At 38.0% G+C, this 51,359-nt stretch carries 50 protein-coding genes and 2 pseudogenes; 19 read left to right on the forward strand and 33 right to left on the reverse strand.

Annotated elements, in window-relative coordinates; all coding sequences use genetic code 11:
- Positions 1-372 precede the first annotated feature (372 nt).
- On the reverse strand, positions 373-975 hold the full coding sequence (locus FTV17_RS12250; RefSeq protein ID WP_179999974.1) for a TetR/AcrR family transcriptional regulator: 603 nt from the start codon (positions 973-975) through the stop codon (positions 373-375).
- Positions 976-1,059: 84 nt separating this feature from the next.
- Between FTV17_RS12250 and FTV17_RS12255 the strand changes: the two genes are divergently transcribed.
- A complete protein-coding gene (locus tag FTV17_RS12255; RefSeq protein WP_179999904.1) occupies positions 1,060-2,268 on the forward strand; it encodes an oxygenase MpaB family protein in 1,209 nt (402 codons plus the stop codon).
- Positions 2,269-2,311: 43 nt separating this feature from the next.
- Here FTV17_RS12255 and FTV17_RS12260 read toward each other — a convergent pair whose 3' ends face one another.
- The 4 genes from FTV17_RS12260 to def all read right to left on the reverse strand — a co-directional run bounded on the left by FTV17_RS12260 (position 2,312) and on the right by def (position 6,598).
- Entirely contained in the window at positions 2,312-3,241 is a 930-nt protein-coding gene (locus tag FTV17_RS12260) for a metal-dependent hydrolase (protein ID WP_179999906.1), read from the reverse strand.
- Between the two features lie 168 nt (positions 3,242-3,409).
- Positions 3,410-5,455, reverse strand: a complete 2,046-nt coding sequence (locus tag FTV17_RS12265; protein ID WP_179999909.1) for a TonB-dependent copper receptor — start codon at positions 5,453-5,455, stop codon at positions 3,410-3,412.
- 70 nt (positions 5,456-5,525) lie between these two features.
- Complete coding sequence (locus tag FTV17_RS12270) at positions 5,526-5,981, reverse strand: DUF2946 family protein (protein ID WP_218945382.1); 456 nt, start codon at positions 5,979-5,981, stop codon at positions 5,526-5,528.
- Between the two features lie 86 nt (positions 5,982-6,067).
- The gene (gene def / locus FTV17_RS12275) at positions 6,068-6,598 is read right to left on the reverse strand and encodes a peptide deformylase (protein ID WP_035268228.1); all 531 of its coding nucleotides are present in this window, start codon (positions 6,596-6,598) and stop codon (positions 6,068-6,070) included.
- Between the two features lie 122 nt (positions 6,599-6,720).
- On the opposite strand from def, the gene FTV17_RS12280 reads away from it, so the two are divergent.
- From FTV17_RS12280 to FTV17_RS12290, 3 genes are read left to right on the forward strand one after another with little or no spacing between them, the layout of a single operon-like run.
- Entirely contained in the window at positions 6,721-7,872 is a 1,152-nt protein-coding gene (locus FTV17_RS12280) for a LysM peptidoglycan-binding domain-containing protein (protein WP_179999911.1), read from the forward strand.
- A gap of 14 nt (positions 7,873-7,886) precedes the next feature.
- Complete coding sequence (dprA, locus tag FTV17_RS12285) at positions 7,887-9,083, forward strand: DNA-processing protein DprA (protein ID WP_179999914.1); 1,197 nt, start codon at positions 7,887-7,889, stop codon at positions 9,081-9,083.
- 48 nt (positions 9,084-9,131) lie between these two features.
- On the forward strand, positions 9,132-9,701 hold the full coding sequence (locus FTV17_RS12290) for an L-threonylcarbamoyladenylate synthase (protein WP_179999917.1): 570 nt from the start codon (positions 9,132-9,134) through the stop codon (positions 9,699-9,701).
- Between the two features lie 386 nt (positions 9,702-10,087).
- Here the strand turns inward: FTV17_RS12290 and FTV17_RS12295 are convergent, their stop codons facing one another.
- Positions 10,088-10,996, reverse strand: coding sequence for a DMT family transporter (locus FTV17_RS12295; RefSeq protein WP_179999920.1), 909 nt, complete (start codon positions 10,994-10,996; stop codon positions 10,088-10,090).
- A gap of 340 nt (positions 10,997-11,336) precedes the next feature.
- Between FTV17_RS12295 and FTV17_RS12300 the strand changes: the two genes are divergently transcribed.
- The 4 genes from FTV17_RS12300 to FTV17_RS12315 all read left to right on the forward strand — a co-directional run bounded on the left by FTV17_RS12300 (position 11,337) and on the right by FTV17_RS12315 (position 14,399).
- The gene (locus FTV17_RS12300) at positions 11,337-11,858 is read left to right on the forward strand and encodes a hypothetical protein (protein WP_179999922.1); all 522 of its coding nucleotides are present in this window, start codon (positions 11,337-11,339) and stop codon (positions 11,856-11,858) included.
- Between the two features lie 116 nt (positions 11,859-11,974).
- Positions 11,975-12,517, forward strand: a complete 543-nt coding sequence (locus FTV17_RS12305; RefSeq protein ID WP_179999925.1) for a glutathione peroxidase — start codon at positions 11,975-11,977, stop codon at positions 12,515-12,517.
- A 194-nt stretch (positions 12,518-12,711) separates the two neighbouring features.
- Positions 12,712-13,296 (forward strand): hypothetical protein, encoded by a 585-nt coding sequence (locus FTV17_RS12310; protein ID WP_179999928.1) that lies wholly within the window; start codon positions 12,712-12,714, stop codon positions 13,294-13,296.
- A gap of 89 nt (positions 13,297-13,385) precedes the next feature.
- Positions 13,386-14,399 (forward strand): pirin family protein, encoded by a 1,014-nt coding sequence (locus tag FTV17_RS12315; RefSeq protein WP_179999930.1) that lies wholly within the window; start codon positions 13,386-13,388, stop codon positions 14,397-14,399.
- Positions 14,400-14,405: 6 nt separating this feature from the next.
- On the opposite strand, the gene FTV17_RS12320 is transcribed toward FTV17_RS12315, so the two are convergent.
- Positions 14,406-14,855 carry a hypothetical protein gene (locus FTV17_RS12320; RefSeq protein ID WP_179999932.1) on the reverse strand — a complete coding sequence of 150 codons (450 nt, stop codon included), beginning with the start codon at positions 14,853-14,855 and terminating at the stop codon, positions 14,406-14,408.
- Between the two features lie 93 nt (positions 14,856-14,948).
- Here FTV17_RS12320 and FTV17_RS12325 point away from each other — a divergent pair, with 93 nt between their 5' ends.
- Positions 14,949-15,395 (forward strand): ATP-binding protein, encoded by a 447-nt coding sequence (locus tag FTV17_RS12325; RefSeq protein WP_179999935.1) that lies wholly within the window; start codon positions 14,949-14,951, stop codon positions 15,393-15,395.
- Positions 15,396-15,430: 35 nt separating this feature from the next.
- Here FTV17_RS12325 and FTV17_RS12330 read toward each other — a convergent pair whose 3' ends face one another.
- The 13 genes from FTV17_RS12330 to FTV17_RS12390 form a co-directional block, all read right to left on the reverse strand.
- Positions 15,431-16,798: an NAD-dependent succinate-semialdehyde dehydrogenase gene (locus FTV17_RS12330; protein ID WP_179999937.1), complete on the reverse strand. Its 1,368-nt coding sequence runs from the start codon at positions 16,796-16,798 to the stop codon at positions 15,431-15,433.
- Positions 16,799-17,339: 541 nt separating this feature from the next.
- Entirely contained in the window at positions 17,340-17,795 is a 456-nt protein-coding gene (locus FTV17_RS12335; RefSeq protein WP_179999939.1) for a hypothetical protein, read from the reverse strand.
- Entirely contained in the window at positions 17,779-18,426 is a 648-nt protein-coding gene (locus tag FTV17_RS12340; RefSeq protein WP_179999941.1) for a hypothetical protein, read from the reverse strand. The genes FTV17_RS12335 and FTV17_RS12340 overlap by 17 nt, the downstream gene beginning before the upstream one ends.
- Positions 18,427-18,633: 207 nt before the next feature.
- On the reverse strand, positions 18,634-19,053 hold the full coding sequence (locus tag FTV17_RS12345; protein ID WP_035268205.1) for a F0F1 ATP synthase subunit epsilon: 420 nt from the start codon (positions 19,051-19,053) through the stop codon (positions 18,634-18,636).
- Positions 19,054-19,079: 26 nt separating this feature from the next.
- A complete protein-coding gene (atpD, locus tag FTV17_RS12350; protein ID WP_035268203.1) occupies positions 19,080-20,474 on the reverse strand; it encodes a F0F1 ATP synthase subunit beta in 1,395 nt (464 codons plus the stop codon).
- Between the two features lie 26 nt (positions 20,475-20,500).
- Complete coding sequence (gene atpG, locus FTV17_RS12355) at positions 20,501-21,370, reverse strand: F0F1 ATP synthase subunit gamma (protein WP_035268202.1); 870 nt, start codon at positions 21,368-21,370, stop codon at positions 20,501-20,503.
- A gap of 89 nt (positions 21,371-21,459) precedes the next feature.
- Positions 21,460-23,004 carry a F0F1 ATP synthase subunit alpha gene (atpA, locus tag FTV17_RS12360; RefSeq protein ID WP_179999943.1) on the reverse strand — a complete coding sequence of 515 codons (1,545 nt, stop codon included), beginning with the start codon at positions 23,002-23,004 and terminating at the stop codon, positions 21,460-21,462.
- 47 nt (positions 23,005-23,051) lie between these two features.
- Positions 23,052-23,588, reverse strand: coding sequence for a F0F1 ATP synthase subunit delta (locus tag FTV17_RS12365; protein WP_035268194.1), 537 nt, complete (start codon positions 23,586-23,588; stop codon positions 23,052-23,054).
- An 11-nt stretch (positions 23,589-23,599) separates the two neighbouring features.
- Positions 23,600-24,070 (reverse strand): F0F1 ATP synthase subunit B, encoded by a 471-nt coding sequence (locus tag FTV17_RS12370; RefSeq protein ID WP_035268191.1) that lies wholly within the window; start codon positions 24,068-24,070, stop codon positions 23,600-23,602.
- Between the two features lie 38 nt (positions 24,071-24,108).
- Positions 24,109-24,363, reverse strand: a complete 255-nt coding sequence (gene atpE / locus FTV17_RS12375) for a F0F1 ATP synthase subunit C (protein WP_035268188.1) — start codon at positions 24,361-24,363, stop codon at positions 24,109-24,111.
- An 80-nt stretch (positions 24,364-24,443) separates the two neighbouring features.
- Entirely contained in the window at positions 24,444-25,319 is an 876-nt protein-coding gene (atpB, locus tag FTV17_RS12380; RefSeq protein ID WP_179999945.1) for a F0F1 ATP synthase subunit A, read from the reverse strand.
- Between the two features lie 111 nt (positions 25,320-25,430).
- On the reverse strand, positions 25,431-25,823 hold the full coding sequence (locus tag FTV17_RS12385) for an ATP synthase subunit I (RefSeq protein ID WP_035268179.1): 393 nt from the start codon (positions 25,821-25,823) through the stop codon (positions 25,431-25,433).
- 169 nt (positions 25,824-25,992) lie between these two features.
- Positions 25,993-26,835, reverse strand: coding sequence for a metal ABC transporter solute-binding protein, Zn/Mn family (locus FTV17_RS12390; protein WP_035268175.1), 843 nt, complete (start codon positions 26,833-26,835; stop codon positions 25,993-25,995).
- Between the two features lie 138 nt (positions 26,836-26,973).
- Here FTV17_RS12390 and FTV17_RS12395 point away from each other — a divergent pair, with 138 nt between their 5' ends.
- Genes FTV17_RS12395 through znuB form a run of 3 tightly spaced genes read left to right on the forward strand, consistent with a single transcriptional unit; the run spans position 26,974 to position 29,036 of the window.
- Complete coding sequence (locus tag FTV17_RS12395; protein ID WP_035268172.1) at positions 26,974-27,465, forward strand: transcriptional repressor; 492 nt, start codon at positions 26,974-26,976, stop codon at positions 27,463-27,465.
- Positions 27,444-28,232 carry a zinc ABC transporter ATP-binding protein ZnuC gene (gene znuC, locus FTV17_RS12400; protein WP_035268168.1) on the forward strand — a complete coding sequence of 263 codons (789 nt, stop codon included), beginning with the start codon at positions 27,444-27,446 and terminating at the stop codon, positions 28,230-28,232. Before FTV17_RS12395 ends, znuC begins: the two co-directional genes overlap by 22 nt.
- A gap of 3 nt (positions 28,233-28,235) precedes the next feature.
- Positions 28,236-29,036, forward strand: a complete 801-nt coding sequence (znuB, locus tag FTV17_RS12405) for a zinc ABC transporter permease subunit ZnuB (protein WP_179999947.1) — start codon at positions 28,236-28,238, stop codon at positions 29,034-29,036.
- Between the two features lie 533 nt (positions 29,037-29,569).
- Here the strand turns inward: znuB and FTV17_RS12410 are convergent.
- Positions 29,570-30,190: a LysE family transporter gene (locus FTV17_RS12410; protein WP_179999949.1), complete on the reverse strand. Its 621-nt coding sequence runs from the start codon at positions 30,188-30,190 to the stop codon at positions 29,570-29,572.
- 160 nt (positions 30,191-30,350) lie between these two features.
- On the opposite strand from FTV17_RS12410, the gene FTV17_RS12415 reads away from it, so the two are divergent.
- Both FTV17_RS12415 and FTV17_RS12420 read left to right on the forward strand, forming a co-directional pair.
- The gene (locus FTV17_RS12415) at positions 30,351-31,271 is read left to right on the forward strand and encodes a Dyp-type peroxidase (RefSeq protein WP_179999951.1); all 921 of its coding nucleotides are present in this window, start codon (positions 30,351-30,353) and stop codon (positions 31,269-31,271) included.
- A 574-nt stretch (positions 31,272-31,845) separates the two neighbouring features.
- Positions 31,846-32,040 (forward strand): annotated as a pseudogene (locus tag FTV17_RS12420) (peroxidase); the annotation flags it as partial.
- Positions 32,041-32,091: 51 nt separating this feature from the next.
- Here FTV17_RS12420 and FTV17_RS12425 read toward each other — a convergent pair.
- The 6 genes from FTV17_RS12425 to FTV17_RS12450 form a co-directional block, all read right to left on the reverse strand.
- Positions 32,092-32,628, reverse strand: coding sequence for a hypothetical protein (locus FTV17_RS12425; protein ID WP_179999953.1), 537 nt, complete (start codon positions 32,626-32,628; stop codon positions 32,092-32,094).
- Between the two features lie 153 nt (positions 32,629-32,781).
- Positions 32,782-34,434 carry a DUF2235 domain-containing protein gene (locus tag FTV17_RS12430; protein WP_179999955.1) on the reverse strand — a complete coding sequence of 551 codons (1,653 nt, stop codon included), beginning with the start codon at positions 34,432-34,434 and terminating at the stop codon, positions 32,782-32,784.
- Positions 34,435-34,446: 12 nt separating this feature from the next.
- Positions 34,447-34,863 carry a hypothetical protein gene (locus tag FTV17_RS12435; protein WP_179999957.1) on the reverse strand — a complete coding sequence of 139 codons (417 nt, stop codon included), beginning with the start codon at positions 34,861-34,863 and terminating at the stop codon, positions 34,447-34,449.
- Positions 34,864-34,885: 22 nt separating this feature from the next.
- Positions 34,886-35,791: a DUF4123 domain-containing protein gene (locus FTV17_RS12440; protein ID WP_179999959.1), complete on the reverse strand. Its 906-nt coding sequence runs from the start codon at positions 35,789-35,791 to the stop codon at positions 34,886-34,888.
- Complete coding sequence (locus FTV17_RS12445) at positions 35,792-38,410, reverse strand: type VI secretion system Vgr family protein (protein WP_179999961.1); 2,619 nt, start codon at positions 38,408-38,410, stop codon at positions 35,792-35,794.
- 152 nt (positions 38,411-38,562) lie between these two features.
- Entirely contained in the window at positions 38,563-40,263 is a 1,701-nt protein-coding gene (locus tag FTV17_RS12450) for an NAD-dependent malic enzyme (RefSeq protein ID WP_179999978.1), read from the reverse strand.
- A 297-nt stretch (positions 40,264-40,560) separates the two neighbouring features.
- On the opposite strand from FTV17_RS12450, the gene FTV17_RS12455 reads away from it, so the two are divergent.
- The 3 genes from FTV17_RS12455 (at position 40,561) to FTV17_RS12465 (ending at position 43,964) form a co-directional block, all read left to right on the forward strand.
- Positions 40,561-41,163 carry a hypothetical protein gene (locus FTV17_RS12455; RefSeq protein WP_179999963.1) on the forward strand — a complete coding sequence of 201 codons (603 nt, stop codon included), beginning with the start codon at positions 40,561-40,563 and terminating at the stop codon, positions 41,161-41,163.
- Positions 41,164-41,432: 269 nt separating this feature from the next.
- Positions 41,433-43,223: an arginine--tRNA ligase gene (gene argS / locus FTV17_RS12460; protein WP_179999965.1), complete on the forward strand. Its 1,791-nt coding sequence runs from the start codon at positions 41,433-41,435 to the stop codon at positions 43,221-43,223.
- A gap of 132 nt (positions 43,224-43,355) precedes the next feature.
- Positions 43,356-43,964 (forward strand): SPOR domain-containing protein, encoded by a 609-nt coding sequence (locus FTV17_RS12465; protein ID WP_179999966.1) that lies wholly within the window; start codon positions 43,356-43,358, stop codon positions 43,962-43,964.
- Between the two features lie 47 nt (positions 43,965-44,011).
- On the opposite strand, the gene FTV17_RS12470 is transcribed toward FTV17_RS12465, so the two are convergent.
- From FTV17_RS12470 to FTV17_RS12485, 4 genes are all read right to left on the reverse strand, one after another.
- Complete coding sequence (locus FTV17_RS12470) at positions 44,012-44,623, reverse strand: alpha/beta fold hydrolase (protein ID WP_218945384.1); 612 nt, start codon at positions 44,621-44,623, stop codon at positions 44,012-44,014.
- A gap of 1 nt (position 44,624) precedes the next feature.
- A complete protein-coding gene (locus FTV17_RS12475) occupies positions 44,625-45,266 on the reverse strand; it encodes a glutathione S-transferase family protein (protein WP_179999968.1) in 642 nt (213 codons plus the stop codon).
- A gap of 136 nt (positions 45,267-45,402) precedes the next feature.
- Positions 45,403-45,801, reverse strand: coding sequence for an OsmC family protein (locus tag FTV17_RS12480; RefSeq protein ID WP_179999970.1), 399 nt, complete (start codon positions 45,799-45,801; stop codon positions 45,403-45,405).
- 22 nt (positions 45,802-45,823) lie between these two features.
- Positions 45,824-46,774 (reverse strand): pirin family protein, encoded by a 951-nt coding sequence (locus FTV17_RS12485; protein ID WP_179999972.1) that lies wholly within the window; start codon positions 46,772-46,774, stop codon positions 45,824-45,826.
- A 225-nt stretch (positions 46,775-46,999) separates the two neighbouring features.
- On the opposite strand from FTV17_RS12485, the gene FTV17_RS12490 reads away from it, so the two are divergent.
- Both FTV17_RS12490 and FTV17_RS15555 read left to right on the forward strand, forming a co-directional pair.
- Positions 47,000-48,943 carry an AAA family ATPase gene (locus FTV17_RS12490; protein WP_257219943.1) on the forward strand — a complete coding sequence of 648 codons (1,944 nt, stop codon included), beginning with the start codon at positions 47,000-47,002 and terminating at the stop codon, positions 48,941-48,943.
- Between the two features lie 53 nt (positions 48,944-48,996).
- Complete coding sequence (locus FTV17_RS15555) at positions 48,997-49,440, forward strand: AAA family ATPase (RefSeq protein ID WP_257219944.1); 444 nt, start codon at positions 48,997-48,999, stop codon at positions 49,438-49,440.
- Between the two features lie 111 nt (positions 49,441-49,551).
- Here the strand turns inward: FTV17_RS15555 and guaA are convergent, their stop codons facing one another.
- Together guaA and FTV17_RS12500 are read right to left on the reverse strand one after the other, a co-directional pair.
- Entirely contained in the window at positions 49,552-51,120 is a 1,569-nt protein-coding gene (gene guaA / locus FTV17_RS12495) for a glutamine-hydrolyzing GMP synthase (protein ID WP_092767916.1), read from the reverse strand.
- Between the two features lie 129 nt (positions 51,121-51,249).
- Positions 51,250-51,359: pseudogene (locus tag FTV17_RS12500) on the reverse strand (IS5/IS1182 family transposase); the annotation flags it as partial.

Genomic DNA, 51,359 nt, shown 5'->3' on the forward strand with positions numbered 1-51,359 from the left:
AATGATAATATATATCGATCAATCAACCAGTAAAAATCCACACAAGTTGTTCTTCATAATCTCTTAATGATCTTCTCAATGCTTCGTCAGCATCAAGCTAGGTCGGCTATATTACGCTTTCTTTTCATAAAGTCAACTAGAAATGTTAATTTATTTTCTAACTCATTCTCAAAACTTAGATCCAACCTATTCAGCTAAATCCTTGTTTTTCAACAAGTTTTAATCAACATCACCGCCGATGGATGTGCATTATAGGCCATTTATTTTCTTACGCAACTAATTTTTCAATTTTTTCTATTTGTTTGTATAGTTAATAAACCAAATAAACATTAACTATATGTTTTTTATATATAATTTTATTTGTATGATCTTTTAACTCTTTTCGCTGTCTAAATAAGACATAATCATTGCACTTAATTCCCGCTTAAGCTGTTGTTCTGAAATAAGAAAATCATTGTTGCTTACAAACCTCATCATTGTGAACAAGGTACTATTAATAATCACAAAAGATTTATGCTTAAGTGTTTCGAAGTCCCAATGACGATAGAAACGATTAAATACATATAAACCAACTTCCAAAAAATGCTTTTCTAAAACTTTTGCGGCTTCTGAATTGTTGTAGCCATGCCAATGTTTCAGGACTTCAAAGAAGAAACCATTATCTTCTCTCATTACATCAAATCCGAATTGAAGACTAACATCGACTAAGGTTTTTAAATCCATTTCTTCTTGATTCATCGCCAGCGCTTTAAGTGACAAACCTAAATTTTCACTCTTACGACGTAACAACTCTAAAATTATCTGATCTTTATTTTCGAAATATTGATAAATAGAACCTACGCTCACCCCTGATTTTTCAGATATTTTTGGCGTAGTGATTTGATCTAGGCCCATTTCAGAAATGCATATCAGAGTCGCTTCCAAAATACTATCGACTACCAGCTTTGCTCTTTGTTGTTGGGGTCTTTTTCTCATAGCTGCCATTCTAATAATGCGAATTGAATGCGAATAAATATTCATATTAATCTTTGATCAAACAATAACCAGATTAATTACACTATGTCAAATTTTAGCATTCCAAAACGTATGGCTTCATATGAGCGAATGAAGCGTAGCGATCTATTGTCTAAGCTTCTACACAAAATGACCGATCAAAACTTCATTCCAACTTATGCTGAATATTTAGAGTTAAATGAAAGTTTACATACGGGTGATGTGCCGATGGATCGCTTAATGGATTGGGTGATGATCAATCCACGCGAAAATCGAAAGCTTTTTGAAACAGCCTTATATCAAGGCTTAGATGCTCTTCCCAAACCAATCCCTGAAATCAAAGCATTCTTTGATCTCGTGGAACAACAGCCTGTTTGGTTTGATCAAGAAAAAATTGATCGTGCAATTCAATTCACACATCGTTTAGGCTCAAATGTCACTTTTATTATGCGTGATCTCGCGCTAATGACTGGATATCAATACCCTGGCTTTAATCAACCTTTAATTTTAACAGGTGCTTTAAGCAAATATGCAGGCAAGCGCTTAGCAGAAACACATAAATGGTGGCTAGATGTTACTAAGCCGAATGGATTTCAACGCTTTAATGATGGCTTTACTTCAACAATTTTTGTGCGTTTCATCCATTCTTTAGTTCGCTACCATCTAAAAAAATCCAAAGATTGGGACTGGGATATTTGGGGAATGCCGATTAACCAATATGATCAGGCAATGACAAATATTGCTTTCAGCGGTGTGATGCTTTTAGGTATTCGAGCAATCGGTATTTTTCCAACTAAAAGTGAAGTCGATGCGATTATGCATTTTTGGAAATATACAGGCTGGTTAATGGGTGTTGACGAACACTGGCTGATTGATAAAGAGTCTGAAGGCTGGAAATTATTGCAATGGATGAATTATGCTCATCCTCAAGTGGATGAAAGTAGTCGTCAGCTTGCAGTAAGCCTATCCAAAGAACCATTTGAACGCGAATATAAACATTTTAAACGTTTCATGCAGAAGAAAGCCTACCAGAATCACTTAGATGTTACCCAAATCTTTATGGGCCGAAAAAAAATGAAAAATTTAGGGCTTAAGCCTCGAATACTGCCGTGGTATCCAGTGTATCTACTGACCAAAAATACTGTGATTTATGCTGGCGCAAAAAAAATACCAAAGCTTGATCTTTATTTACAGCGTAAAGGGCGATCACAACAAGAACAAGCTCTCGATTTATATCAAAATGCAGGAAAACAGCTGGCAAGTATGCATCAATAAATAAAAAACCGAGCTAAGGCTCGGTTTTTTTCATGTATATTTTTTAAGACATTTTTAATGTTGCCTCTTGCTCAGCTCGAAGTGCTGATGGAGAACGTGCTAGATAATCCAAAGCTTGTTGAGTATTACCTTCTTGCACTGGATGAAACTTTGGACTAAACCAACGGATAGTAGCTAAAGTTAAATGACTGAAGGTAGGAATATGATCAGTCTTACGGCTAATTTTTTCCATTTGCATAATGAGTCTTAAAGTACCCATATGTCTAAACTTACCTGCATCTTTATCTTGTTTCAAAATTGTTTTGCCGCCTTCAATCCAAACCGCTGCCATAATAGGGAAGATAAAGGTCATCAAAGCATTTTTTGAAATTTGGAAATTAAACTCTGATTCAAACATATGTTTAAACAAATCATACGCAACCGTACGATGTTCAACTTCTTCAGCAAGATGCCAACGGAATAGATCAGCCATGATTGGATCGGCTTTATCCAATGAAGTATTGTCCAAGCTCCACTGCCCTGCCACACCAGTATAGTGCTCAATGGCTGCAATCACACCCAGTCGGAAGATTAACCAACGTTTTTCACCAACCACTTTTTTCATCATTTTGATACCTACTGGATTTTCTCCCAAAAGGATTTCAAAAAGATAATGCATGCGTTGAATGAACGGCTTTACATCTAATCCATGTTGATCAAAATAAACTTGTGCATGTTGATGAGTACGACCATGAATCGCTTCTTGCTGAATAAAACCTTTCACGTCAGCTTTTAATTGTTCGTCTTTGACGAACGGTAAAGCTTTATTAAATACACGGCAAAACCAAAACTCACCCGCAGGCAAGATCATATGTGCTGTATTCAACATATGGGTGGAAACAGGGTCATTTTCAATCCAATGCTTTGGAATATGATTGAAATCAAATTTTACTTTACGACCATGTAGTTGATGAACTTGACTCATTGTTGTCATTTTATTATCCATTACATCTTTTTTATTATTTTTAAAATAATGACAACCTCATCACAATATCATTTAAGGACATTCATATTTTATGTCTGACAATTTTAAAGAAAACACCCATTCAGACGGCGATCTAAATGGGTGTTAGGCTTAATACGTCAAATAAACTGAATATGACTAGAACTTCATACTCACACGCGCCCAATAATTACGTCCTATATTATTAAATTGCTCATTCTGTGCAAAACCAAATCCAGCACTACCTGCTTTATTTAAGTGTTCCGTATAGACTTTATCCAGAACATTATCAATTCCAATACTCAAATCGACACCTTGATGAATTTGATAAGTGCCATTTAAAGACAGCGTCGAGAAACCTGAACTCGTTTTAAAATCCTTACCTACAATATTACCTTGATTAATACTGACACGATCCTGCCCATCTACCACACGCCACAATAAACCTAAGTTAAAGCGCTCTTGCACATATCTTAAATTTACACGTGCTTCCAGCGGAGATATTTGAGGTAAAGGTTGATGATCAGTTGTGTTTTTTCCCCAAGCATACATCGCACTAAGATCTGCCTGAACAGCATCGGTAAATTGATAACCTATTCCAGCTTCTGCCCCTGCGATTGTCGCATCGACATTTCTAGAATCAGCAGCATTTTTACCATGACCAGTCATTTTTGCTGGGTCATAATTCAATAATATGAAATCATTAATCAAACCCGCATAAGCTGATGCCCATGAACTGAATGCCCCGTGATTATGTTGGTATCCAACATCCAACTGTAAAGTTTTTTCTGTTTCTAAATCCTTGAAGGTAGCAACAGCATTGCCTTGATAATCTGTCTTAAACAACTCCCAATAATCTGGTACGCGCTCTACATAGCCTAGACCAATATATGTTTTAGCATCATGCTCTGGATGCTGATTTTCAAACCGTATAAAACCACTTGGTAATGTTTCCTGACGTTCTTGAACCATTTTTAAGTTTTTAATCTTAACTTGATCAACCCGAACACCTGTGACCAACTTATTATGATCATTCAATGGATATGATAATTCAGTGAACCCGCCATAAGATTGAAACTTCATATCCTCTGTCAGTGGAGTATTCATCATTGGCATGCTTGAATGATACATTCCACCAGCATGTTGATTATTCTGAGTATCAACACCCGTAATGAATATTGCTTTATCCCACTCCATCGTTGTGGCTAAACGTGCATTCAAAGTACGACGTGTCACATTCATAGCGCGATCCGCGCCATCAACATCACGCAAACTAAAATTATCCATCACATGATCATTAAAGTTGTAATTGACTTGCGCCTCAACTTTTTTAACTACCTCTGAGAGATTCTTTTTCTCAAATCTTAATCCCAAGCTCTCGCGGGCAAATTTAGAACCATCCATATCTCGCCCAGCATATACAGCCTCACCATCAGCCTTACCACCAGTTAACTCAATCCATGTATCTGCATTAGGTGTCCAGCCCAATGCTAAATCTGCATTCCATCGTTTCCAATCTGATGGTACGGTCGCCCCATTGCCATCTTGATAACTATTTGAGACTGATCGGTTGCTATTGATTCGAATATATTTTTGTTCATCTCCTACCGCTGCCTCAATATTTTGGTCTAAACGCCCAAAAGAGCCCATTAATACACTTGCCTGACCTCGATAATTTTTTTCATCATTCAATTGTTCTGGGCGTCGCTCGAAAATCACTGTTGCTGCTGAACCTGTGTTGGCGTACTGGACAGTTTGGGGACCTTTAATCACCGAGATTCGATCATAGCTCTCAGGTGAGATATACGAAGTCGGTGAATCCATACGACTCGGGCATGCTCCTAAATTTTCAGTTCCATCTGTTAGAATTTTGATTCGTGATCCAAACATTCCACGAAAGGTCACATCACCGTTCGTACCTGCACCACTATTTACGCTGCTAAACCCTACAATACTTTGTAAGTAATCTGCGCCATCCGAGGCAGGAATAGGCTGAATGGGTTGCTTCGGGTTTGCCCGTACAATCAAGCCATTAGCATCATTACCTTGTAGAGCTGTAGCAACAATTGGCGCTAAGTTCGTCGTGTGTGTATCAGGTGTTGGATTTGACGCTGTAGATTGGACTTCAGCAAATGAAGTTTGCGAAATAAAGGCAATGGAAATCGCAACCGCTAGTGGCTGTAAATAGAATTTTGGTTGAGCCATGATATATTCACTCAAAATTTAAATATGACAATCCTAGAGTCATTCAAGACCCTAAATATAAAGACAATATTTAAGAAAAGAGTGGTGGTGCCCGACCTTGAGGTAAAAGGAATAAACGCTGTAAGTCGAAATAAATATGTTTGAACGCTTTTTGGAATGCGATCAAACGTATATTCAAACGTACAAAAACTTCTTTAACATTCAGCTCAGGTGGCAAAATCAAATTACCAAATACAGTACAGTATTGGCATTGATGGTTTGGGTCATGATGATCGTGCCCACTATGCGAGGATTCAACATAGCGCTTAGACTCATGATGTTCATGTAACGCATGTGAAGTGGAAACATGATGAGCGTGATGAACGAGCGTTGTAATACCAGAATGACGAGGTTGTTCGAATAAGGCACGGGTGATCGTTTCGCAGACCGGCGCAATTTGATATTGCGCTGGAAGCAAAGGCTGAAGAAAAACAGCGATCTGTAATAATACTGCTGCGAAACTCAGCAGCAACCCATTGCGGAACAAATTGTCATTCCAAATAAAATTTGAGCAATTATAACAAAGCCCAATCGAAATTGGGCTTTATCAACATATTTAAAATTCTTAGAGAATTAACGCTTTACAGCAACTTTTTCTTTTTGACGCTGACGAACGACTTTTTCTACCTTTTCACGCGCTCTTTGACGTTTTAAAGGAGATAGATAATCAACAAATAATTTCCCGTTCAGATGATCCATTTCGTGCTGGATACATACTGCCAAAAGACCATCAGCTTCTAATTCAAAAGCTTGCCCTTCTAAGTTAATTGCGTCAATTTTGACGCGTGACGGACGCTCAACTTTATCGTATATTTGTGGAACTGATAGACAACCCTCTTCATAAGGTTGGGTATCTTCAGTTAATGGGGTGACTTTAGGATTAATAAAAACCATCGGCTGATTTTTATCTTCAGACAAGTCCATGACGATAAGCTGAATATGATGATCAACTTGGGTTGCAGCTAGACCAATACCTGGTGCTTCATACATGGTTTCAAACATGTCTGCAGCAAGTTGACGAATTTCATCCGTCACTTCCTCTACAGGTTTGGCAATAGTACGCAAACGGGGATCAGGAAAACTTAAAATTGGTAATAAGGCCATGCTGCTCCTCACCGGCTATGCCATTGATCTTAAAAATTAAATGAAGTTAATGCTTCATCAAATAATACGTGTAATATGCGTATTATAGCGCAAATAGATACATAATTTTAGGAATTATGATAATGAAAAAGGTTTTCAATGGCATGGCTTTTTCACATGCTCTGGGGTTAAAGAAACGCTGCCTTTCACTTGCAATTTGCATTAGTGCGGGCTTGTTTACCGCGCAAATGACACAAGCCAGTCCAAATGTAAGCCCACCATCGATTAAGGCCGGTGCTCCTCACGTTTATGTGGTCAAAAAAGGCGACACTTTGTGGGACATTTCAGGTAAATTTTTGCGCTCACCTTGGCGTTGGAAAGAAATTTGGGCATCCAATAAACATGTCAAAAATCCACACTGGATCTACCCAGGTGATCGCTTACTACTCTGTACATTAGATGGGCGTCCACTGATTGGTAAAGATGAAGGTGACGGTTGTGAAGGCGTTATTCGTCGTCATCTTGGTGCTATCAATCTAAAACCTCAAGTACGTGTTGAAAGCTTAGGGAATACCATTCCAATTATTCCCTTGGATGATATTCAACCTTGGCTAGAAAGAAGTATTATCGTTGCGCCTGATGCTTTGCAAAGCACACCTTATATTCTCGGTTCGGCAGATCGTCGTATCGTTGCTGGGGAAGGTCAAACAGTTTATGCACGTGGTCAAGGGATTAACCCTGGACAAAGCTACGGTGTTTATCGTGAAGCTGAACCGTATGTTTTCTTAGATGAAAAAGGGAAAAAATACACAGGTGCACTTGAACTGATTGAGGTAGCTACTGCAGTCGCTGTTGCCAACGAAAATGAAATTTCAACCTTAGAGCTTAAACAAAGTTTTAATGCCGAAGTTCGTCGCGGTGATTACGTTTTACCTAAATTTCAAAATGAATTACCAAGCCTCTTCTATCCAACGGCAACAACGGATATTCAGCCAGGCGGTCAAGTGATTCGTGTTATGGGTTCTATTGGTACAGCAGCTCAACATAGTGTTGTCACCATTAACCGAGGAAACGTTCACGGTGCAAAAAATGGTCACGTGTTAAGTATTTTCCAACAAGGCGAAGTGGTTAAAGACCCGAAGACCAAAGAAAATATTCAACTGCCTAATCAGCGTGTGGGCAACTTAATGATTTTTAAAACTTTCGATCAATTAAGTTACGCTTACGTGCTAGACAGCGCACTTCCAATTAAAGTAGGTGCTGTATTAGAACCATCACCAATGGTTGAAAATTAAAATTAGGTGCGGATATGTTGAACGAGATTAACGACCATCAGTTGGCTTATATTAAACTCTGGTATCTCGTTCAACATTCACTTAGTGCTTATCAAAAACTTATTCAGCATTTTGGTTCAGCTCAAGATGCTGTACAGAAAAATCATCTAAATCAATGGCATCAGCTCAACCTACATAAAAACCATATCGAGCGTGCATCTCAATTTTTCTCTGATCAACAGCAACAAGAATTTGAGCGAATTCTGCATCAAATTCATCAACATTCTGATTTTATGCTCACTGAGCAAGATCCAGACTATCCTCAGCAATTGATGCCCTATCATGACCGCCCCCCAATTTTATTTGGGAAAGGTAAAGCACAACATTTATCTGAAGCACAAATTGCCATTGTTGGAAGCCGTAAACCAAGTCCACATGGCAAACAAGTCGCATATGATTTTGCGTATTATCTGAGTGATCAAGGTTTTTATATCACGAGTGGCTTAGCACAAGGCATTGATGAAGCAGCCCATCAGGGTGCTTTGCAACATGGCAAAACAATCGCCGTTATCGGTACAGGATTAGATTTAATTTACCCATCACAAAATCGCCCATTACATGATCAAATCTTGAAGCAGAACGGGACCATCATTTCTGAGTTTTTACCCGGTACAAAACCGCTTCAGCATAATTTTCCACGCAGAAATAGAATCGTAAGTGGCTTAAGTTTAGGGATATTGGTAGCGGAAGCTCAATTGGGCAGTGGTTCATTAATTACGGCCCAAGCTGCTGCAAATCAAGGTAAAACGACCTTTGCAATTCCAGGTCATATTTATAGTGAATTTCATCAAGGTTGCCATCAGTTGATTCGTGAAGGTGCCATCTTAGTTGATCATCCTGAGCAGATCATTGAAGATTTAGCCCTACCGACTCAATGGCAACATCAACAAGCATCACTGTCACGAAAAAACAATCCTAATGAAGTCCAAAATGACGAAATAGCTCATTCAGTAGACCGTCCAAAGTTAAGTAAGTATGAGGATGATGAGCATTCGATTCCTATACATCTGTTAGCTGTATTTCAACAATTAGATTGGGTTGGACGCGATCTCGATCAAATTGCTGCAACCCTTGATTTAGACACAGCGACACTCACCAGTCACTTGATGGAGTTAGAACTTTTAGGACGCTGTATTCAACAATCTGGGTTATACCTACGTTGCCGTAATTAAAATTAAGGTTCACAATAGTCTTTTCAATCAAGAGAATGGTGAACGCTTATGTTAACAACCTCAGTTGCTGAGGCTGCTCAATGTCTAAAACAAGGTCAAGTTTTGGCTTATCCTACAGAAGCAGTATGGGGCTTAGGTTGCGACCCTTTTAATGAAAATGCTTTTAAAGAAATTTTAAGATTAAAACAACGCCCTATCGAAAAAGGGGTGATCTTACTGGCTGGTCAAGTCAGTCAGGTTGAACATTTATTATCAAAGCTGCCTCAAGACCGCCGCGATGCGGTGATTGAAAGTTGGTCACAAACATCTTATCAAGATCGCGCCACAACATGGCTTCTCCCAGCTGATGAGCAAATACCACTTTGGATTCGAGGCAAACATCCTAAGGTTGCTATCCGAGTCACCAACCATCCTCTTTGCATCGCACTGTGTAACGCATTTGATGGGTTCATTGTTTCGACCAGCGCCAATCCAGCCGGTTTAGACCCCGCTCGCTCATTGCAAGAAGTTAATCAGTACTTCGGTTCTGAATTAAATTATTTAAATGGAGATTTAGGCCTGAGCCAAGAGCCAAGTCGAATATTAGATGCGGAAACTGGTGATGTCATTCGTGCTTAAACAGCATGATACGCTGAGACTTAAAAACGATTATTTTAGACAAAAAAAAGCTCAGTCATAAAGGTATTGACTGAGCATATAAAAGGATGTGTTAATCACATCCAGAGGGTTCAGAAATTCATCTGTACAGAAAAGGACTGATTTATCGCTATCTCTGCAGTACGCATATTATGCTACAAAAAAAAATATTACACAATTACTAAGACTTAGAGGTTTAAATCATCATTTTTCTTATAAAAATTAATTATTAATTCAATTGATATAATTAAGTACCTATTTTTAATTATTAATTTTACTTTTTAAAAAGCCTAATGATAGTTAATTTAGATCAATAAGCTTTTATATATTTTAAGTATAATAAAAAAAATAAATCGATTGTCTTTTTTTTAAACACTCTTAGCCTTTATGAATGAAGTTTTTTTCTGTGCTAAAGCAATACCTATCAAAATCACGATTCCGCCTAAACTGTGATAAATCGTCCATGCTTCTTTTAACCAAACGTAAGCAATAATGGCGGTAAAGATTGGCATTAAGTTCATAAAGATGCTAGTTCGATTTGGGCCTAAATGTTGAACAGCCAACATCCATACTAACGGCGCAATAATCGAAGGGAAAATTCCCGCATATAACACACTTAAGCCGTTATTCAGATCAATTGCATCGAGACCCAATACGGCAACGAATGGTAAGTGGTACAATACTGCAAAACCAATCTGAATATAAAGACTAATCATTAAAGGGAGCTCGAGTTGCCACTTTTTGAGAAATACACCATAAAAAGCATAGAAGAATACCGCGACGATCATAATCATGTCGCCCCAATGCCCACCCAGATGCATCAGTGTATCTAGACGCCCCTGACCGATAACATAAATCAGCCCGATAAATGATAAAATACTACCCACCACTGCAAATCGAGTTGGGAATTCTTTTAAAATCATCAATGAAACAAAAATGGTGAAAATTGGGATAAAGGCATTAATTATGCCCATATTGGTTGCAGTTGTGTAATGTGCTGCGGTGTAAGCCAACCCCTGATAAAGCACCATACCAAATGCACTCAGCACTGCTAATTTCACTATATTTTGTCTTACCAGATTCCGCTGTTTGATGACTTTAGGCAGGATAAAGGGTGTTAAAATCAAAAAGGCAATAATCCAACGATAAAAACTAATACTGACAGGTGAAATATACTCTGCAACATATCGTGTAATGGCTATATTCAACGACCAAATCAATACAGCAATGACTGGCAATGATAAAGCCCAGAGCAAATGCTTTTTTTCAAATGTCATATTTTCATCCTAATTTTTATTTAATCGTTAAGATCAAGTTTTCATCAATTTTTAGACTTTTTCATTCCATAAAACACACTCCCCTTCATTGTTAATGACTGCAGAACAGCCATCTAAGTCTAAGATTTTTACTTAAAAAATTAAGTAGAGTGCTGTTCTATTTTAAAACACTTTTCACTTTTTTACAGGGATTCCTCTACAAAACAACACTAGAAGCTGTGTGTGAGCTATGAGATCGTAAATGCTTGAATTTTCCCATCAACGGGTTAACTGAATATTTTTTAATGTGCTTCATCGTGAATGTGAGTGCATTGAACCGAGCATATAAAAAGGATAAATTATGAAAAAACTTCTCATTGCATCACTATGCACTACAGCTGTTTTTCTAACCGCTTGTGATAAAAAGTCTAACGATCAATCCTCACCTACTGCCGCTGAAACAGTTCAAAGCAATACATTAAGTACCAATGTAAATGCTGATATTCAACATGACTTAGATTTACTGGATCAAATTTCAAATACAAAAGCTCAAGAGGCTTTGGCATTTCAAAATGAAGTGACGCAAGCTGCGCAAAACAATAACAAAGCTGAATTAGACGCAGTGGTTGAGAAGATGGATAACTATGTGGAACAATTTAATGATGATCTCGACAAACTTGCGCTCAAAAGTACTGAAGGTGCATCTCTTCGAGATAAAATGAAAGAATCGAATGAGCTTGGATTGGACCTCGCAGAAGCAGGTGTTAAAGAAAAGCCTGATATGAATGAAATCACTGAACTACAAAAGAAAGCTGTTGAGTTACAACAAAGCTTGTTACAGGACATGCAGAATCTTAAAAACCAAGTCGGGACAAAATCTTAACTCATAAAGCAGGCCGTCAGGCCTGTTTTTTTTCACTGTAGACACCTTGGTGAGATCTATATGCCATGGTATTTTCAATCTACATATTTTAAGTACTTTATGATTAGGACATTGAAATGGCTTCAGTTTATAACATTCTAGTAAATACAATTCAGGGGCAGCCTGTTGATTTATCACAATACGAAGGCAAAGTATTATTGATCGTGAATGTAGCGTCTAAATGCGGCCTTACGCCACAGTACGAAGGTCTACAAAAACTCTATAGTGAAAAAAAACAACAAGGATTCGAAATTCTTGGCTTTCCTTCCAATGACTTTCTTGAACAAGAACCAGGAAGCAATGAAGAGATTGAACAATTTTGTTCAGTGAATTATCAAGTGGACTTCCCTCTTTTTGCGAAAGTTCCAGTGGTTGGAGAAGACAAACATCCGCTATATGAAACTTTAACAAATGCCATTCCAGAGCGTATTGGTGAGGGGCCTTGGTGGAAAGATCTGGTTGATTACGGTTTAACGCCTAATAATCCCCCTGAAGTATTATGGAATTTTGAGAAATTCTTAGTTTCAAAAACAGGGGAAGTCGTTGCTCGTTTTGCACCAGACATCACCGCAGATGATGCGCGTATTGTTGATGCAATTAATGCTGAACTGGCGAAATAATCTCATCAAGATCAAGTGACGATCCTGTCACTTGACTATTTCTTATTCAATTCAATAAATATCTTCATTAATCTGTCAAAATCATAAGTTACTCTTTCACATCAAAATTTTTGTTATTGCTTTGCAAATATTCAGATTTAACTCATATTTGTATCGTATCTTGGAATGAAGTGATTAACGATTTGGTTTTATTAATGAAAGTATTTCAAAGCATTGTTACCCCTTTTGCATTATTTGGCTTCGGTCTCGTGATGTTAGGTTGTCAGCCGCAACCACAACCCGATCAAGAAAAGGAATCAACAGCAGCTAATGCTGAAGAATCTTCTCCTGTCCAAGTCACTGATCCAGCTGACTTAAAGTCAGGCAATATGTTATATATTGTACGTGATGTGGCAGATGTACAACTGAAAGCAGGTGGATATATTGAGCAAATTCAACAGCTACAATCTGATTTAGAAGAAGCTGTAAATAATAAAGATCCACAAAAGTTAGATCAGTCAGTGCAAAGTTTGAAATCTCAATTACTAGGATTTAATGAGGCATTGACAGGACTTGACCTAAAAAGCCAAGAAATTGCCCAGATTCGTTCTAATATTTTAACGGCAAATCAAAATGTATTAGCTTCACCATTACTAAACGGCCAAGTGAATTTAAACAACATCGATTTTGCAGCTTTAGAAAAGCAAATGGGTAATATCCAAGGTGAAATGGTGAAATTAGCCAGTATGCTTTTGACTCAGTCCGGATCATCTACAGAAAATAATCAAGCCGAGGATTGATATACATTATTCTCACAAAATAGAGATGGTGGAGTGAGGGATTTCTCTTTAATTTGGATCTTAAATAATTCAAATATCATGGAGTCGGCATGTCTACCTCACCCATCTATAATATAACTCCTATTACTTTTCGTTTAGATTTAAAAGATCCTTTCATCTTTACTGCTCATCATATTGATCACTACCCTGCCGGGAATGCTGAAATGGGACCAGTTCATCCTGCAATCAATCAAGAATTCAATATGTATTATGGTAGTGTTGTTCCGGGCTTTCCCGAACATCCACACACGGGTTTTGAAACCATTACTTTAGTGGAACAAGGTTATGTCGATCATTTTGATTCCTTGGGTAATGGTGGACGATATGCTGCAGGTGATGTGCAATGGCTAAGTACGGGAAATGGTGTTGAACACTGTGAAATGTTCCCATTAATTCATCAGGATCGAGAGAATCCTTTTGAATTATTTCAAATTTGGTTTAACTCATCTCCAGAACAAAAAAAACAACCTGCTGATTATAAAATGTTTTGGCGTGAACAAATTCCTCATGTGAAAGTGACTGATCACCTGTCTCGCAACATTGATGTACGAGTTATTTCAGGACAATATCAAAATCAAAATGCATTAAGTCGCCCACCACATTCTTGGGCAGCTGCAGCAGAAAATAAAGTGAATATATACTTAATTACTTTAGAAGCTGGCGCACACCTTGAAATTCCAGCTACCACCGCGACCTCTACTCGATTTGCTTACTTTTATCAGGGTTCAACTTTAAATATTGCTGATTCAACTATTCAATTTAAACATCTTGTAGAGCTTAAAGCTGACACCGAAATTCAACTTGAAGCAGGTGATCAAGAAGCGAGAATCTTATGGTTAGAAGGTGAACCTATTGGTGCACCAGTTGCAATGCGAGGACCTTTTGTATTGAACAGCAAAGAAGAACTTGATGTTGCATTCAAACGATATCGTGAGACCCATTTTGGTGAATGGCCTTGGCCAAGTGATGCTCCAACGTTTTCACGTGAAACACCCCGTTTTGCAAGCTATGAAGGTGGTAAACGCAAGGAATATCCTGAACAAATGAGTTCAGATGGGGCTTAACAAGGTTTAAATATTACAGTATTCATCTTTGCCCAATGCTCGTTTAATATCCTGTTCAAAACGTGCATTGGGAAAAGGATAACGTTGAGGCAAATACAAGGTAAATCTTGTCAACGTAGGTGATAGCTTTTCTACAGTTGCCTTATGAACGTATTCACCACGTTCTGTTCGAGCAAATAGGGTTGCCATTTCAATATGCTCTTCAAGCTTATTTTCAGTAAAGACTAGGTCATCATCACGTGTGAAACCGATACATCGACGATATGCTTGTCTCAGATTTTGAAATACGCTGAGATAATCCAACTCGATTTCAGCACTTAAACCATTTTTATACGAGTTGGCAACCAAGGCCGCTTCAGTAGGTTCATTGGGCTGACTTAAATAATAATTTTGACATGCGGTGAGCTGACTGAAGATAAATATGCTTAGCGCGATAATTAGACTTTGACGATACATTATTTTATTTGGATTTATTAGACTTATACCTGAATTGTAGCAAAGTCTAAGCCGTGATTTAATTCAGCTTTATACTTTTAATGTAATTGAACCATGCAACTGATCATCTTCACTGGAGTTCAAGCTTCAGGCAAATCAAGCTACTATCTTTTACATTTGGCGCATTCACATTTAAGAATTAACTTAGACATGCTAAAAACTCGCCATCGGGAAAACATGATCTTTGAAGCATGTCTAGCCTCTAAAACCAAAACGGTGATCGACAATACCAACCCAACCAAAGCAGAGCGTGCTCGTTATATTCAACGTGCTAAATCAGCAGGCTTTGAAGTGATTTCATATTACTTTGAAACAGATTTGAAAAGTACGCTAGAACGCAATGGTCAACGAAGCGGTAAAGCCAATATTCCTGAAGTCGGTGTTCGAGCAACATATAAGAAGTTAGAAGTACCTGATTTTCAAGAAGGGTTTGATGAAATACATCGTATTAAGATAAAAGGTGCAGGTGAATACCACCATTTAATATTAGACTCCAAATAATAAAGCGACCCGAAGATCGCTTTATTTCAAAGACTTTATTGCTTCACCACCACTAATTTTTTTTGTACAAATTCCTGAAAACCTAAATCTGCGAGTTCATGACCATAACCAGAATTCTTTACGCCACCAAATGGTAATTCTGGAGCTGTATCCGTTAACCAATTGATCCACACCATTCCTGTTTCAATTCTCGAAGCTAATTTTTTTGCACGCTCTATGTCTTGAGAGTGAATGACACCTCCAAGACCATAATTAGAGTCATTGGCGATTTCAACGATCTCATCCTCATTTTCCGCAACATAAATCTGAGCAACTGGCCCAAAGAATTCTTCGTACCAAGCTTCATTATCTCGACTAATATTTTCTAAAATTGTCGGCTCATAGAAATAACCATCATGTTCAATTGCTTTGCCACCGATAACCAAAGTTGCACCCTGCTGAACTGCTTTATCCACTTGTTTAATCAAGTTTTTAAGCGCACTTTCCGATGAGAGTGGTCCCAATGTGGTACTACGATCTAACGGGTCGCCAATTTTGAGTGCTTTAAATGCTTCAACCAAACCCGTTCTAAACTGATCAGCGATGTCTTTATGCAAAATAAATCGTTTTGCTGCAGTACACACCTGACCTGTATTATTTACACGTGCTTTACAACCAATCTCAATCGCTTTGCTTAAGTCCGCATCATCCAACACGATAAAGACATCATTCCCACCCAATTCAAGCGTAGACTTTTTAATGTGTTTGCCTGCTTGCGCAGCGACCGCACTACCCGCTCCTTCTGAACCAGTTAATGCAACACCGCGCACACGTTTGTCTGCAATAATATCTGCGACTTGATCGGTATTGATAAATAGGTTGGTCCAAACACCTTTAGGCGCTCCTGCTTCTAATACGAGTTTTTCAAATGCTTCAGCACATTGTGGAACGATACCTGCATGTTTCGCCAATACAGGATTTCCAATACCACAGTTTGGTGCGAATACACGGACCAATTGATAAAATGGGAAATTCCATGGTTCAACAGCCATGATAATACCTAATGGATGATGCTCCACCCAAGCTTCGCCTAACTCAGTTTTATAGGGGACTGATTTCAGAAATTGTTCAGTATTTTTTGCATAGTACTCAGCAATTTGAGCACACGATTCGATTTCACCTTCACTTTGTTCAATGAGCTTACCCATATCTAAAGTAATGAGTTTGGCTAATTCACTCTTTTTCTCTCTAAATAATGCTGCCAAACGTTGTAAAACTTTTACGCGATCATCTACATTTTTTACCCAATCAGATTTAAGAATAGATTCGGCTGAATCCAAAGCCCGATCAATATCTTGTTGTTGGTGTGATGGATATTCTTTGTATACAGTATTGGTAAATGGGTTAATGGATTGATAACTCATAATTCTTCCCTTCATGCCAATAAAAATTTACAGTTCAATGCTATGTATTGATTTAAGCGTATTCATTGAAGTGCGCGTTAGCTGTGCAAACTCTAAATAAACTCAAAGTGCTCAAAAATTTTGTTTACATCAATCAACTTAGCATTATTTTTATTGAACTCAGGCATCGTTTACAGTTTGGTGCAAATCGTTACGTAGTTCTTCGTAAAGTTATAAGTAGATGTACATAACTCCTACTGTTTAACTTCAACTAGTAAGACAGTGATCAACAATATCAATCAAAGTAGAACGTGCTGTTTTAAACTCAGCTTCTTAATAAGCAGTTTTGAAGTTGTTTCTTATTATTTTGAAACAGATTTAAATTTTACGTAACAGCGTAATAGCTATCTTGAAGGTCAAGCCGATATTCCTGACATGGATGTTCGAGCGATTTATAAAAAGCTTGAAGTGCCAAGTTTAGATGAAGGGCTTGATCAGATTTTTAAGGTAAAGATTGTGGGGAATGGGGAGTTTACATACATCCCCATCTCACAAAGGAAATCTAATTTTTATTACATTTATTATCCTGACCCAAAGCTCTAATACGATCTTGCTCAATGCGCTTATGAAACAATTTTTGATTCAAAGCTGACATTTTTGTCGCATAATAAGTTATTTTTGTTGAATTCTCACCCGTAGCTTCTAAAGTCGTTTTAAAGAAAAGCGCCCCATAAGGCAAATTACCCGTAAAAGTACCCATCTTTTTATCACGATCTAAATGTGAATTCACAGTTAATGAACCATTAAAATCTTTGATTTCAACACATTTTTTATACGCCTGCTTTAAATTCGCATAGGCTTGAATATAATCTATCTCCAAATCGGTAATTACTCCTCCATTGATCGATTTGCTCATTAATTCCGTCTCAGATGTCGGATACATCATTCTGACACATCCGTGTAAACCAAGTATTGAAATCATAATGACTGTGAATGGAGTTTTAATAAACTTTGACACTTTTTAAATTCCCTATTGGTATATTTTCGATAATTTTCTTTTTAATAATGAAGTGTTCGGGTTCTACGACTTTAAATCGATTATCTATTTCGTATTCTGCTATAAAAATTTGAGCATTTTGCCCTTTTTTCACATCTGCACCAATAACGTACTTCTTATCTTTTTCAAAATTTACATCATCTATCTTTGTAAACCAACGTGAATTCCCAAGCCCATTTACAATAATTAAATCGTGCTTTCCAATTGGAATTCTTAGATCATGTTGAGCATATTCTGTTATCCGAACATTGTTTGGATTAAACATTGTATTTTCGAATATTTTCACTGGATTGGAGTCAATTTCATAAACCATGAATGGGATAGGGGTAAACCGATCATTTGTTTGATATGAAGGACGTGGTAGAACTCTAATATATGCACTATTTTGCTTACCATAAAATTCAGATAGCTGATTTGAATAATTTTCAAGCTTCTCTGCTTTACTCAAATTTTTATCATCTACAATTAAATATCTATTTTTATCTGAAATAAGCGGTAACATGTCTACCTGCTTTCCATTTGGGGTCGTAGTGACAGAACAACCAAATAGCACAATAGGGATTGATATAGTAAATACAAACTTTTTAATCATGTGTTAAACCTAACTGCTATATAGAAAATTTATTTTTAACTATTAATAATTAAACATTTGTCATTTTTGAGAAGCTATTTAAACTAACCTGTACAATAAACATTTATAACAGATTTTCAATAAAGTGTTAAATGAATCATATTCTAAATAGATATATATATAAAAAAAACCACCCTTTCGGGTGGTTTTTCAATCTCAAACCGTCTCTTATTGAGCGCGATTTTTGATTTTGCGGATGGTTTCCAACTGTGCAGCTGTTTCTGCAAGCGCAGCCAAAGCAGCAGCAGCGTCCAAATCGCTCTTTTGATTTGCTAACAAAGTTTCAGCATTTTTACGTGCTTCAACGATTGCAGCTTCATCTAAGTTTTCTGCACGGACTGCAGTATCTGCAAGAACCGTAACAACATGCGGTTGAACTTCAAGAACACCACCAGATACATAGATTAATTCTTCTGTACCATTCTCCAACTGAACGCGAATCGCGCCCGGCTGAAGTAAAGTTACTAGTGGAGCATGGCCAGGCATAATACCTAACTCACCACCAGCACCTTTAGCAATTAGCATAGTTACAGTGCCTGAGTACAAAGACTCTTTAACACTTACAACGTCACATTGCATAGTCGCCATGAGAACCTCCTAAATTAGGTAGCTAATTAAAGTTTCTCGGCTTTAGCAATAACTTCGTCAATACCACCAACCATATAGAACGCTTGTTCTGGGATGTGATCGTATTCACCAGCTAGAAGACCTTTAAAGCCACGAATAGTTTCTTTAAGCGGTACAAGTTTACCAGGAGCACCAGTAAACACTTCTGCTACGTGGAACGGTTGAGAGAAGAAACGTTGGATCTTACGTGCACGGTATACAGTAAGCTTGTCTTCTTCTGACAATTCGTCCATACCAAGAATTGCGATAATGTCTTTCAATTCTTTATAACGTTGAAGAACGTTTTGAACTGAACGAGCGATTTCGTAATGCTCAGTACCAACAACTAATGGATCTAATTGACGTGAAGTAGAGTCAAGTGGATCGATCGCAGGGTAAATACCTTGTGAAGCGATGTCACGGCTCAATACAACTGTCGCATCCAAGTGAGCGAACGTAGTCGCTGGAGATGGATCCGTTAAGTCATCGGCAGGTACGTATACAGCTTGGATAGATGTAATCGAACCAGACTTAGTAGAAGTAATACGTTCTTGAAGAACACCCATCTCTTCTGCAAGTGTCGGTTGGTAACCTACTGCAGATGGCATACGACCTAGAAGTGCTGATACTTCAGTACCTGCTAGTGTATAACGGTAGATGTTGTCTACGAACAATAATACGTCACGGCCTTTACCGTTTTCGTCTTTTTGATCACGGAAATACTCAGCCATAGTAAGACCAGTTAACGCTACGCGTAAACGGTTACCTGGTGGCTCGTTCATCTGACCGTAAACCATCGCTACTTTGTCAAGAACGTTAGAGTCTTTCATCTCGTGATAGAAGTCGTTACCTTCACGAGTACGCTCACCAACACCAGCGAATACAGATAAACCTGAGTGCGCTTTAGCGATGTTGTTGATCAACTCCATCATGTTTACAGTTTTACCAACACCGGCACCACCGAACAGACCAACTTTACCACCTTTCGCGAACGGGCAAAGTAAGTCGATGACTTTAATACCAGTTTCTAAAAGGTCAGTAGAAGCAGCTTGTTCTGCATAAGAAGGCGCTTGACGGTGAATCGGTAAACGCTCTTCAGTTGCAACAGGACCAGCTTCATCGATCGGGCGACCAAGAACGTCCATGATACGACCAAGCGTCGCTGGACCAACTGGTACAGAGATCGGAGCATTAGTGTTAGTTACGTTCAAACCACGCTTAAGACCTTCTGTAGATCCCATCGCAATTGTACGTACAACGCCGTCACCAAGTTGTTGCTGAACTTCTAATGTAGTTTCAGTGCCATCAACCTGAAGAGCGTCATAGATCTTAGGAACACTGTTGCGTTCAAACTCGACGTCGATAACCGCGCCGATGATCTGAATGATACGACCGCTACTCATTGCTGTCTCCTCAATTCAAAATAATGTTAAACGGCAGCGGCACCACCAACGATCTCAGAAATTTCCTGAGTAATCGCGGCTTGACGCAGCTTGTTATAAATAAGTTGTAGGTTCTTGATCAATTCACCAGCGTTATCCGTTGCAGCTTTCATTGCAACCATACGAGCAGATTGCTCACACGCGATGTTTTCGATCACACCTTGGTATACCACAGACTCGATATAACGAACCAATAAACCATTTAAAAGCTCTTCAGCTTCTGGTTCATAGATATAATCCCAACCGTATTGGCGGTTAAGAGTCTTGTCATCTTCAGCAGCTGCTAAAGGAACAAGTTGCTCGATTTTTTGATTTTGAGTCATGGCATTCACAAAGCCGTTAGACACTAAATAAATGCGATCTAATTCGCCTTTATCGTATGCATCCAACATGACTTGTACAGAACCAGACAACTGTTCAAGACTTGGAGTATCACCCACTTGTGTGGTTGCACCAAGTACTTTACCGCCGTAGTTTTTAAAAAACGAAACCGCTTTTTGACCAATCAAAGCAAATTGAACTTCAATTGACTGCTCTTGTTGCTGTTGAACGTGTTTTACCACCTTCTTGAACAAGTTAATGTTCAAACCACCAGCAAGACCGCGATCTGATGAAACAATGATATAGCCAACGCGCTTAACTGGGCGTTCAACCATATAACGATGTTTATATTCAGGGTTCGCTTGTACTAAATGAGCAATTACACGGTGCATATTTTCGGCATACGGACGGCCCTGAGCCATGCGCTCTTGCGCACGACGCATCTTAGAAGCTGCTACCATCTGCATCGCGCGAGTAATTTTCTGCGTGCTTTTGATACTAGCTACTTTGGCGCGAATTTCTTTTAAATTTGCCATACGCTTAACCTAGTATTCAAAGGCCCTTTCGAGCCCTCGAAGGTTGATTCCGTGAACCAAACCGACACTAAATTTCAACAGTTTGAAAATTAGTAAGTTTGAGTCGCTTTAAAGCTTTCAATACCAGCTTTGAATGCTGCTTCGATGTCTTTGTTCCAATCACCAGTTTCATCGATCTGTTGCATTAACGCAGCATGTTCAGCACGGAAGTAAGAAATTAATGCAGCATCAAAGTCTACAATTTTCTTCACTTCTACGTCAGCCATGTAGCCTTCGTTAGATGCATATACAGAAACAGCTTGGTCAGCAATTGAATATGGAGCATATTGTTTTTGCTTCATTAATTCAGTTACACGTTGACCATGCTCAAGTTGCTTACGAGTTGCTTCATCAAGGTCAGAAGCGAACTGAGCAAACGCAGCCAATTCACGATATTGTGCTAAAGCAGTACGGATACCACCAGACAATTTTTTGATGACCTTAGTTTGAGCAGAACCACCAACACGAGATACAGAGATACCCGCGTTCACAGCAGGACGAATACCTGCGTTGAATAATGATGTTTCTAAGAAGATCTGACCATCAGTAATCGAAATTACGTTCGTTGGTACGAATGCAGATACGTCACCCGCTTGAGTTTCAATAATCGGTAATGCAGTTAATGAACCAGTTTGGCCTTTAACTTCACCGTTAGTGAATTTCTCAACATAGTCAGCAGATACACGAGAAGCACGTTCAAGTAGACGACTATGAAGATAGAATACGTCACCTGGGTAAGCTTCACGACCTGGTGGACGGCGTAAAAGCAATGAAATTTGACGATACGCAACTGCTTGTTTAGACAAGTCATCATAAATGATTAACGCATCTTCACCGCGGTCACGGAAGTATTCGCCCATTGTACAGCCAGAGTACGGAGCAAGGAAAAGCATTGCTGCTGGATCCGCTGCCGCTGCTGCTACAACAGTCGTATACGCCATAGCGCCAGTTTCTTCTAACTTACGTACAACGTTTGCAATAGTTGATTGTTTTTGACCAACTGCAACGTAGATACATTTAATGCCAGAATTCTTCTGTGCGATGATCGCATCGATCGCCATTGCTGTTTTACCAGTTTGACGGTCACCGATGATTAATTCACGTTGGCCACGACCAACTGGAATCATTGTATCAACTGATTTATAACCAGTTTGTACAGGCTCATCTACCGATTGACGCCAAATTACGCCTGGTGCAACTTTTTCAACTGCATCAGATAATTTTGCATCAATTGGGCCTTTACCATCAATTGGGTTACCCAAAGCATCTACTACACGGCCTAAAAGTTCTGGACCAACCGGAACTTCTAATACACGACCTGTGCAACGAGCTTTTTGACCTTCTTGAAGGCTTAAGTAGTTACCTAAAACAACGACGCCCACTGAATCCTGTTCTAGGTTCAGTGCCATACCGTATAAGCCGCCGTCGAATTCGATCATTTCACCGTACATTGCATCAGCAAGGCCGTGAATACGCACAATACCGTCGGAAACCATAACAATGGTTCCTTCGTTCTTAGCGGTCGCGCTGGTGTCCAGATCGCCGATACGCTGTTTAATGAGCGCACTGATCTCGGATGGATTCAGTTGTTGCATTGCGCTATACCTCAATCTTTATTAAGTTCAGTCTTCTTTTTACGCAATTATGCAAGAAGACGAGTCCGCATTTTTTCAAGCTTATTAAGCGCAGAATCATCTATCACTTGGTCGCCTGCACGAATAACAACACCCGCGATTAACGCTGGGTTAACTTCTACTGAAACATTTACAGCTGCGTTGAAACGTTTCTCTAACGCAGATGCAAGTAATTGCTCTTGTTCAGCAGAAAGTGGTAATGCAGATTCAATCACGACATCTACCACATTGTTATTTTGTGATTTAAGAAGTTCGTACTCTGCTTCAATCTCAGGTAACAAAGTTAAACGATCATTTTCAGCCAAAAGTGTCAAAAAGTTAGACACTTCAGCAGTTTGATCTGCACCTAAAACCTTAGCAAATAAACTTACTTGCTCCACAGGAGTAAGCTCAGGGCGACTCAAGTAAGCGGAAAATGCTTCATCTTGCACCGCAGCACTAAGCACTTGTAACACATTTGACCAATTGTCAGTTGCACCTTGCTCAGAAGCGAAAGCAAATGCTGCTTTAGCGTACGGGCGTGCTAACGTCAAGAGTTCAGCCATAATCGCCTCGCTTAAAGTTTAGCAGCCAGCTGAGTAAGCATGGCATTGTGAGCTGCTTCATCAACTTGTTGGTTCAGAATTTTCTCTGCACCAGCAACAGCAAGAGCTGCAACTTGTTGACGTAATTCTTCACGAGCAGCATTGATCTCTGTGTCAACAGCTTCTTTCGCTTGTTGACGAATACGCTCACCTTCAGCAGATGCTTGAGTACGAGCTTCTTCAACCAATTGAGCCGCACGACGGTTCGCTTGTTCGATCAATTGAGCCGCTTGTGCTTTCGCTGCATCTAATTCAGCTTTAACTTGAGCTTGCGCATCTGCAAGATCAGCTTTCGCCTTTTCAGCTGCATTTAAGCCATCAGCAATTTTACGCTGACGCTCACTAATCGCATTGATTAGTGGAGGCCAAACGAATTTCATACAGAATGCGACAAAGATCGCAAACGCAATCGCTTGACCAAACAGAGTATAGTTAATATTCATTGCTATTCCTCAAATAGTTGATTTCGGAATTTAGCTAATTAACCTACTAGGCCGATGAACGGATTTGCAAAGATAATGAACAAACCAATACCAACACCGATCATAGGCACAGCATCAAGAAGACCCGCGATTAAGAACATACGAGTTTGAAGTTGTGGAGCCAATTCTGGTTGACGAGCAACAGCTTCAAGGAAGCGACCACCTAAAAGACCAAAACCGATCGCAGTACCTAAAGCACCGAACGCGATTAAAAGAGCAGCTGCAACAGCAGATAAGCCAACTACTAAATCCATGAAAAAATCCTCAGAGGTTGAGTTTAAATCAAACAAAAAAACTTTAGCCCAACTACATAGTGTAGTCGAGCAAATATTAATTAATGCTTCTCGCTAGCCATACTCATATACACGATCGTTAACATCATGAAGATGAATGCTTGTAACGTGATAACAAGAATATGGAAAATTGCCCAAGGCACAGACAACGCCCATTGAATCCAGAACGGCAATAATGCGATCAAAATGAAGATCAATTCACCCGCATACATGTTACCGAACAAACGGAGAGCCAATGAAATTGGACGCGCGATAAAAGTTACTAATTCAAGAAGAATATTTACTGGAATTAATAATGCTTTTAAAAATGGGTTACTTGGATTGAATGGGTTAAGCGCAAATTCTGCACCGAAACCGACAAGACCTTTTTCACGGATACTATAGAAAATAGTTAACGCAAATACTGATAACGCCATACCAAGGGTTACGTTAGGATCAGTAGATGGAACGATTTTGAAGTAAACATGATGCGGGTCGATACCCAATAGCCCACCAATTATGTGTTGAGCTGTATAAGGAATCCAGTCAACAGGGATAAGGTCCATCAAGTTCATGAGGAAAATCCACACGAAGATGGTAAGAGCTAAAGGCGCGATTAAACGTGATTTACCATGGAAGGTATCACGAACACTTGAGTCAACAAACTCAACGATCATTTCAATTGCAGCCTGGAACTTGGTAGGAACACCAGAGTTTGCAGCTTTCGCTACTAACCAGAACAACAAACAGAAAATGACGCCAAGGCCGATTGACCAACCCATAGAATCCAAGTGAATAGCAGTGAACCCCATCTCTTTCGCTTCTTCAGCAGTCTCAGCTAACTTCCACGTACCGTCTGGTGCTTTACCATAGGTCATGTTCGTTAAGTGATGCTGAATATACTCAGACGAGGTAAGGGTATGTTCTTCAGCAGCCATAAATCACACCTGGTTAATGTCAAATACAAATTAGAGTTAACGAATATCGCGTGCTGCTTGATATCTCGTTAAACATCTAAAAAACTTTTCAATTTTTCGTTGCGATTCAACTCATTTTGATAGACGCGACGCCCAAAAAGGTGCGACCCACGACATGGTCTGAACGAGTATGAAACCACAAAACAATGCGACCGCTGACAACGGTTTCACATTGATTAAAATCAAAATGAAGCCAACAATCACAATTCCAAACTTACCGAGCAACCCCCGATACATATTCGATAGAACCTGTTTCGAAGCTCTTGCACCTGCAGCTCTGAACGACTGCCATGAAAAATAACAACTGGCTAGCCAACATACGAATGCACCTAATGCTGCACTCAAAGCCGCAGTCGAGTCTTTCAAGACCCACGCTATCAAGGCTGAAACAGGTATCATACATGCTTGCAAGATGACTAAAGCTTTCGCTAATCGTCGGTCAATCAAGCGACTAGTTCGGCTCATTTATTATCCACTCACAGCAATAATGCTTGACAAGTTTAGCTGATGATTATTTTTAATCGCAGGCATTATAGAGTTACACCCCTGAACATGCAATCTTTTCCCGACCTAAGTCTGGTATTTTTAGATCGTTTATTGCTGAGCACTTATACAATTATCGGCTGTTTTTACATCACTTTTGTGCTTTTTCAACACATGCACGTACTTGTATCGCTAGTGTCTGCCATGCTGTTATAAAATTCTGATGTTTAGCGAAACTCTCATCAACTGCGAGAAAATTCACATGACCTAGAGACTTATATTGATTCTTATTAGCCACAGTTTCAGCCAAAAGACACATCTTTTGCTGTGGGCGATGGTCTTTTAAATATTTGATTTGAGCAATTGTAGGTGCCATATGTGGGTCTTCTGTCATCGCACCAGCGAATTTTAGCAACAGCGCACGCTCCAAGTATTGGTATGCATCATGTAATGACCAATACGGCTGAACACCATGATTGAGTTTTACACTTTGTGAGGTTTTCAGCATCTCATGTGCAAAAAGTTTAGCATTACTCCAATACTTGTCTTTAAACTCAGGTTGTTGTTGTGAGCGTAATGCCGCTATAAAAAAGCCAATACGAACTGCATTATTTGGTTCTAACCATACATGAGTATCGACAGTTCCTTTTACTACGTCCCCTCGACTATTTCTAAGCGGCAATGTTTGCAATATTCCTGTATTCAATAAGGCAACTGCTTTAGAGTTTTTCGCCAAAATACTCTCTAATGGCGCTTCATGCGCTTTACCAAGCCAAATAACCAATCCAGCATCCTGAATTAATTTACGGTGCGCAGGGGTCAGATGAACATCATGCCCTGTTTGATTTTCTAGCAACAATTTTGGTTCTTCAATACCTTGAGTGATTTCTTTTGCAATCAAATACACTGGGTGTGTCGAAACCACCAAGGGTGCTTGTGCCCAAGCCAAGGTTGTGAATAATGCTGTAAAGCATAGTGCTAGCAGACGCAACATGAAATTAATTACCACTCGAATTTTGACGTTATAATATAACAAACAGTTAAAAATGCCTATGCTGTTCGTAAGTTGCAAGGTCTCATGATACTATTTATGAGATATCCCCTTCCCTTTTCGAAGTCTTGAGGTCAGTCCATGAGCGCATGTTCACACGAACATCATGATACTTTACACGGTGTGCATGATCACCCGAATGTTGAAGCTCGTTTATTAGAAGCTGAAGCAAGCTGCGCTGCTTCAGGTGCTAAATTGACTCCGCTTCGCAAAGAAGTTTTAGAGTTAATTTTAACTGCCTCAGGGCCTATGGGCGCTTATGACTTGTTGGCGAAATTAAAAGGTAATGCTGAACGTCCAGCAGCACCTCCAACTGTTTACCGCACCCTCGATTTTTTGCTCGAAAAAGGTTTTATTCATCGTTTAACTTCAATTAATGCCTATATTCCATGTTGCCATCCTCGTGCTGGACATCAAGCCGCTTTTCTCATTTGCTCTAAATGCAATACAGTGAAAGAGGCTTCAGCTCTTGGTTTGATTCAACAACTTGATCAATTGGCTTCCTCTGATCATTTTCAGGCTCAACATAGCATTATTGAGATTTCAGGATTATGTCAGCAGTGCTCTCAGTAAGTTCTGCATTGCCATTAATTGAACTGCAGCAAATTAATGTGCGAATTGATGAAAGAGACATTTTAAAGAATGTTGACTTTCAGATTCATGACAAAGAAATTATTACCCTCATTGGTCCCAATGGGGCGGGTAAATCTACGCTTATCAAAGTGATTCTCGGAATTGTGAAGGCCAATTCTGGTCAAATTAAACATCATAAAGCCTTAAAACTTGCTTATGTACCTCAAAAGTTCAATCCATCCCACAGCTTGCCACTTCGAGTGAAAGATTTACTTGATTTAGAAAAGTGTGATCTTGCGATTAAACAAGAAATTATTCGAGATACTGGGATCATAAAATTACAAGATTCGAAAGTCCAACAGCTGTCTGGCGGAGAACGCCAACGTGTTCTTTTAGCACGCGCTCTGTTGCGTCAACCCAACTTATTGGTACTCGATGAACCTATGCAAGGTTTAGATATTCAATCTGAAGCTGAACTTTACGATTATGTTCGAAGTCTACCTGAGCGCTACGGTTGCTCGATCTTAATCGTCTCTCATGATTTGCAGTGGGTGATGCAAGGTACACAGCGAGTGGTATGCCTCAACAAACATATATGCTGTAGCGGTTTACCTGAAAATATTCAACAAGACCCTGAGTATCAGGCTATTTTCGGCACTAATCGGGTGTTCTACCAACATCATCACGATCATTGTGCACATGGTGATACAGCAACGCCATGTCAACATGATCCTCGTCCCCATATTCATCCAGAACCGGAAGCTTAGATCATGATGGAATGGTTACAACTTCTATTACCCGCATGGATTATGGGAACATTGTTAGTGTTTCTAACTGCACCGCTCGGTTGTCTTATGTTATGGCGTCGTATGTCATTCTTTGCAGACACAATGGCGCATGGAACTCTCTTGGGTGTGGCGATTGCTGGCTTACTCACCCTCCCCTTATGGATGGGGGTTACTTTTACCGCGTTACTCTTGGTCGCAGTTCTTTGGGTATTGCATGATCCTCGCCTGCCCAACGATGCATTACTTGCGTTATGTTCAGCAACGCTGCTTTGCTCAGGACTATTGGTCATACAACATCTCCCTGCACTAAGACCTGAGTTGCTGAGTTATTTATTTGGCGATCTTTTAACAATATCTTGGTCCGACTTACCGACATTTGCACTGGTGATTGTCATTGCACTCTCTGTGCTCTATAAAAGTTGGCAATCTCAAATTCAAATTGCGATTGATCCTGATATTGCGGTAAGCGAAGGTGTGAATGCGAAATGGCAGCGCCTTATTTTCATGCTGCTTCTTGCCTTATTTACAGTACTAGCGTTACGTGCAGTAGGTTCATTACTCATGGGTGCTTTATTGGTTATACCAGCATTAACCGCAAGACTTTTAGCACACTCACCTAAACACATGGTGCTATGGTCTTTTATTGTGGCTCAAATTGGTGTGACTGTGGGTTTATGGTCGAGTGCAGGTTTAAATATTGCGACAGGTTTAAGCATTGTATTAACCATGGCAATCGTATTTGCTGTGATTTTTATCATTCAAAAAATTAAAAAGATAGCCTGAATTATTTAGGCTATTCATTAATCTTGCTTCTTTGTAAAATATTTATGAAGACAGAGAAAGATATAACAAGAGAATAAAAAAACCATCATAACCAATAAATTAATGAGGCCTTTTATCCATATCACATGCCAAAAGCCAAAAAAGGTCTCGGGCATAAACCAAGATTCAACAATATAAAAAGGTAACCATTCGAATAGTAAACCGATTGCAGCCGTCATAAATAAGACTACATTGATCCATATCAAATACACCATTTGTTTGAAAAACATCTTATATTGCGAAATATCATCCACAATCATTTTTTTTATAAGGGTGGTGACCAAAATTAAAATCACTGTCAGTCCAAATGTGGCGCATATGCCAACACCCGCGCCCCACATCACAAACTTAATCCATTCCCACACACTTTCAGGCTGTAAATAAAAATACGCCCAGATATAGGGAGTTGAAATTAAGCCAAGCCCTAACAGAATAGTCAAAATTAATATTATAATTTTCAATAAAATAACCCTCACTCGTTATTTTATTGTGTCTTATTGATGCACTAAACTCAATAAAAAAGCCGCACCTGCAAATAAACCTGCAAAGGTACGATTCATCACTTTTTGTTGACGAGGTGATTTAAGTAAACGCAATACCTTCGCTGCAAGACCTGTATATCCAGCCATAACGATAAGATCGATAGCAATCATTGTACAAGCCATGATGAGGTATTGTGGCCATTGAGGCTTTGAAAGATCCAGAAACTGTGGCAATACTGCCAATAAGAATACAATTGCTTTTGGATTACTCATATTGACAAAGAAACCGCTGATTACTAGCTTCATCGCTGACTTTTGCTTTAAATCAGTCTGAATTTCGATGGACTGCACTGGGGCTTTCCACTGTAAATATGCCAAATATAATAAATACCCAACCCCGAACCATTTGACGATCAAAAATGCCAAAGGTGTCGTAGCAAATAGTACGCCTGCTCCCGCAGCGACAACTCCAATTTGAACCAAAAGTGCAAGCTGCAGACCAATTGCATTCCAATAACCTCGTTTGAATCCATAATTCAAACCACTAGACATAGATGCAATAGCACCTGCACCAGGCGAAATACTAATAACCCAACATGCAAGCATGTAGGCAAACCAGATTTGATAAGACATAACAATTTGGGAGATTTATTTTGATGAGATTATATGACAATTCGACTTTTTTAAGATTTAAAATTTGAATGTTTTTTTAAACGCCTGTCTGTTCAGCACTGTGATGATCAGGCACAATGTGATCAGCAAAATTAGGATATTATAATTTCAGGAGCCATGAATGACTTCCCAATCCGTAATCTTACCATTACCCTCAGATCATGCTCGCTTTATCACTTTGCGTTTAAAAGATTTATCAATAGATCAACTAAAAGAAAAACTTGAAGATCTCTTTACGACTCGTGATCGCTTAATTACTCAACATCCTCATGCTCAAATTAAAACTGCGGTGGCTTTTGGACCAAAACTTTGGTCACAACTTTACCCTCACCAACCAGAAGGTTTTAAACAGCTTGAACCAATTCAAGGCTCTTTCACCATGCCTGTGGTCCCTGCTGATGTTTTAATCCATATCGCAGCACAGCGCACTGATATTTGTTTTGCCTTAAGCCAAGCTTTTTTTGAAGGCATTCAGGATTTGGTTGAGGTTTTAGATGAGCGCGTGTGCTTCCGAAATTTTGATGGTCGAGATTTAACTGGTTTTATTGATGGCACCGAAAACCCTCAATTTCCAGATGATCGTGCTGAAACAGCTTTACTAGGTGAAGATGCAGGAATTTTCACTGATGGCTCATTCGTTTTTGCTCAACGTTATCGTCATGATTTAGATAAATGGAAAAAACTTAAAGTTGATGCACAAGAGCAAGTGATTGGGCGCACCAAACTCGAAAGCATTGAGCTTGATGACGATGTTAAACCTGACAATGCGCATGTGGCTCGCACCGTGGTTGAAGATGATGAAGGTGAGGAGCTTGAAATTCTTCGCCACTCTTTGCCATATGGCGATGGACGTGGTGATCAAGGTTTGTATTTTATCGCTTATACGAAAGATTTAACACGTATTGATCGCATGCTGACACGTATGTTTGGAACTAGTGGCGATGGTATTCATGACCGCTTATTGCACTTTGTTGCGCCTTTAGATGGAGCTTATTATTTCGCCCCAAGTGAAGAGTTGCTAGAAAAGGTATTGGAAGATTAAACAATAGAAAGCCGACGAGAGTCGGCTTTATTAATATTACAATCACTAAATACTACAAGCAGTTAATATCCTTGATTTCTAAAGATATTTTATTGAATTGAGTTATTTTCTTTGTCTTAAAATTCTTATAAGTAACATCGTATAATAAATACCCTTGAGACATAAATGTATATTGCCCTGAAACTTTACCATTTATCATTTCATTCATTGTACGGTAGATTTCAGGTTTAGAGTTTTCACCCATATCTTCCTCTACAGTCTTAACTGGTTTAGATATCTTTATATTCTTTAAATAAGGATAATATTTTACATATTGTAAATTAGGGTAGTCACTTGGTATCAGTAAAACTGTATTCTTATTTGAAAAACAATAATAATCATTACTTTTTGAATAGCTTTGAGTACAAGATACGAGAATAAAATAAATAAGATTTTTTTCACAGTTCTTCTAACCTTTTAGCAGCTAATAATTTTGCTGCATCTGCACTATAGCCATATCGCTTACGACTTATTGTGTTACCCTTTTTATCCTTTGTAGTACCAAAAGGATATGCTTGATCTTTGCTCATTTCATGGTCGTGGTGATCAGGGTCTGTTCTTTATTGCATACACTAAGAATTTAAGCATTATCGACAGCATGTTGTTCCGTATGTTCGGCACCAGTGGTGATGGTATTCATGACCGTTTGCTGCATTTCGTCACACCAAAAGATAGTGCGTATTACTTCGCACCAAGTGAAGAGTTATTGGAAAAAGTTTTGGAAGGTTAAGAGTGGAGCCGACGAAAGTCGCCTTCTTTAAAATTTTCGCTTAATTTCACGTCATTCCAAATTACAGGTAATGTGTTCTAAGCTTTCAATCGAAATAGACTCGATTTTATTATTATTTATATTATATATAAAATAGCCCTTATTTTCTTTCATAGGGATTTTATATAAAAATAGGTCTAGTGATTCATCCCCACTAAAAACTTTTTTTGGTTTGATATTATTATTTAATTTCGCAACATTAATTTCACCCTTACCAATACTTATATTATTAGCATCAACCGCTTTAATATCTCGAGTATGAATAGAGGTGACAATTTCATTATTGTCAACATCAACACTAGTAAGAATATTATTAACTAAAATATTTTTTCTGTTTTGACATTCTTTTAAGTCAGTAATGTCACTATATTTTTGAATAATTATATCCCCCTTAAATCTACTCCTCAATGCGTCTAAATTATCTCCTATTTTAATACCGTTTAATTCATTTTCTTTACTCTTAATACTATGTAAATCAGATGAATTACTTTGACTATTTGAACAACCACAAAACAATACAATAGAAAAAATATAATATAATTTTTTCATAAATCAAATATCCTCTAGATTTGGAGACACCCCTTGCAAATGAAGGTGATTATTATGTCTCGTATTAGCTAGATACTTACAATTTTTGTAAATATATTTACTTATAACACCTATCTTTAATAGTGAGATTTTTTATAAATATTTAACTGTGAATTATGCTATTTCATGATTTTCAGTTACAACAGACTCATATGAATCAATTAATTCTTCCTGAGATACTTCATTGGATTGAATTTCACATATAGCTTTTTGTTCAGTTAGATTTTTATCAATTTCTTCGCCTTGCTGACTTCTACGTGATTCATAAATAGTCCTTTGTCTAAAATAACTAAAAGGCTCAGCATTAAATAAAAAACCATATTTAGAATCATGAACAAAGTCAGAATAAAACTTTGTTATATCTTGATGAGCAGGCTCCTCCCAACTTTCTAGAATCCAATTTTCCATATTTATAAGGTATTCGTAGCTTTCAGCTACAGGTGAGGTTACTTTAAATATACCAGTACCTTTTTTTAATGCTTGTAGCCTACTCATTTCTGTAGCCATATCACGAGGACTCCAGAACATCAAAGTATCTTTTACTCGTTTACCTAAACCCTCCCTCGCATTTTGACTAACCGAATCAACATTACTCCTTGCTAAAGTACCATAAGCACTATAATAAACTTTCATTGATGAAATGATTTGTTCTTCGATAGCTCCACTAGTAGATATTTTATTTTTTACAGCATTATATAATCTTTGAGTTTCTTCTTTAATCTCAAATTGCTGTTCAAAAAGTTGACTATGATCCTTCTTTAACTCATCATAACTAAACATCCTAACGCCAGCGTTTGTAGCTTCTTGAAGCATGTCTCTTAAGGGAATTCTAGCGTAGTTATCATTTACATTTTGACTTCCAGGTGTATATCCTCCGCCCACATCAGAGTGCATACCAGGGTAAACTAACTCTTTCCAATTCGGATTAGATATTTCACCATTTTTCTTATGAATTAAATCAACAGGAAATGCAAAACGCAATTCATTACCTGCTATATGATGAACACACATTTTTACGCGCTCATCAATCACCATATCACGACCTTTAAAAGTAACATTATTATTTAAGTTTGCCGCAGGTAATCCAAAAGAGGCTACAGTATCAAATATGCCCATAAATTTAAATTCAATAGGATATTTACCAGTTCCATAAGTAAGACCATCACAAGTGGATTCGCACTGCCACATAAATTGATTCGTGAATGCTCTCGCTAAAGCTGCGCCTCGAGAAAACCCAAAAGTTGAGATATTAATTTTTTTTATTAATCTATGTTGATCTAAGCTTTTTGCTACCTCTGCAAAGCTATAATCTTTCTTATCATTCACATATCTAGTGACATCAATTTCTGCTTTTTGTGCATTAAAAATCATTACTTGCTTTAAAGTATCATTTAATTGTTCTTCACTATAGTCTAAACGCCTAGTCCCTCCTAACCCCAAACCCGCACCTAAACCTAAATGATCTTGAAGTACTGAAACAGCACGCTGAAAAAAATTTAACTCAGCATTAAAACGTGTACCAACACCAGATGCATAGATCGCATAATTAGAACTATCACCTTTTTGGGTATCAATAAATGTACGAGCATTTCTCCATAGACGCGCTGGATTAGACCATTTTTTCTTATCATCATCCTTGTCTTTATTATTTCCCGTTCCATCAAAAAAAACTGAAATATGCACTACATCACTACAGTCTTGTTTGGCGGTTGGTTCATTATTAGGAACATCGCCATTAGTCTCAATAACACGATTTATTTCAGACATTTACAACCTCACTTAATTATTATTTTTTAATTTTTTTAACCACTTTAACCCTTTTTCAGTCGGTGTTGGCAAATTATTAGATGTAGTTATTTCGACTGTATCATCTGGATATATATGAGCAGCGAGATATTTTTTATTTTTCAAATCATTATGATTTAAAAAAATTGCATTAGTTGATGAGTGCAATTTCTTACTATTAGTTTCACCCCAAACAAGATCTTGCTTACCAACATAAACCTTATTTGTAGAAATTGCTTTGCCAAATCCCCCTCCAATTTCCTCACCATTTAGTTTCAACATATAATCTGAATAATGAGGACTATAATTAAATGATGTAGTAGCCATAGTGTAGGTTGACTGTGCGCTAACACATCCTATAGCGCTTAATGCCATTGTTACAGGTAAAATTATTATTTTTAAAATTTTCATTATTTACTCCTAAGCATATATATTAACTAGATTTTACAACCAATAGTTTCATTGCTTCATCCATATCTATTTTTTTGTTTTTTAATAGATCTAGCACCTCATTAACTTTTGGAATATTAGAGTATTCATTTCCATAAATTAATTTTAAGCAAATAAAATTTAATATATCTCTTGTACCATTCAACTCATATAATCTTGCCTCTGGAATTGAAGCAGTGACAAATTTGTATAACTCAAGATCAGGAATATCTTTTACCAAAAAAGAGTTATTTAATTTTAGATAGTAGATAATATTATCAGGAAAAGTCGCCTCAACCATTAAATCCTCCTGCTGAACAGTAAAATTTAAGGGTTGAATATTTTTTTTCTCATAGTTTTCTGAAAATTTATTCGAGCCAAATAACACCTGTAATTTTCCTAATCTATCCCAATACCACCAACTTTGAACAGGTCCTAAAAATATCGATGATTGCTCATCATCAAGCACAGGGCCAGTGACATACAAACTTTTGTCTTTTTTATTCCCAATTAAAGTAGCTAATATTAATGGATCCCAAAAAGCCAAAATCATTTCTAAACCATCTTGAAATTTAACCTCTAGAAATTTTCGCAAATGATCATACAACTCATCAAAAGTGAGTTTACAAACAATAATTGTCATTTTAGGCGTACCTGAAATATATTTTGAAATCCAGTTCCACTCTATACTTTCGAAATCTTTAGGTAATGCGATTAAGTGAGGAGAAATTTCTTTTGCTTTTTCACCACTAGCCTCCTTCAACAAACATTTTGTTCTTAGATGATTCAAGCTAGTTAAAAATTTTTTATCTTGCGCAGCATCTGCAAGCGCATATACATTTAGGCCTACCTGTTTTAAAGGGTACTTTTCAAATGTTTTAAATAGAGTACTTATTTGGGTATCTAACATTTACATTCCATCTCCTTTATTTACAAATGCCCCTCTTTGAGATGCTCTCCGTGCAAGACACTCCCAACAAATATTATTTGGAAAAATTGGTAATTTAGGTGTTAAAGATGCACCCATTGTGAATACATGTTGACTTGCTTTTGCTGTAAATTTTTGAGGAGTAATGATAGTCACACCATCACTATCAATTTTAATGGCACTATTTTTAGCTTTTAAGACAATTTCATTAGGGCTATTTATTTCTACTTTTCCTTCAGAAGAAGTAATTGTTAAGTCCAATCGTGAAGATAAATCCATTGCATTATCTTGAACTTGAACATCCATTTTACCTTTCGCTGTGTAAACTTTTAAATCATCTTGCCCAACAAATAAACTAGCCTTCTTTTTTGCATTTAAAATTAGATTTTCACTACTACTCAAGTTTATTGATTTACCACTACCAATGGTAAAACTATCTAGAGCATTTAAGTGAATATTTTGACCTGCAAGAATTCCAATACTTTCAGGAGAAGCTATCAGCATAAAAGCGTCTTTCATTGCATTTAGTTCAAGCCATTGATCTTCTATTTTTTTAATATAATTTTCAATATTTTGAAGCATATCTGCAGGCTCAGCTTTCTGTTTTTCCGCATACTCGGAAAGTGTTTGCATGTCCAATAAACTCTCAGAAAACTGATCAATTGCTTCTCTGGTTTCTAGTTGAGTTTTTTCTGCTTTCGATTGTTCATAAGTAGAAATATAAAGTCCTTTACTCCTTATCGCACCAGCTAGATCGCTCCTTAATTCGAATCCAGCACCTCTTCCATCACTAATTTCTTTATCTTTAGGATGGCTTAAATTGCCTAAATTTAACTGACTACTTCCATGACTACTTTGCAACTGAGTACTAATTTGTCCTGTCGTATCATCAAATCGGAGTTGGTTAAATCCAGAACCACCAACTTCTGCCGTGCGAATCCCACTGAGTTTTTTTGTATCGGGTAACTGCCCCTTAACATCAAACATGGTTTGATGACGTTCTGCTTCATGTAAACGCCCAACAACGAAAGGTCGATCAACATTTCCATCAAAGAAGTCAATGACTACAATTTCACCTATACGTGGATGGAATCTTGATCCGTACCCCTCCCCAGCCCAAGAAGTTAAAACATCAACCCATGCAGAGTCTGTATCATTATCATTCGACCCTGCACCACCATCATGTTGATGGTCATCATTACGTGTAAATACGAAGCGAACCTTAATACGCCCCCATTGATCCACATAAATCGTTTCACCTTCAGGTCCAACCACTTTTGCCCGTTGAGGATAAGCAACTGGACGATGTTTCAATGGATCATATTCTGGAACAATAGGTATAGCTCGGCGCACTAAACTCAGTTCTGTAGATAAACGCTCATCTGTTTTTGTCTTTTTCCAACGACTTAAATCAATTAATGTTTCAATCTGATTATTTAAATCTTTCGGTAAATTATTTTGATTAAAAAAATGTTTTCCTAAAATAATAAATTGGCGATCTGCCCCTTGATGTTGATCTATTTCTGGATGACCCATAAATTCAAACCAATACCCAACATTGGCATCTCGAACGCTACTCACCGCAGTAAAGTATTTAGCTTGCAAATCTTGGTATTGATTGAGTTGTGTATTCAGTTTTTGCAGTTGTGAGTTATTTGATAGGGTGGCTTGATCTTCACCTTTTAAATCAGCAATCCAAGCAGGACTCACAGTCCATGCTTGTTCTAGACTTAACGTTTCATTGTCCAACTGGTCACTATGTTGATGAGCACTGAGTTGATAATCATCTTGATCTTGCGCAAGTATATCTCCCTGCCAACGTTGCACCTGAATTGCTGTAGATTGTATTGAGCGTTGAGCAATAAAACTGGTAATCGTATCAAAACGCTCTGTTGCATGACTGCGATGGAATCTGAGCGTGCGTCGATCTAAAGGCTCATACTGGCTATTTTCATCTATTAGCCTTAATTTTTGTGATTGAATTTCTTTCGCTGAGAATGGCACAGTTTGATCTGTCTCATCAATCAACCAATTAATGCCTTCACTCCGCCATAAGCGTGTTAGAAAATCATAGTCTGATTCGTTGGCTTGCATCACAAATGGACGTATATCATATGATGCTTTTAAACCCGCCGTTGACAGACTCAAAGCGGCACTAAATAACACGCTTTTCGTCTGCCACTCTTTAAAAATAATCTCAGTGATATCAACTACGGATTTGTTCATAAATACGCGGCTGTTGCGGCGTTTGTGCCAAAGTGAGGTTGCATCCTCAACGGTCAGCTTATATAAGGTCAACGCTCCATCACTTTGACCTTGGCTCACCCCTGTCACGATCCCACTAGTCCGAGCTAATTTTCCAAGATCCGTAACTTGATCGACAGCCACTAAACAACCAATGAATTGCTTAAGTTGTAAATGCGCATTCGTCGATAAGCATAATACTTCAGCATTTAAGCCTTGATTAATAAAGTGCTGACCCTGAATTCGTTGAATGAAAACTTGGCTATCTAATATAGGATTAGAAAATTTAATATGTAAAGCGCGCTTTTGCGAGCTCAGACCCAAGCCTTCTATAATTGAATTGATATTATTGAGCATAGAATGATTAAAGCTATTATTATGATTTTTGAAAATTGTAGCGTATTCCGCACACTCTTGCTTTTAAATATTGTAATTATTCTAAAAAAATAGGAACCAACGCATTGATTCCTACTTATTTCCAATGAATTTATATTGAAAATTCAAGTTTTTTAAAATGGAATTCGCTTATAGCGGCGATATTCCGGTTTCCAGAAATTATCTTCAATACTTTTTTCGATCAGCTCATCACTCAATGGCAAAGCAACACCATCCTCAATCGCCGCTTTTGCAACCTTAAACGCGATGATTCGGGATACTTTCTGCAAATCATTGAGATCAGGAAGTAAGTCGTCGTCAGGGTTCTGCAATTTTGGAGAGCAATCTGCTAATGCCATACTTGATGCCATTAGCATATTGTCTGTAACACGTGTTGCCTGCACAGCAATCACCCCTAAGCCAATCCCTGGGAAAATATAAGAGTTATTACACTGAGAAATATTGTGTAGCTTATCTTGATAATTAACTGGCATAAATGGACTACCAGTTGCAATCAAAGCGCGACCGTCCGTCCACTGAATAATATCTGCTGGTACAGCTTCTACACGTGACGTTGGATTTGACAATGGCAATACAATAGGATGCTCGCAATTGTATGCCATAGTTCGAATAATTTCTTCAGTGAACAAACCCGGTTGTCCAGAGACACCAATCAACACAGTCGGGTGTGCATTTTTTACAACATCTAGCAATGAAATGATGCCTTCCGCATCAGCCCACGCGGATACATTTTCTGAACTTTGAACCAGTTTACGCTGAAAATCCAGAAGGTTTGGTTGATTATCGGTCAACAACCCAAAACGATCGACCATATAAATTCGTGATCTTGCCTCAGCATCACTCAAACCTTCAGCCACCATTTGCGCAATAATTTGCTCAGCGATACCACAGCCCGCTGAACCAGCACCCAAGAATGCCACTTTCTGGTCACGTAATTGTTTTCCTGCAGCTCGACTTGCTGCGATTAAGCTGCCAACCGCAACAGCAGCAGTGCCTTGAATATCATCATTAAAACAACAATATTGATCACGATATTTTTCCAGCAATGGCATTGCATTTTTTTGAGCAAAATCTTCAAATTGAATCAAAGCTTTTGGCCAACGACGTTTAATCGCACGAAGTACGTCATCCACAAAGTCATAGTATTCATCGCCACTAATACGGGGCTGATTCCAACCTAAATAAATTGGATCATTTAGCAACTGTGCATTATTGGTTCCTACATCCAATGTAATAGGTAGTGTATAAGCTGGGCTAATACCACCACATGCGGTATAGAGAGATAATTTTCCGATTGGGATTCCCATCCCACCAATCCCTTGGTCACCTAAACCAAGAATGCGTTCACCATCTGTGATTACAATGACTTTGACGTTGTTCTTATTCACATTTTGTAAAATATCGTCAATGTTGGCACGATCAGGATATGAAATAAATACACCACGATGACGGCGGTAAATATCAGAAAATCGTTGACAAGCCTCACCTACCGTTGGGGTATAAATAATCGGCATCATTTCTGATAAATGATTTTCTATGAGGTGATAAAACAAAGTCTCATTGGTGTCTTGTATATTTCTCAGATAAATATGCTTATTAATGTCGTCATGAAATGACGTAAATTGTTGATATGAACGTTGGTGTTGCTCTTCAATCGTTTCAATCACATGAGGCAGCAAACCATTGAGATTAAAACTTGCTCGCTCCTCCTCAGTGAACGCAGAGCCTTTATTAAGGAGAGGTAGTTCAAGCAAAGTAAAGCCAGCATAAGGGGTATAAAGAGGGTGTTTTACTTCAGTGTGCTCAGTTGTCATCTCTAATCTCATGGATCAGGCCTAAATTCAGACCCTTTTCATTTCATTTTTACCATTTATTTAAGAAATAGCTTAAGCCGAAATGAAGACAAATGTATATTTATAAAATTGATAATAATATTGGCAGTATTTTTAAATTTTATAACTTCAATCCATCATTCTATTGATAGAAAATTAGATAAAACTGTCACATTTCAAATGTATTATTCATGTTTATTAACTTTTTTTTGCAAACTAATCTGAAAGATTCAGCTAATATCGGATTCAACCGTATTTTTACTTCATTATTATACCCACATGAAAATTACAGCTAAAATTGCCATTTTGCCATTAACTATTATTTCACTGCTAAATGTAACGGGTTGCCAAACCATCACTGACACGACCTCAAAGGTCGGTGATAAAGCACTTTCAATGGTGGGCTTAGCACGCGCTGATAAAACCCCTGAAATTGATAAAAAAGGCATTGTCGATATTAGTAAAACCACACTCGAGCAAATTGAGAAACTTAAACAAAATATGCCGATTGGTCAGTGGGTATATATCGAAAATGACCTTCAAGGAATTTATGACTTACAAAACAAAGCAGTTGATGGTCATATGCTGTTCCTGCGTTTAAATTGTAAGAATAGTGTCCAAAAACCAAGTCTCAGCATACAAAATGCGGAAGGATCAGAAATTTTAAATAGTCTTCAGCCTGAAGTTGGAACGATCCAAGTACTACTTGACAATAAGAATTACGGAAATCCTTTTAGTTTGGCGAATCAAAAAAATTTAGCGATATTTCAAACTGCTGCTCAAAAGGCAAAAACCATTAAAATCTTCCATGCATCTAAGTTATACACTTTCCAAAATGGTAAAGCAGAATTACTGAATAAGCCTGTCACGTGTATGGCTTAATTTCGAATCATAAAATTGCCTGATTTCTATTTAAATTCACATTAAATGAGATAAAGACAATCAGGCTCAATTCAATCATCGATATGCATTAGATGTAAAAGATTAATTTCATCATCGTTAATTCTGCAAATAGCGCATAGTGATTAAAAAAACTGTTTTTATTATTTTTTATGTCGGATAAGTTTTAATCAACGCAAATCTACTTCGCTAATGAGCGCTAAATTTGCTATATTTGTCGTTTTTCTGCGACATTAATTTTTCGATAAATTATGAATACGGCAATACAAGCAGCTCTCGATCATGCAGTGCAATCTCTTCAAGCTGAAGGGGTCCTCCCATCTGACTTTAACAACAGCGGAAACTTAACGCGAACCAAAGACCGAAGCCATGGTGACTTCGCTTCAAATATCGCAATGATCGCGTCTAAAGCTGCAGGTATGAAGCCTCGTGATTTAGCAGAAAAAATTCTTGCTGCACTGCCAGAAGTTGCGGATATCAGTAAAGCGGAAATCGCTGGTCCTGGTTTTATCAACTTTTTCTTGAATGCAGACCAACGTTTTGCTGTTCTTGATGCTATTCAGGCACAAGCTAATGATTTTGGTCGTACGCAAGTGAATGCTACGAAAAAAATCCAAGTTGAGTTTGTCTCTGCGAACCCGACATCAAGCTTACATGTGGGTCACGGTCGTGGCGCAGCATATGGCATGACGGTTGCGAATTTACTTGAAGCAACTGGTGCTACAGTGGATCGTGAATACTATGTAAATGACGCTGGTCGTCAAATGGACATTTTAGCGACGTCTACTTACCTACGTTACCTTGAGTTAACTGGTCAAACATTAGTATTCCCTAAAAATGCTTACCAAGGCGATTACGTTAAAGAAATTGCACAAAGCATTATTGATCAAGACGGCGATGTATATGTTCGCCCTGTAGCTGATGTTTATAAAGATGTGCCAGAAGATGTGCAATATGCTGAAGAACTTGATGCCGAAGGCAACAAGGTTGTAATTTCTGGCGATAAAGAAAAACATATTGATGGTCTAATTTTTAACTCGCAGACATTAATTGGTGAAGGTTATCGCGTTTTTCATCAAGCTGCGTTAAAAGCAATTCTTGATGATATCAAAGATGATCTTGGTGAATTTGGTGTGACTTTCAACCAATGGTTCAGCGAAGCATCTTTGACTGAAAAAATTGAAGAAGCATTACAAACACTTGATCAACGCGGCTTCCTCTATGAGAAAGATGGCAACATTTGGTTCAAATCAACAGAATTTGGTGACGAAAAAGACCGTGTTGTAAAACGTCGTAATGGTCAAACCACTTACTTCGCGTCTGACATTGCTTACCATCTGAATAAACTTCAGCGTGGTTATACTGACATTATTGATATTTGGGGTTCAGACCACCACGGTTATATCGCACGTGTAAAAGCGGCGATTGATGCGATGGGATATGACTCGAAAAAACTGACTGTGTTATTAGTACAATTCGTCAGCCTATGGCGCAGTGGTGAGATGGTTCAAATGTCATCTCGTTCAGGTCAATTTGTCACATTGCGTGATCTACGTAAAGAAGTCGGCAACGACGCTGCTCGCTTCTACTATGTCATGCGTAAGTCTGAACAGCACATCGACTTTGATCTAGATCTCGCGGTTTCTCAAAGTAAAGACAATGCGGTGTATTACATTCAATATGCTCATGCACGTATTTGTCGTATGCTAGAAAAAGCAAGCAGCTTGAACATCAACTTCGATGCGACCACTGCGCGTGGTTTTGCCGCAAAGCTTGAATTAGAAGCTGAAACTGAAATCTTAGCAAAACTTGCAGCCTACCCTGAAATTATTGCACGTGCTGCAAACAGCCATGAACCGCATCAAGTAGGTAACTACTTAAAAGAACTTGCAGCATTGTTCCATGGTTGGTACAACGAAAATAAAGTACTCGGTGATGATGCTGATCTGACCCAAGCACGTTTATTGTTATCGGTAAATGTTCGTCAAGTCTTGAAAAATGGTTTAGAGCTTTTAGGCGTTTCTGCACCTGAAAGCATGTAAGTCATCGAAGGTGAATCTTTTTAAAAGATTCACCTCTTTAGACTTTTATTATTGAAAAAAATGAGATAAAAATCCCATGTGATGGTAATCCAATTTTCCATTGCATGATCTTAAAATAAGAGAGGTTTCCAAGTGTTTGGAAAAACGCAGCGTGGTGTATCAGAAAGACCTAACAAACCTAAACAACCATTAATACCAAAATGGTTAGGTATGCTTGTTCTGATTTTAATTGTACTGAGTTTTGCCGTAGCCTTAATGCTATGGAAACCGTGGGCGCCAGTCCAACCAAAAAGCAATGATATTCAATCTGAACATTATCAAGAAGATACGAATAAAGATTATCGCTTCTACGACTTGTTACCTCAACAACAAGTGACTCCAATCCCCGATCAAGCTGTACCTGAAAATCAGCAAGTGAACACCGCACCTGTCATCGTGGAAGCACCTGTGGTTACTGATGCTACAACAACCGAGGGTGAACTGATTGAAAATGCAGAACCTCAACCCGTGGCGAGTAGCTACCTTTTACAAGTCAGAAGTTATCCAGATCCAGACAGTGCTGATGCACGTCGTGCTGAAATTATTCTCAACGGCTTATCTGCAGATGTCATTAAAACCACAGAAGGCGGACAAACTTGGTATCGTGTTGTCTCTGGACCTTATGACTCTCAAGAAGCAGCTGTTATCGCTCAGCAAACCCTACAACACAGCGGTATTGATTCAATCGTTGTAAAACGATAATCATAAAAAAGGATGCGATTAGCATCCTTTTTTAGTGTAGAGCAAACCTAAAATTTTGCTAAGTAGCGCTGAATAAAAGAAATACACTCTAGTGCATAAACTTTAGCTAAATCATGTTGTCCGTTCGGGATCACTTTCAGCTCTGAATACTGAAAAGCGTGATTTAAATACTCACCTACTGCGACAGGACTAATGTCATCATCTCCGCCCCAGATTAATAGTACAGGACATTCAATTTCAGCAAGCCGTTCATCTAATTTGGTTTGATCATCAATAAACCAGTGCGGCACTTCATATTCATTTTGATATTCTGCACGCCAATCTTTAACATGAAAAGGTGTTAAATCAACGCCACCTGACGTAGCGACCAACACCAAACCTTGAATCAATTTTGGATACTTCAATGCTGCTTGAACAGCAATGACCCCACCCATAGATTGAGCGATCAGAATACTTGGGTGTTGAAGATGATCAAATACATAATCTTGCAAATCTGACATTGAATTTACATGTGGATGATCAGGATATTCACCAAAACTGGGATAAGCAATGATGTGTGTGTCGTACTCAGATTCAAAATGTGATTGAACAGGTTTCCAAAATGCAGTACTGCCAGATGCTCCGGGCAGGAAGATTAATTTCACTGCCTGATCCGCCATCTTAATCACCACCCTTGATGACCGCTCGCTGATAAGCAGGTCTTTGTTTTATGCGTTTTACATATGCATGAATGTTCGGATATTTTCCATTTAAGCGCTCATCCATCGCGATCAAGGGAAAACTCATTTGGATATCTGCAAATGAAAACTGAGATATAAAAAATTCATGTTGCGCCAAATGCTGTTCTAAAAATTGAATATGTTCAGCGAGACGCGGTTGTATAAATCCATCAGTCACCCCATCAATAATTTTATTGGCAATTGGTCGAATCACAAAAGGTACTTTAGGAGGTACAAACGAGAGAACTAAGGTCATCACTAAAAGTGGCATTAATGAGCCTTCAGCGTAATGCATCCAATACTGATATTGTGTTAAGTCAGGCTGTGACTGGGGTTTAAATTGATGCTGGGTATCATAGCGATCTGCCAGATAGTCTAAAATCACCGCAGATTCTGCGATCACTAAATTATCATCAGTAATCACTGGTGATTTCCCTAAAGGATGAACCTTCTTCAATTCTGGTGGAGCGGCGTAAGTTGGCAATCTTTTATAATGTTGAATTTGGTATTCAGCACCCAACTCTTCTAGCGCCCAAATAATTCTTGAAGAACGTGATTTTTCTAAATGATGTAATGTCAGCATAAGACCACCTAATTTTATTTCTCTCTATATAGCCATTTTGAATAAAAAAAAGACATCCTGCTTTACACAAAATGTCTTCTTTTTAGCTGTAAATTACAAAAATACAGAATGTTGATGCCTATTAAGTTGTCTATATTTAAACAATTGTTGTTTTAATTTCGACGCTTCTGAGCAATGTTTTAGTGACGGGTGTTTTTTGGCACACATTTAAAACTTTTTCTTGTAGTGCTTCATCCAAGTTAGTTTTAAAACTTAAACGACGCTCAATCCATTCCTGCCCTTCTTTATTGGCTTTAAAATCTGCCTCAACACTAAATTCGCCTAAATCCAGTCCTTTATGCTCTGCATACATCCGTAATGTGATCATTGTGCAGGAAATTAATCCTGAACAAATAAAATCATACGGTGCAGGCCCACGATCTAAGCCTTGGAATGATTCAGGTTTATCGGTGAGAAATGTGTGCTGACCAGATTGAATCTCACCACCCCATTTTTCAGGTAGTGTGGTGACCTTTGCATTTGCGATTGTTGCCATTTTATTTTCCTTCTTTGTCTGATTATTTAGATGGACGCATGCTATCAGGCAATATCGGAGCTTTCAAACGCTCGCCTTGGTATGATGGAATTGACCCAAAACGAGGATCTTCTGCTATCCATTGATCACGTGCAATTTTGATTTCTTCTTGCGTACGTCCAACGAAATTCCACCATAATAAAATTGGTGACTCAAATGGCTCACCGCCCAAAAGCAGTACACGACTATTGTCATGGATCTCTACTTCCACATATTCTAGCCCTGGCTCTAAAATTACCATATTGTCTTCATCTAAATGATGACCATTGATGGTTGCTGTACCTTCAAGCGCCATAAATCCATATTCAAACTTTGGATTTAAAGGTAAACGTGCTTTAGTGGCTGCTTGCGCAAATAAATCAACACCTAAAAGCTCAGTATGTACTTTGACTGGTGATACTGTATTTAGATACTCACCGACCAATACCGTAAATTCGATACCTGACTGATTAACCACGGGTAATTCAGGATAGTGATTAAAAGCTGGATCGATGGTAAGTTTGTCATCAGGCAATGCAATCCAGAGTTGGGCAGCATGCATTTTTGTTTCATTCGCTGGCGCGACTTCTGTATGTGAAATACCTCGACCTGCTGTCATGAGGTTAACTTGCCTTGGCTGAATGAGCTGATCTGTTGTCCCTAAGCTGTCGCTATGCAACATGGTCCCTTCAATCATCCAAGTAAAGGTTTGTAGACCAATGTGTGGATGTGGTCCAACATCTAGACCTTGTCCAGCTTCAAATGTCACAGGACCTGCATGATCTAAGAAGCACCATGCGCCAATCATACGCTTATGGCGACTTGGTAAGGCGCGTTTAATCACTGTCCCTTGACCAATTTCAGCACGGCGCAGTGGAAATTCCTGAATAAATTGGTTGGCGTATTTTTCACAGTCTTCTGAATGAGACAATTCGGTATAAGTATTATTGGTCATGTTGTTATCCTAAAAGTTTGGCAAATGGCTATCTTTGTTATAGATATTAACAAGGTCATGCAAATTGAGCCACATTAGACTTAATACGCTGAATACTATGAGTAGGACAATTAGAGTTTTGTAGAAATCAAAATTATTAATTATTAATTTTGCCTTTAACTATTATAGAAAATACTTTATAAAATAGATACTTATAATTTTTAAAATGCTTTTTGGGGTACTTTTATGAAAATTAAAAAAATTTCAGAAATTAGAAACTTTTCCATTTTTAAAGATTTCAATTGGGATGAAAATTTAAGTCTTGAAAATAGTCAAACTTATGACTTTAAAGATATCAATATCTTTTATGGACGCAACTATTCTGGAAAAACGAGTCTTTCCAAGATAATTAGAAGCCTTGAAAAGAAAGCACTTCCGCTCAAATATGATAACCCTGATTTTAAAATTAAGCTTTCTAATGATACTGAGATCACCCAAGAGACCTTACAGAATTTTCAGCATCCAATTCACGTTTATAACTCAGACTTCGTAAAAGAAAATTTAAAGTTTATTCATAACGAAGATGAAAATATTGAATCATTTTCAGTGACTTTAGGTGGTGACAACCAACAAATTTTCGCCCGCATTCAAACACTACAAGATGAGTTAGGATCAAATGAAGAAAACAGTAAATCTGGTATATATCTAGAGATACAAAATAAAAACCATGCTCTACGAGATGCTCAAACCAATCATGAATCAAAGAAACGTCATCTAGATAGATTACTTTCAGATAAAGCAACTCGTGGCTCAGATTCAATTAAAGATAATCACGAACGTTTCGGTGAGATTCGCTACGATAGGCGAAATTTAGAAGCAGATATTTCTTATGTATTAAGTAATAACTATCAACAGTTAACTCTATCACAAATAGAATCGTTTGAAACTACTATCCTCCAACGTGAACTGGCTAATCCCTCTATTCTTGCTACTTATAATTTAAATTTTCAATCTATCATTACTTCAACAAATGACATACTGAAATCAGTTGTTGGTAGCTCAGATAAAATTGATGAATTAAAAAATAATCCCTCTCTAAATTCATGGGTACAAACAGGACATCCACTACATAATGATCGTACAACTTGCGCTTTCTGTAATAATGAAATTAGTATTGAAAGACGCAAAGAGTTAGCCAATCATTTTGATGAAGAAACAGATAAGCTCCGTAATAGAATTGCTGACGAAATAAAATCTCTCAATAATTTATTAAGTGATCGTCAATTAAATATCAGTTTTGATATAACGACCTATTACAGACAATACCATCCTGAACTTTCTCAACTTCAAACGAATCTGCAAAATGCTTTTGCCAAACAAAAAGCATCTATCGAGCTACTCAAAAAAGCATTAGAGGATAAAGATAAAAAACTATTTTCAGAGTTTTTAATTGAACTTCCTGAAAACTACTCTACAGAAATCACCACTATCCTCGAAAGAGTTTCTCAGATTAGAACAGAATGCATACAGAAAAATGATCAACTTTCTTCTTTACAAATTGAAGCTAAAAATGCATTACGTTTAAACCATATTTATGATTTCTTACAGCTTAATAATTACTCCCAATCGACCGCTGATATAGAACAGGCTTTCCAAGCTATTGCACCTTTAGAAACTGAGCTAAAAACACTAAGAACTCGAAAGGATGCCATTCTGTCAGATATTGAAGCTGAGAAAGCTAAATTAAAATCTGAAGATAAAGCCTGTGAACGTATTAAAGAGCTTCTAAATCATGAATTTGGACATTCATCACTAAGTTTACAGCCTATTGAGGTCGATACCAATAATGGCAAGCAGATCAAATTTGAAATACAACGACTTAAGAATGGAATTAAAACTAAAGCTCACAATTTAAGTGAAGGTGAATGTAGCTTAATTTCTTTTTGTTATTTCTTAGCAAAAGTCCAAGAGTCTTTAAACAGTGGTGAACAACCAATTATTTGGATAGATGACCCAATTTGTAGCTTAGATAGTAATCATATTTTCTTTATTTACAGCTTAATTAATGACAAAATTTGTTTACAAGGCAAATACGCACAATTATTTATTAGCACACATAATCTTGATTTCCTTAAATATTTAAAAAGATTAAATGTTCAAGTCATAAGAAATAAAAAACAAAAAAGTTAGAAGTTAACAAATTTCTTATTTCTAGAGAGGAAGACTTTTCTAGAATTAGTCAGATGCCTAAATACTTGAGTGAATATTCAACAGAATTCAATTACTTATTTAAGCAAATTTATACATGTGCTAGTACAAATATTCTGAATGATGACAATCATTCTATATTCTACAATTTCAGCAATAATGCGAGAAAGTTCATAGAAATATATTCTTTCTTTAAGTTTCCTAACTACTTCAAACATGAAGATGAAAGACTCAAAGTTTTTTGGAATGATGAGATTTATAGATTATTTATTGGTCGAGTCAATAATGAATATTCTCATTGTGCTGGTGTTCTAGAACGAGGTATGTCACTCATGGATGTACCTGAAATGCATCGGGTCGCTAAAGTAATTATTCAAAAAGTAAAAGAAGATACACAACAATATGCAGCTTTATTAGAGAGTATTAATATAGATATAGCTAATGATCCATTGAGCTCTCCTCAAACTGAAGCGGCATAAAAAAGGACGCCTAAGCGTCCTTTTTTATTGGATGTACCTTTTCAAGTACTGCCGCGAGCATAGCTCTTGGCGTAATTTAGGCAAGAAACGTTGTTTCTTGAAAGCCCTAAATTACTCCCATTCAATCGTAGCAGGTGGTTTAGACGATACGTCATAAACAACACGTGAAACTTCTGCAATCTCGTTCATGATACGAGTAGAGATTTTATCAACAAGATCATAAGGAAGATGTGCGAAACGAGCCGTCATAAAGTCAACCGTTTCAACCGCACGAAGTGCAATCACCCATGCATAACGACGACCATCACCGACTACACCCACAGATTTCACAGGTTGGAATACAGCGAATGCTTGTGCAGTTTTATCATACCAACCACTTGCACGAAGTTCTTGCATGAAGATGTCATCGGCTAAACGAAGAATATCAGCATACTCTTTCTTCACTTCACCCAAAATACGAACACCAAGACCTGGTCCTGGGAATGGATGACGATAAAGCATCTCAAATGGTAAACCTAAAGTTGTACCCAAACGACGTACTTCATCTTTAAATAAATCACGAATTGGCTCAACCAATTCAAAAGCGAGATCTTCGGGTAAACCACCCACGTTATGGTGTGATTTAATCACATGCGCTTTACCTTGTTTGCTTGCAGCAGATTCAATCACATCAGGATAAATCGTACCTTGCGCAAGGAAGTTTACGCCATCAAGCTTACGTGCTTCTTCAGCAAATACTTCGATGAACTCACGACCAATGATTTTACGTTTTGCTTCAGGATCAACTTCACCTGCCAAAGCGTCAAGGAAACGTTGTTCAGCATCAGCACGAATCACGCGGATACCCATGTTTTTCGCAAACATTTCCATCACTTGATCCCCTTCATTTAAACGAAGAAGACCATTGTCAACGAATACACATGTCAATTGATCGCCAATTGCTTTGTGAAGCAATGCAGCCACAACAGATGAATCTACACCACCTGAAAGACCAAGAAGAACCTTCTGATCACCAATCTGTTCACGTAATTGTTCAACACGTAAATCAATGATGTTTTCAGAGTTCCATAGGCTACGGCAACCACAGATCTTTTGTACAAAGTTCTCAAGTAACTCTTTACCTTTAGCAGTATGGGTTACTTCAGGGTGGAACTGGATACCGTAGAAACGACGAGATTCGTCAGACACCATTGCCACTGGGCAACTTGGTGTACTTGCAGTAATTTGGAAACCTTCTGGAATTTGAGTCACTTTATCGCCATGACTCATCCATACTTTCAATTTGTCTGCTGAATCTTCAAGATCGCCAATTAAAGCATCACGTACTTTAATATCGACTTCAGCATAGCCAAACTCATGAACTGTACCCGGTTCAACTTTACCGCCCAACTGAGCAGACATCGTTTGTAAACCGTAACAAATACCCAATACTGGTACGCCTAAGTTAAACACAACTTCTGGCGCACGTGGGCTGCCTTCAACGTGAACACTCTCAGGACCACCTGAAAGAATAATCCCTTTTGGATTAAATGCGCGGATGTCCTCTTCCGACATATCAAAAGCATACATTTCAGAATATACGCCTGATTCACGTACACGACGTGCGATCAATTGGCTATATTGAGAGCCGAAATCCAAAATCAGGATACGATCTTCGGTAATTTGAGTATTGGTAGTCATGATAACAACTATGAAAGGCTAACGAAGGATTAGCGCGCTATTCTATCATTTTTATTAAGCTTACGCACACTATTCAAATCTCTCTATATTTCAATACATTATTATTAAATATTAGGGTTCTTTCATAAATCATTTTTTACTCAGTTCTAAATTATAAATCCCTGCGATTAAACTGAATCTTAATCCCAATCTTTTGCCACGGTTGCGATATCGCTCAGCAAGGATTTTGAAGGTCTTCA

Source organism: Acinetobacter sp. YH12239 (genome assembly GCF_013417635.1).
Taxonomy (GTDB): domain Bacteria; phylum Pseudomonadota; class Gammaproteobacteria; order Pseudomonadales; family Moraxellaceae; genus Acinetobacter.

Bases quoted from the DNA above. Each gene is read 5' to 3' on its own strand.
- FTV17_RS12455 (WP_179999963.1), top strand. From the start codon at position 40,561: ATGAAAATTACAGCTAAAATTGCCATTTTGCCATTAACTATTATTTCA.
- dprA (WP_179999914.1), top strand. From the start codon at position 7,887: ATGTTGAACGAGATTAACGACCATCAGTTGGCTTATATTAAACTCTGG.
- FTV17_RS12370 (WP_035268191.1), bottom strand. From the start codon at position 24,070: ATGAATATTAACTATACTCTGTTTGGTCAAGCGATTGCGTTTGCGATC.
- FTV17_RS12250 (WP_179999974.1), bottom strand. From the start codon at position 975: ATGAGAAAAAGACCCCAACAACAAAGAGCAAAGCTGGTAGTCGATAGT.
- FTV17_RS12265 (WP_179999909.1), bottom strand. From the start codon at position 5,455: ATGGCTCAACCAAAATTCTATTTACAGCCACTAGCGGTTGCGATTTCC.
- FTV17_RS12320 (WP_179999932.1), bottom strand. From the start codon at position 14,855: ATGTATCGTCAAAGTCTAATTATCGCGCTAAGCATATTTATCTTCAGT.
- FTV17_RS12485 (WP_179999972.1), bottom strand. From the start codon at position 46,774: ATGACCAATAATACTTATACCGAATTGTCTCATTCAGAAGACTGTGAA.
- FTV17_RS12345 (WP_035268205.1), bottom strand. From the start codon at position 19,053: ATGGCGACTATGCAATGTGACGTTGTAAGTGTTAAAGAGTCTTTGTAC.
- def (WP_035268228.1), bottom strand. From the start codon at position 6,598: ATGGCCTTATTACCAATTTTAAGTTTTCCTGATCCCCGTTTGCGTACT.
- FTV17_RS12305 (WP_179999925.1), top strand. From the start codon at position 11,975: ATGGCTTCAGTTTATAACATTCTAGTAAATACAATTCAGGGGCAGCCT.
- FTV17_RS12410 (WP_179999949.1), bottom strand. From the start codon at position 30,190: ATGTCTTATCAAATCTGGTTTGCCTACATGCTTGCATGTTGGGTTATT.
- FTV17_RS12310 (WP_179999928.1), top strand. From the start codon at position 12,712: ATGAAAGTATTTCAAAGCATTGTTACCCCTTTTGCATTATTTGGCTTC.
- FTV17_RS12445 (WP_179999961.1), bottom strand. From the start codon at position 38,410: ATGCTCAATAATATCAATTCAATTATAGAAGGCTTGGGTCTGAGCTCG.
- FTV17_RS12435 (WP_179999957.1), bottom strand. From the start codon at position 34,863: ATGAAAATTTTAAAAATAATAATTTTACCTGTAACAATGGCATTAAGC.
- FTV17_RS12450 (WP_179999978.1), bottom strand. From the start codon at position 40,263: ATGACAACTGAGCACACTGAAGTAAAACACCCTCTTTATACCCCTTAT.
- FTV17_RS12280 (WP_179999911.1), top strand. From the start codon at position 6,721: ATGAAAAAGGTTTTCAATGGCATGGCTTTTTCACATGCTCTGGGGTTA.
- atpA (WP_179999943.1), bottom strand. From the start codon at position 23,004: ATGCAACAACTGAATCCATCCGAGATCAGTGCGCTCATTAAACAGCGT.
- FTV17_RS12385 (WP_035268179.1), bottom strand. From the start codon at position 25,823: ATGAGCCGAACTAGTCGCTTGATTGACCGACGATTAGCGAAAGCTTTA.
- atpE (WP_035268188.1), bottom strand. From the start codon at position 24,363: ATGGATTTAGTAGTTGGCTTATCTGCTGTTGCAGCTGCTCTTTTAATC.
- argS (WP_179999965.1), top strand. From the start codon at position 41,433: ATGAATACGGCAATACAAGCAGCTCTCGATCATGCAGTGCAATCTCTT.
- FTV17_RS12395 (WP_035268172.1), top strand. From the start codon at position 26,974: ATGAGCGCATGTTCACACGAACATCATGATACTTTACACGGTGTGCAT.
- FTV17_RS12295 (WP_179999920.1), bottom strand. From the start codon at position 10,996: ATGACATTTGAAAAAAAGCATTTGCTCTGGGCTTTATCATTGCCAGTC.
- FTV17_RS12415 (WP_179999951.1), top strand. From the start codon at position 30,351: ATGACTTCCCAATCCGTAATCTTACCATTACCCTCAGATCATGCTCGC.
- FTV17_RS12260 (WP_179999906.1), bottom strand. From the start codon at position 3,241: ATGACAACAATGAGTCAAGTTCATCAACTACATGGTCGTAAAGTAAAA.
- FTV17_RS12480 (WP_179999970.1), bottom strand. From the start codon at position 45,801: ATGGCAACAATCGCAAATGCAAAGGTCACCACACTACCTGAAAAATGG.
- atpB (WP_179999945.1), bottom strand. From the start codon at position 25,319: ATGGCTGCTGAAGAACATACCCTTACCTCGTCTGAGTATATTCAGCAT.
- guaA (WP_092767916.1), bottom strand. From the start codon at position 51,120: ATGACTACCAATACTCAAATTACCGAAGATCGTATCCTGATTTTGGAT.
- FTV17_RS12390 (WP_035268175.1), bottom strand. From the start codon at position 26,835: ATGTTGCGTCTGCTAGCACTATGCTTTACAGCATTATTCACAACCTTG.
- FTV17_RS12490 (WP_257219943.1), top strand. From the start codon at position 47,000: ATGAAAATTAAAAAAATTTCAGAAATTAGAAACTTTTCCATTTTTAAA.
- FTV17_RS12340 (WP_179999941.1), bottom strand. From the start codon at position 18,426: ATGATTAAAAAGTTTGTATTTACTATATCAATCCCTATTGTGCTATTT.
- FTV17_RS12425 (WP_179999953.1), bottom strand. From the start codon at position 32,628: ATGAAAAAATTATATTATATTTTTTCTATTGTATTGTTTTGTGGTTGT.
- atpD (WP_035268203.1), bottom strand. From the start codon at position 20,474: ATGAGTAGCGGTCGTATCATTCAGATCATCGGCGCGGTTATCGACGTC.
- FTV17_RS12430 (WP_179999955.1), bottom strand. From the start codon at position 34,434: ATGTCTGAAATAAATCGTGTTATTGAGACTAATGGCGATGTTCCTAAT.
- FTV17_RS15555 (WP_257219944.1), top strand. From the start codon at position 48,997: ATGCCTAAATACTTGAGTGAATATTCAACAGAATTCAATTACTTATTT.
- atpG (WP_035268202.1), bottom strand. From the start codon at position 21,370: ATGGCAAATTTAAAAGAAATTCGCGCCAAAGTAGCTAGTATCAAAAGC.
- znuB (WP_179999947.1), top strand. From the start codon at position 28,236: ATGATGGAATGGTTACAACTTCTATTACCCGCATGGATTATGGGAACA.
- FTV17_RS12470 (WP_218945384.1), bottom strand. From the start codon at position 44,623: ATGGCGGATCAGGCAGTGAAATTAATCTTCCTGCCCGGAGCATCTGGC.
- FTV17_RS12365 (WP_035268194.1), bottom strand. From the start codon at position 23,588: ATGGCTGAACTCTTGACGTTAGCACGCCCGTACGCTAAAGCAGCATTT.
- FTV17_RS12315 (WP_179999930.1), top strand. From the start codon at position 13,386: ATGTCTACCTCACCCATCTATAATATAACTCCTATTACTTTTCGTTTA.
- FTV17_RS12475 (WP_179999968.1), bottom strand. From the start codon at position 45,266: ATGCTGACATTACATCATTTAGAAAAATCACGTTCTTCAAGAATTATT.
- FTV17_RS12290 (WP_179999917.1), top strand. From the start codon at position 9,132: ATGTTAACAACCTCAGTTGCTGAGGCTGCTCAATGTCTAAAACAAGGT.
- znuC (WP_035268168.1), top strand. From the start codon at position 27,444: ATGTCAGCAGTGCTCTCAGTAAGTTCTGCATTGCCATTAATTGAACTG.
- FTV17_RS12300 (WP_179999922.1), top strand. From the start codon at position 11,337: ATGAAAAAACTTCTCATTGCATCACTATGCACTACAGCTGTTTTTCTA.
- FTV17_RS12440 (WP_179999959.1), bottom strand. From the start codon at position 35,791: ATGTTAGATACCCAAATAAGTACTCTATTTAAAACATTTGAAAAGTAC.
- FTV17_RS12255 (WP_179999904.1), top strand. From the start codon at position 1,060: ATGTCAAATTTTAGCATTCCAAAACGTATGGCTTCATATGAGCGAATG.
- FTV17_RS12330 (WP_179999937.1), bottom strand. From the start codon at position 16,798: ATGAGTTATCAATCCATTAACCCATTTACCAATACTGTATACAAAGAA.
- FTV17_RS12325 (WP_179999935.1), top strand. From the start codon at position 14,949: ATGCAACTGATCATCTTCACTGGAGTTCAAGCTTCAGGCAAATCAAGC.